At 69.4% G+C, this 56805-nt stretch carries 46 protein-coding genes and 10 pseudogenes (1 of these 56 only partly in view); 36 read left to right on the top strand and 20 right to left on the bottom strand.

Annotation, left to right across the window (positions count from 1 at the left end):
- The 3 genes from AQJ91_RS41150 to AQJ91_RS41140 form a co-directional block, all read right to left on the bottom strand.
- A protein-coding gene (locus AQJ91_RS41150; protein ID WP_067033025.1) for an MHYT domain-containing protein crosses the window boundary here: on the bottom strand, positions 1–347 show its start. 538 nt of this gene lie to the left of the window's left edge; only the first 347 of its 885 coding nucleotides appear in the window; the start codon lies at positions 345–347; its stop codon lies off the left edge, out of view.
- 169 nt (positions 348–516) lie between these two features.
- Positions 517–1272 (bottom strand): dienelactone hydrolase family protein, encoded by a 756-nt coding sequence (locus tag AQJ91_RS41145; protein ID WP_067033023.1) that lies wholly within the window; start codon positions 1270–1272, stop codon positions 517–519.
- 129 nt (positions 1273–1401) lie between these two features.
- A complete protein-coding gene (locus tag AQJ91_RS41140) occupies positions 1402–2022 on the bottom strand; it encodes an L-threonylcarbamoyladenylate synthase (protein ID WP_067033021.1) in 621 nt (206 codons plus the stop codon).
- Positions 2023–2161: 139 nt separating this feature from the next.
- On the opposite strand from AQJ91_RS41140, the gene AQJ91_RS54110 reads away from it, so the two are divergent.
- The 3 genes from AQJ91_RS54110 to AQJ91_RS41135 all read left to right on the top strand — a co-directional run bounded on the left by AQJ91_RS54110 (position 2162) and on the right by AQJ91_RS41135 (position 4122).
- Positions 2162–2332: a hypothetical protein gene (locus tag AQJ91_RS54110; protein ID WP_159054775.1), complete on the top strand. Its 171-nt coding sequence runs from the start codon at positions 2162–2164 to the stop codon at positions 2330–2332.
- Positions 2326–2481 carry a hypothetical protein gene (locus AQJ91_RS51075; protein ID WP_324618050.1) on the top strand — a complete coding sequence of 52 codons (156 nt, stop codon included), beginning with the start codon at positions 2326–2328 and terminating at the stop codon, positions 2479–2481. Before AQJ91_RS54110 ends, AQJ91_RS51075 begins: the two co-directional genes overlap by 7 nt.
- 99 nt (positions 2482–2580) lie before the next feature.
- Positions 2581–4122 (top strand): helix-turn-helix domain-containing protein, encoded by a 1542-nt coding sequence (locus tag AQJ91_RS41135; RefSeq protein WP_067033080.1) that lies wholly within the window; start codon positions 2581–2583, stop codon positions 4120–4122.
- Positions 4123–4239: 117 nt separating this feature from the next.
- Here the strand turns inward: AQJ91_RS41135 and AQJ91_RS41130 are convergent, their stop codons facing one another.
- A complete protein-coding gene (locus tag AQJ91_RS41130) occupies positions 4240–5466 on the bottom strand; it encodes a cytochrome P450 family protein (RefSeq protein WP_067033019.1) in 1227 nt (408 codons plus the stop codon).
- 186 nt (positions 5467–5652) lie between these two features.
- Here AQJ91_RS41130 and AQJ91_RS41125 point away from each other — a divergent pair, with 186 nt between their 5' ends.
- Positions 5653–5889, top strand: coding sequence for a hypothetical protein (locus AQJ91_RS41125; RefSeq protein ID WP_067033017.1), 237 nt, complete (start codon positions 5653–5655; stop codon positions 5887–5889).
- 428 nt (positions 5890–6317) lie between these two features.
- On the opposite strand, the gene AQJ91_RS54105 is transcribed toward AQJ91_RS41125, so the two are convergent.
- Complete coding sequence (locus AQJ91_RS54105; RefSeq protein WP_159054774.1) at positions 6318–6479, bottom strand: hypothetical protein; 162 nt, start codon at positions 6477–6479, stop codon at positions 6318–6320.
- On the opposite strand from AQJ91_RS54105, the gene AQJ91_RS41120 reads away from it, so the two are divergent.
- From AQJ91_RS41120 to AQJ91_RS41105, 4 genes are all read left to right on the top strand, one after another.
- Positions 6478–7086, top strand: coding sequence for a flavin reductase family protein (locus AQJ91_RS41120; protein WP_067033009.1), 609 nt, complete (start codon positions 6478–6480; stop codon positions 7084–7086). The two genes, AQJ91_RS54105 and AQJ91_RS41120, sit on opposite strands and share 2 nt — an antisense overlap.
- Before the next feature lie 189 nt (positions 7087–7275).
- A complete protein-coding gene (locus tag AQJ91_RS41115) occupies positions 7276–9171 on the top strand; it encodes a DUF1996 domain-containing protein (RefSeq protein WP_067033006.1) in 1896 nt (631 codons plus the stop codon).
- A 140-nt stretch (positions 9172–9311) separates the two neighbouring features.
- Complete coding sequence (locus AQJ91_RS41110; protein WP_067033003.1) at positions 9312–9764, top strand: flavodoxin family protein; 453 nt, start codon at positions 9312–9314, stop codon at positions 9762–9764.
- A 130-nt stretch (positions 9765–9894) separates the two neighbouring features.
- Complete coding sequence (locus AQJ91_RS41105; protein WP_067033000.1) at positions 9895–11583, top strand: tetratricopeptide repeat protein; 1689 nt, start codon at positions 9895–9897, stop codon at positions 11581–11583.
- Positions 11584–11781: 198 nt separating this feature from the next.
- Here the strand turns inward: AQJ91_RS41105 and AQJ91_RS41100 are convergent, their stop codons facing one another.
- Positions 11782–12498 carry a tetratricopeptide repeat protein gene (locus AQJ91_RS41100; RefSeq protein WP_067032998.1) on the bottom strand — a complete coding sequence of 239 codons (717 nt, stop codon included), beginning with the start codon at positions 12496–12498 and terminating at the stop codon, positions 11782–11784.
- Positions 12499–12585: 87 nt separating this feature from the next.
- Here AQJ91_RS41100 and AQJ91_RS41095 point away from each other — a divergent pair.
- Positions 12586–13426, top strand: a pseudogene (locus AQJ91_RS41095) (transposase family protein).
- Here AQJ91_RS41095 and AQJ91_RS41090 read toward each other — a convergent pair.
- Positions 13416–15410 carry a spermine/spermidine synthase domain-containing protein gene (locus AQJ91_RS41090; RefSeq protein WP_234383350.1) on the bottom strand — a complete coding sequence of 665 codons (1995 nt, stop codon included), beginning with the start codon at positions 15408–15410 and terminating at the stop codon, positions 13416–13418. The pseudogene AQJ91_RS41095 and the gene AQJ91_RS41090 overlap by 11 nt on opposite strands.
- Before the next feature lie 280 nt (positions 15411–15690).
- Between AQJ91_RS41090 and AQJ91_RS41085 the strand changes: the two are divergent.
- The 5 genes and pseudogenes from AQJ91_RS41085 (at position 15691) to AQJ91_RS41070 (ending at position 19973) form a co-directional block, all read left to right on the top strand.
- Positions 15691–16694: pseudogene (locus AQJ91_RS41085) on the top strand (FecCD family ABC transporter permease).
- The gene (locus AQJ91_RS58600; RefSeq protein ID WP_407697015.1) at positions 16691–17020 is read left to right on the top strand and encodes a hypothetical protein; all 330 of its coding nucleotides are present in this window, start codon (positions 16691–16693) and stop codon (positions 17018–17020) included. The pseudogene AQJ91_RS41085 and the gene AQJ91_RS58600 overlap by 4 nt, the downstream one beginning before the upstream one ends.
- Positions 16972–17301, top strand: a pseudogene (locus tag AQJ91_RS58595) (iron chelate uptake ABC transporter family permease subunit); the annotation flags it as partial. The gene AQJ91_RS58600 and the pseudogene AQJ91_RS58595, both read left to right, overlap by 49 nt.
- 67 nt (positions 17302–17368) lie before the next feature.
- A pseudogene (locus tag AQJ91_RS41075) lies at positions 17369–18131 on the top strand (ABC transporter substrate-binding protein); the annotation flags it as partial.
- A 270-nt stretch (positions 18132–18401) separates the two neighbouring features.
- Positions 18402–19973, top strand: a complete 1572-nt coding sequence (locus AQJ91_RS41070; protein ID WP_107122670.1) for a CBM35 domain-containing protein — start codon at positions 18402–18404, stop codon at positions 19971–19973.
- Positions 19974–20627: 654 nt separating this feature from the next.
- On the opposite strand, the gene AQJ91_RS41065 is transcribed toward AQJ91_RS41070, so the two are convergent.
- The 4 genes from AQJ91_RS41065 to AQJ91_RS41050 all read right to left on the bottom strand — a co-directional run bounded on the left by AQJ91_RS41065 (position 20628) and on the right by AQJ91_RS41050 (position 24750).
- Positions 20628–21659, bottom strand: coding sequence for a LacI family DNA-binding transcriptional regulator (locus AQJ91_RS41065; protein WP_067032993.1), 1032 nt, complete (start codon positions 21657–21659; stop codon positions 20628–20630).
- 77 nt (positions 21660–21736) lie between these two features.
- A complete protein-coding gene (locus AQJ91_RS41060; protein WP_067032991.1) occupies positions 21737–22573 on the bottom strand; it encodes an ATP-binding cassette domain-containing protein in 837 nt (278 codons plus the stop codon).
- Positions 22570–23583, bottom strand: coding sequence for an ABC transporter permease (locus AQJ91_RS41055; protein WP_067032989.1), 1014 nt, complete (start codon positions 23581–23583; stop codon positions 22570–22572). The genes AQJ91_RS41060 and AQJ91_RS41055 overlap by 4 nt, the downstream gene beginning before the upstream one ends.
- Positions 23584–23730: 147 nt before the next feature.
- A complete protein-coding gene (locus AQJ91_RS41050; protein ID WP_067032987.1) occupies positions 23731–24750 on the bottom strand; it encodes a sugar ABC transporter substrate-binding protein in 1020 nt (339 codons plus the stop codon).
- A 250-nt stretch (positions 24751–25000) separates the two neighbouring features.
- Between AQJ91_RS41050 and AQJ91_RS41045 the strand changes: the two genes are divergently transcribed.
- From AQJ91_RS41045 to AQJ91_RS41030, 5 genes and pseudogenes are all read left to right on the top strand, one after another.
- On the top strand, positions 25001–25963 hold the full coding sequence (locus AQJ91_RS41045; RefSeq protein ID WP_067032985.1) for a carbohydrate kinase family protein: 963 nt from the start codon (positions 25001–25003) through the stop codon (positions 25961–25963).
- 219 nt (positions 25964–26182) lie between these two features.
- Positions 26183–28744, top strand: a complete 2562-nt coding sequence (locus AQJ91_RS41040; RefSeq protein WP_067032984.1) for a glycoside hydrolase family 32 protein — start codon at positions 26183–26185, stop codon at positions 28742–28744.
- A 15-nt stretch (positions 28745–28759) separates the two neighbouring features.
- The gene (locus tag AQJ91_RS41035; RefSeq protein ID WP_067032982.1) at positions 28760–29053 is read left to right on the top strand and encodes a putative quinol monooxygenase; all 294 of its coding nucleotides are present in this window, start codon (positions 28760–28762) and stop codon (positions 29051–29053) included.
- A 530-nt stretch (positions 29054–29583) separates the two neighbouring features.
- Entirely contained in the window at positions 29584–29727 is a 144-nt protein-coding gene (locus tag AQJ91_RS54100) for a hypothetical protein (protein WP_159054773.1), read from the top strand.
- A gap of 35 nt (positions 29728–29762) precedes the next feature.
- A pseudogene (locus tag AQJ91_RS41030) lies at positions 29763–30329 on the top strand (VanW family protein); the annotation flags it as partial.
- Between the two features lie 211 nt (positions 30330–30540).
- Here the strand turns inward: AQJ91_RS41030 and AQJ91_RS41025 are convergent.
- A pseudogene (locus AQJ91_RS41025) lies at positions 30541–31220 on the bottom strand (helix-turn-helix transcriptional regulator).
- 24 nt (positions 31221–31244) lie between these two features.
- On the opposite strand from AQJ91_RS41025, the gene AQJ91_RS54095 reads away from it, so the two are divergent.
- The 3 genes and pseudogenes from AQJ91_RS54095 to AQJ91_RS41015 form a co-directional block, all read left to right on the top strand.
- Positions 31245–31385 carry a hypothetical protein gene (locus tag AQJ91_RS54095; RefSeq protein ID WP_159054772.1) on the top strand — a complete coding sequence of 47 codons (141 nt, stop codon included), beginning with the start codon at positions 31245–31247 and terminating at the stop codon, positions 31383–31385.
- A 142-nt stretch (positions 31386–31527) separates the two neighbouring features.
- Positions 31528–33375, top strand: coding sequence for a glycoside hydrolase family 15 protein (locus AQJ91_RS41020; RefSeq protein WP_067032980.1), 1848 nt, complete (start codon positions 31528–31530; stop codon positions 33373–33375).
- 102 nt (positions 33376–33477) lie between these two features.
- Positions 33478–33774 (top strand): annotated as a pseudogene (locus tag AQJ91_RS41015) (dihydrofolate reductase family protein); the annotation flags it as partial.
- 622 nt (positions 33775–34396) lie between these two features.
- On the opposite strand, the gene AQJ91_RS41010 reads toward AQJ91_RS41015, so the two are convergent.
- A complete protein-coding gene (locus AQJ91_RS41010; protein WP_067032978.1) occupies positions 34397–34852 on the bottom strand; it encodes a hypothetical protein in 456 nt (151 codons plus the stop codon).
- Between the two features lie 718 nt (positions 34853–35570).
- Positions 35571–35939, bottom strand: coding sequence for a DEAD/DEAH box helicase family protein (locus tag AQJ91_RS56760; RefSeq protein ID WP_067032973.1), 369 nt, complete (start codon positions 35937–35939; stop codon positions 35571–35573).
- Positions 35940–36175: 236 nt separating this feature from the next.
- Between AQJ91_RS56760 and AQJ91_RS41000 the strand changes: the two genes are divergently transcribed.
- The gene (locus AQJ91_RS41000; protein ID WP_067032970.1) at positions 36176–36823 is read left to right on the top strand and encodes a hypothetical protein; all 648 of its coding nucleotides are present in this window, start codon (positions 36176–36178) and stop codon (positions 36821–36823) included.
- 288 nt (positions 36824–37111) lie between these two features.
- On the opposite strand, the gene AQJ91_RS40995 is transcribed toward AQJ91_RS41000, so the two are convergent.
- The gene (locus AQJ91_RS40995; protein WP_067032968.1) at positions 37112–37447 is read right to left on the bottom strand and encodes an SCO4225 family membrane protein; all 336 of its coding nucleotides are present in this window, start codon (positions 37445–37447) and stop codon (positions 37112–37114) included.
- A 382-nt stretch (positions 37448–37829) separates the two neighbouring features.
- Here AQJ91_RS40995 and AQJ91_RS57600 point away from each other — a divergent pair, with 382 nt between their 5' ends.
- The 5 genes and pseudogenes from AQJ91_RS57600 to AQJ91_RS40975 all read left to right on the top strand — a co-directional run bounded on the left by AQJ91_RS57600 (position 37830) and on the right by AQJ91_RS40975 (position 42516).
- Entirely contained in the window at positions 37830–38105 is a 276-nt protein-coding gene (locus AQJ91_RS57600) for a PAS domain-containing protein (protein ID WP_079085585.1), read from the top strand.
- Positions 38106–38361: 256 nt separating this feature from the next.
- Positions 38362–38748: pseudogene (locus tag AQJ91_RS40990) on the top strand (ATP-binding protein); the annotation flags it as partial.
- Positions 38749–38885: 137 nt separating this feature from the next.
- Positions 38886–40232 (top strand): flavin-containing monooxygenase, encoded by a 1347-nt coding sequence (locus AQJ91_RS40985; RefSeq protein WP_199848154.1) that lies wholly within the window; start codon positions 38886–38888, stop codon positions 40230–40232.
- Complete coding sequence (locus tag AQJ91_RS40980; RefSeq protein WP_067032961.1) at positions 40229–41107, top strand: SDR family NAD(P)-dependent oxidoreductase; 879 nt, start codon at positions 40229–40231, stop codon at positions 41105–41107. Before AQJ91_RS40985 ends, AQJ91_RS40980 begins: the two co-directional genes overlap by 4 nt.
- A complete protein-coding gene (locus tag AQJ91_RS40975; RefSeq protein ID WP_067032959.1) occupies positions 41104–42516 on the top strand; it encodes an aldehyde dehydrogenase family protein in 1413 nt (470 codons plus the stop codon). The genes AQJ91_RS40980 and AQJ91_RS40975 overlap by 4 nt, the downstream gene beginning before the upstream one ends.
- Positions 42517–42553: 37 nt before the next feature.
- Here the strand turns inward: AQJ91_RS40975 and AQJ91_RS40970 are convergent, their stop codons facing one another.
- Positions 42554–43636, bottom strand: a complete 1083-nt coding sequence (locus tag AQJ91_RS40970) for an AraC family transcriptional regulator (RefSeq protein ID WP_067032958.1) — start codon at positions 43634–43636, stop codon at positions 42554–42556.
- 207 nt (positions 43637–43843) lie between these two features.
- Between AQJ91_RS40970 and AQJ91_RS56750 the strand changes: the two genes are divergently transcribed.
- From AQJ91_RS56750 to AQJ91_RS40950, 5 genes and pseudogenes are all read left to right on the top strand, one after another.
- A complete protein-coding gene (locus tag AQJ91_RS56750) occupies positions 43844–44359 on the top strand; it encodes a hypothetical protein (RefSeq protein WP_234383349.1) in 516 nt (171 codons plus the stop codon).
- Positions 44299–45006 (top strand): MFS transporter, encoded by a 708-nt coding sequence (locus AQJ91_RS56745; RefSeq protein ID WP_234383348.1) that lies wholly within the window; start codon positions 44299–44301, stop codon positions 45004–45006. The genes AQJ91_RS56750 and AQJ91_RS56745 overlap by 61 nt, the downstream gene beginning before the upstream one ends.
- A 404-nt stretch (positions 45007–45410) precedes the next feature.
- A complete protein-coding gene (locus AQJ91_RS40960; protein ID WP_159054771.1) occupies positions 45411–45650 on the top strand; it encodes a hypothetical protein in 240 nt (79 codons plus the stop codon).
- Positions 45651–45890: 240 nt separating this feature from the next.
- Positions 45891–46061, top strand: a pseudogene (locus AQJ91_RS40955) (TSUP family transporter); the annotation flags it as partial.
- A gap of 239 nt (positions 46062–46300) precedes the next feature.
- Positions 46301–47254, top strand: a complete 954-nt coding sequence (locus tag AQJ91_RS40950) for an expansin EXLX1 family cellulose-binding protein (RefSeq protein WP_234383347.1) — start codon at positions 46301–46303, stop codon at positions 47252–47254.
- 194 nt (positions 47255–47448) lie between these two features.
- Here AQJ91_RS40950 and AQJ91_RS40945 read toward each other — a convergent pair whose 3' ends face one another.
- The 3 genes from AQJ91_RS40945 to AQJ91_RS40935 all read right to left on the bottom strand — a co-directional run bounded on the left by AQJ91_RS40945 (position 47449) and on the right by AQJ91_RS40935 (position 53004).
- Positions 47449–48588 carry a glycoside hydrolase family 12 protein gene (locus AQJ91_RS40945; protein ID WP_067032952.1) on the bottom strand — a complete coding sequence of 380 codons (1140 nt, stop codon included), beginning with the start codon at positions 48586–48588 and terminating at the stop codon, positions 47449–47451.
- A 234-nt stretch (positions 48589–48822) separates the two neighbouring features.
- A complete protein-coding gene (locus AQJ91_RS40940; RefSeq protein ID WP_067032950.1) occupies positions 48823–49845 on the bottom strand; it encodes a LacI family DNA-binding transcriptional regulator in 1023 nt (340 codons plus the stop codon).
- Between the two features lie 240 nt (positions 49846–50085).
- Entirely contained in the window at positions 50086–53004 is a 2919-nt protein-coding gene (locus AQJ91_RS40935; protein WP_067032948.1) for a glycoside hydrolase family 48 protein, read from the bottom strand.
- 1025 nt (positions 53005–54029) lie between these two features.
- Here AQJ91_RS40935 and AQJ91_RS51055 point away from each other — a divergent pair.
- Positions 54030–54614, top strand: a pseudogene (locus AQJ91_RS51055) (cellulose binding domain-containing protein); the annotation flags it as partial.
- On the opposite strand, the gene AQJ91_RS40930 reads toward AQJ91_RS51055, so the two are convergent.
- A complete protein-coding gene (locus tag AQJ91_RS40930; RefSeq protein ID WP_199848153.1) occupies positions 54515–55420 on the bottom strand; it encodes a phytanoyl-CoA dioxygenase family protein in 906 nt (301 codons plus the stop codon). The pseudogene AQJ91_RS51055 and the gene AQJ91_RS40930 overlap by 100 nt on opposite strands.
- A 239-nt stretch (positions 55421–55659) precedes the next feature.
- On the opposite strand from AQJ91_RS40930, the gene AQJ91_RS40925 reads away from it, so the two are divergent.
- Both AQJ91_RS40925 and AQJ91_RS40920 read left to right on the top strand, forming a co-directional pair.
- The gene (locus tag AQJ91_RS40925) at positions 55660–56502 is read left to right on the top strand and encodes a helix-turn-helix transcriptional regulator (protein ID WP_067032946.1); all 843 of its coding nucleotides are present in this window, start codon (positions 55660–55662) and stop codon (positions 56500–56502) included.
- 62 nt (positions 56503–56564) lie between these two features.
- Positions 56565–56805, top strand: a 241-nt coding sequence (locus tag AQJ91_RS40920) for a PadR family transcriptional regulator (RefSeq protein ID WP_199848152.1), incomplete at its 3' end; no start/stop codon positions are given.

Below are 56805 nucleotides of genomic sequence, written 5' to 3'. Positions count from 1 at the left end.
CCCGCGGTGGCCAGGGTGGCCGTGCCGGTGCCGTGATAGCCGACGATGAACACGCCGATGCCGACGACGACGATCGCCACGGTGAGACTGAGCACCGTCAGACCCACGTCGTAGCGGATCCGGGTCTCCTCGACCTGGAAGCCGATCATCGCGATGAAGTGCATCGTCCAGATGCCGCACCCGATCGACGCGGCGCCCAGCGCCAGCCAACCGGGCTTCCACGACTGATCGTCGAGCAGCGACCGGACGATGCACCGCAGTCCTAACGCCCCGCCCAGACAGGCCATCAGATAGGCCGCCACCGGGGTCACCGCTCCATAGCGGAACCCGTCAACCGTGCCTTGCATGCGCCAACTCCCCCGAGCCATGGCTGGTTGTGAAAAGCAAGGTCTACGGGCAAGGTTCGAGCAAAGCAAGCCTTTACCGGCGGTAGCATGTCAACTCTCACTCGCCATGAGTTCACTTCGGTCACTCAGCGGCAAATTCCAGCCAGAGGCACGGCTGTTGGGACAGGAATCAGAACGTGCGCTTCAACAGGTCCAGCAGTGCCGCCCAGTGCCGCTCGTCCGCTTCGCGGTGGTACACGGTCGTGTCGGCCTGTGTGAAACCGTGGTGCGCGCCCTCGTAGACCTCGCAGCGGTGGCGGACGCCCGCCTCGGTGAGGGCGTTCTCGAGGCGTTCGATCTGCTCGGCGGGCAGTGACGGGTCGTCGTCGGCGTGGCCGAAGTACAGCTCGGCGGTGATGTGTTCGGCCACCCGGTGCGGGCTGTCCGGGTCCTCGGACGCGAGCCGCCCGCCGTGGAAGCCGGCCGCGGCGGCGACCCGGTCCGGATAGGTGCCGGCGGTGAGCAGGGACAGCCGGGCGCCCATGCAGTAGCCGGTCAGCGCGACCGGACCGTCGGCGGCCCGGGGACAGTCGGCCAGCCAGTCCAGATAGGCGCCGGCGTCCCGCATCGCCGGCTCGGGCGTCAGTGCCCGCATGATCGGCATGATCCGCTGGAAGATCTCCGGACGCTCCGCCGTGTCGATCAGCTCGGGCAACTCGACCACCGGCGCCCGCCCGTTTCGGTAGAACACATTGGGCACCAGGACCGTGTACCCGGCCTCGGCCAGCCGGTCCGCCATGGCCCGGAGTTGGGGGCGGAGCCCGAAGGCGTCCATGTAGAGCAGGACCGCCGGCCGCGGGCTCCCGTCCGCGCGATGGGCCAGATAGGCGTCGGCGGTGCCGTCCGGGGTGGGGATGTCGACGGCGGTTCCCTGTACGGCGGTCATAGCTGCGGGCTGCCTTTCTGCGTGGGGGCGTAGGCGAGGACCCGACCATGGGAAGGGCCAGGTCACGCCCATCGTGACACGCACGGTCCCGGGTGATCCGCCCGGCCCCCCGCCCCCTCGCGGCCTGCCTCACTCGAACCGTGTGGTGTCCCCCGCGCCCTTCCGTACGATCTCGGCCTCGCCGCCGGAGAAGTCGATGACGGTCGTCGGCTCGGTGCCGCAGTCCCCGGAGTCGACGACCGCGTCCAGCACATGGTCGAGCCGGTCCTTGATCTCCCAGCCCTGCGTCATCGGTTCGTCCTCGTCAGGCAGCAGCAGCGTGCTGGACAGCAGCGGCTCCCCGAGCTCGGCGAGCAGCGCGTGCGTGACCACATGGTCGGGGATGCGCACGCCGACGGTCTTCTTCTTCGGATGCTGGAGCATGCGCGGCACCTCCCTGGTCGCCGGGAGGATGAACGTGTAGCTGCCCGGCGTCGATGCCTTGATCGCCCGGAACACGTCGTTGTCGACCCGCACGAACTGTCCCAGCTGCGCGAAGTCCTGGCACACGAGCGTGAAGTGGTGCCGGTCGTCCAGCCGGCGGATGGTACGGATCCGCTCGATGCCGTCACGGCTGCCCAGCCTGCAGCCCAGCGCGTAACAGGAGTCGGTCGGATACGCGATGAGCGCGTCGGCCCGGATGCTGTCGGCGATCTGGGAGATGGTGCGCGGCTGCGGATTGTCGGGGTGCACGTCGAAGTACTTCGCCATCCGCCGAGCCTATGCCCTGCGCACCGGGTGACCGCGCAGGCAGCAGTCTGCCCCGCCCACGGAATCCGCGGTGCGGCGTACCCTCCGCCGGGCGGAGGGGAGCACCGCAGGTGGCGGCCATGTCCCTGAGGTCCCGCCCATGGATGCCGTCGTCATTCAGGACGGCCCGGTGATCCGCGCCCGTTACGGCGCCCACGCGGCCGTCGCCCACGGACCGCTGCCCCGTGGGGCAGCCCGGCCGACTCTGCGCGCGGCGGCTTCCGCGCTGCCCCCGGACTGGCGCAGGCGTTCGCCGCCGACGACATGCTGACCCGCCTCGAACTCCTGCACCAGGCCGACAACGCCGCCTCCTGCCGGGTCGCGCAGAAGACGGGCTACGCCAGCGCCGCCCACCTGCCCGCCGCGCCCCCGGAGCTCCCCCTGGACGGCCACCTGCACACCCGGGCCCGTCAGGCCTGACCCGTCCGGATGTGAACGGCGGCGGACCGTCCGGCGCGCGTGAGGTAACGTCCCCGACCGGTACGTCAAGATGCGGTGCAGGACGAGGTGAAGGCCGACGTGGCTGGCAGGGAGGACGGCGTTCGTCACGCGGGGGTGAAGGACGCCGCCGGTTCGGCGTGGGCGGAGGAGCTGCTCGGCCATCTGCGGCCGGCCGGACGGGACATCCGCCGGGTCGTGGCCTGGCTGTCCGACGCCGTGGACGGCACAGCCGAACTGCGGGACGGCGACGGCACCCTCCTCGCCGGAACGCGGACACCCCAGGACGACTTGGACCAGACCCCGGTCGCGGACATCGTCGCCGGCCGGATCGCCTCCGCCTCCTGGGCGGGCACGGACCGTCACCTGCGCCTGGTCGGGGTCGAGCACCCGAACCCGGCGACGGCCGTCGTGCTCGCCGTGTCGCGGTCGGCGCCGTTCGACCGGCGCACCTCCGACATCGTGACGCACACCGCCCAGGTCATCGAACTCCTGCTGCGGGCCGACGAGACGGCCGAGGCCGGCCGCCGGCTGCGGCGGGCCACCTCCGATCTGAGGCTGGCCATCCTGCAACTGCTGATGGTGGAGGACACCATCGCGGCACGCCGGGTGGCCGCCGGACTGTGGCCGGGCCTGCTCGACACGGACACCGCGTGCGTCTACGTCGTCGAGTGCAGCGCCGAGGAACGCGACCGGCTCGCCGAGGAGTGCCTGGTCGCGACGGGGGAGCAGGCACTGGTCGTGCGCTGCCCGGCGATGGCCGGCCATGTGATCGTCGTGACCCCGGGCGACGACACGGCCGGGGAACTGCGGTCACTGATCGACCGGCGCCCGCGCACCTTCCTCGGCGGCAGCGCCCGGCAGAGCCTGGCCCACACCGCCACCGCCTACGGCCAGGCCGTGAGCGCCCTCGCCGTCGCACACTTCCATCCCGACCAGGCCGCGGTCTACGCCGAACGCACGCACCCCGAGCGCCTGATGGACCCGGCCGCCCTCCACGACTGGACGGCCCGTCTGCTGCGCCCGCTGGACACCCTGCCGCACCACATCCGGGCCGAACTCCTCGCCACCACCCGCCTGGGCCTGGAGTTCACCGCGGTGAACACGGCGAAGGTCCTCGGCGTCAGCCGCAACACCGTCCGTGCCCGCATGGAACGCGTCGAAGTCCTGCTGGGCACCGACTTCTCCGACCTCACCGCCCGCGCCGTCGTCCACCTCGCCCTGAACACCCAGGTCGGCCTGGCGGACCTGCCGCCCGGCGACGGAACGGCCGACGCGTCCGCGGCCCGGCTCGACGACCTGCTGGCCGGACCCGCCCTGCGCACCTGGGCGCACGACCTCCTGGCCCGCCTGCACACGGACACCCGGGACCTGCGCCGCACCCTGCGCACCTGGATCGCCGCCGGCGGCAACGCCGAACGGACCGCGCAGACCCTCGGCGTCCACCCGCAGACCGTGCGCGAACACGTCCGCGGCGCGGAACCCGTCCTCGAACGACAGCTCCTCGCCGGCGGCAGCGACCTCTACGAGCTGGTGCTGGCCTACTTGGCCACGGGCGACCTCGAGCCGCCCGCCCTGCATGGAGCGAAAGCGGACGTTCCGGACTCACTTGTGCACGGGTGAGCCTCACGGCTGCCGCAGCGGGCATCGATGCGATACCCAACGCCGTGGTACGACGCGTAGGTTCGAGGCACCGCGGGGGCACGACCGGAACGGGGGACCGGTCGCGTCCCCGCGCGCTCAGCCTCGCAGCCGCACCGGCACCTCCTGCCAGCCGAACGCGATGAACGACGGCACCTGACGCAGCTCGTCCGCCCCGACGGCCAGCCGCAGACCGGGGAACCGCTCGAAGAGGGCGGCCAGCGCCGTCAGCGCCTCCACCCGGGCGAGCGGAGCGCCGACGCAGCGGTGCACGCCGATCCCGAACGCCAGATGGTCGTCGGCCCCACGCGCGGCCTCGAAGTCACCCGCGTCCGGCCCGTAATGGGCGGGGTCCAGGCCCGCGGCGGCATACGTCGTGATGATGGCGTCCCCGGCCGCGACGGTGACGCCCCCTACCTCGATGTCCTCGACGGCGAACCGCAGCGGCAGCGCGGCGATCGACGGGTGCACCCGCAGCGTCTCGTCGACGACCGCCTCCCACCCGATCTCCCCCGACCGCACGGCCGCCAGCTGCCCGGGATGCGTCAGCAGGGCGACGACCGCGTTGCCGATGAGGTTGACGGTCGTCTCGAACCCGGCGCCGATCACCAGCAGCAGCGTGTACAGCAGCTCCTCGTCACTGAGCCGGTCGCCGTCCTCGTCCCGCACCCGGATCAGCTCGGTCGTCAGATCGTCGCCGGGGTGCTCGGTGCGGTGGGCGATCAGCGCGGGCAGCACGGTACCGATCCGCTCCTGCACGAACGCGGCGTGCTCCGGACTCGGGTCGGAGGTGTCCATGATGGCCGCGATCAACCGGGCCGTGTCCGCCCGCAACTCCTCGGGCACGCCGAACAGTTCGCAGATGATCCGCAGGGGCAGCGGACGGGCCGGCCCCGCCCGCAGGTCCACCACTTCACCGTCCGCCGACTCCAGGGCGTCGAGCAGCTCCGAGGTGACCGTCTCGACCCGCGTCCGCATCTCCTCCGTACGCCGTTGGGTGAAGCTCGGCGCCACCAGCTTGCGCAGCCGTGCGTGGTCGGCGCCGTACGTGGAGAGCATGTTGACCACACCGACCCAGCCCAGGATCCAGCCCCAGGAGGGGTGTTCGCCGATCTCCGGCCACAGTCGCCAGTGCCGCCGGGGATCCTTGCTGACCCGCGGATCGAGGATCAGCTCCCGCAGTGTGTCGTATCCGGTGGGCGCCCAGGCGGGGATGCCGCCGGGCAGCTCGACGGGGACGATCGGCCCGAGGGTGCGCAGCCGGGCGCTCTCGCCGGAGATGTCGGTGCCGAACGGGTCGAGGACGACGCGGTCGGTCACGGTCACGACGGATCTCCTGACTGGTCGGGGACGCGGCGGACACCGCCGCGCGGGGCGATCCTGCCCGGCCTCTGCCGGCCGAACCGCCTTGCGTGAACGCCGGGTTCAGGCCCGATCCGTACGTCCGGTGTGCCCGGCCGGTCGGCGGGTACCCGTGCCGGCCTCGTACGACAACCGCTGGAGGAGGCCAGGATGACCAGCGCCACGGAGACCGGCGGCGTGACCGGAACGCCGGACAAGGACTACAACCTCATCTGGTACGTGGAGGCGTGCCTGAACAACGCGCTGCGCCTGGAGACCTACATCCAGGACGCGGAACGCGGCAAGGACACCGAGGCCGCGGACCTGTTCCGCAAGGCCCAGGCGGACAGCCGCAAGGGTGCCGAACTGGGCAAGGCGCTCCTGCGCTCCCGGCTGAGCGGCGGCTGACGGCGGTTCGCCCCCCCAGGGCCCGGACACCCGGCAGGCCGAGGTGTCCGGGTCGACCTTTGTGCCGCGCATGTCGGTGGCAGTCTCGAGTTCCTGGCGAAACTTTCGTAGGCGGGAACGGCAGTTTAGAGACCAGGGACTCACCTTGAGCCAAGCGCGACGGACTACGGCACACCCCGTTGACGGTGTGTCGGCCGAGCCCTATGTTCTGCGACGCAATTCGGAAAGGTAAACGAAACTTTCGAACCCCAATCGGAAGAAGGGGACGAGTATGCCCGCTGCCGTCCCCGGTGTCGGCCCCGACGACGAGGCCGCCGCGAAGCAACTCGCCCACGGCCGGGCCTCCTTGACCGCCGGCGCCACCTACGACGGCCCGGTCCCGCCCCCGGTACACGGACCGGCCTCCGGCGTCACCCGACGGCGGGCACCTACACCACCCGGCTGTTCCAGGGGCGCCAGGCCACCGCGACCGTCCCACCCGTGCCCGAGCCGGTCGTGCCGTACGGGCAGGCGGTCGTCGCCTGACGGACGTCGGAGTGCCGGGCCCCGGACCCGAAGGAATCCGGCGTTCGGGTAGAACTGGTTTCCATGCGCATCGACTATTCCCCCGACTCCCTCGGCGCGGGCGCCTTCTACCGGCTGCTCACCGCCGTGGTGGTACCCCGGCCGATCGCCTGGGTGTCGACCCTCACGGCGGACGGCCGGACCGCCAACCTCGCGCCGCACTCGTTCTTCACCGTGGCCTGCACGGACCCGCCGATCGTCCAGTTCACCTCGGTCGGCCGGAAGGACTCGCTGCGCAATGCCGAGGAGACGGGGGAGTTCGTCGTCAACGTCGCCCCCGAGCCGCTCTTCGAGCAGATCAACGATACCGCGACGGACTTCCCCAGGGAGGAGGGGGAGTTCGACGCGGTCGGCATCGAACGCGAGCCGTCGCTACGGGTGAAGCCGCCCCGCGTGGCCGCCTCGCCGGTGGCACTGGAGTGCCGGCTGCACGCGACGCTCGGGCTCGGCAACTCCACGGTGGTCTTCGGACGGGTCGTACACGCCGCGGTGCACGAGGACGTGCTGGTGGACGGCCACCCCGACGTCCGGCAGCTGCGGCCGCTGTCCCGGCTGGGCAAGAACGAGTGGGGCACGATCGGTGAGATCCGCGACCTGGCGCGCATCCCCTACCACGACCGGCGGAAGGGCTGAGATTCCCGGGCATCCTGAGAAAATTCCATGAATCCGTGAGGCGTTTGAACACACGAGGGGTGAGCTCCGTATGGGGCGGGGGGAATCCATGCCGAGCCGACCACGATGCGTAGGAGTAGTTCCGTGACACGCACCTCGCGCAGACGCCCAACGGGCAGACGGCGCGCGACTTTTGCAGCAGTCGCGCTGATGTTGGGCGGAGGGGGACTGGTAGCGGCGAACGTCTACGCCTCCGCGACCGAAGGCGGCGCAGGCGGCGCATCGGGCGGTCAGGCCCCCGGCGCCGCCACGATCGACTGCCCGGACGTGGGCAGCCGGCTGACGACGGTGCCCGACGGGGCGAAGGCCGACGTAGACCGGGAACTCGCCCTCCTCGACCAGCAGATCACGGAGGCCTACCAGCGGCTGCAGGAGTCGGCACAGGCCGCGCAGCAGGACGCCGGGTTCGTCGACAACTCGATCATGAACCCGCTGAAGGACAAGCGGGCCGCGACGATCGAGCGCATAGCGATAGCCATCGACGGCGCGGGCGACCGCCCGGAGGGACTCGAGGCTCTCGCGGCCTGCACGCTGCGCGCTTCCGGCAACGAGACGAACGCCGGGGACAACGGCGGCGACGCCGCTCAGAACGGCAACGGAAACGGCGGCCAGGCCGGCAACGGTCCCGTGGCCGCGGACTACACGGACATCACCACGGTCCAGCCCAACGCGCAGAACCCGCGACAGGGCAAGAACGCCTCCCGCGGCACCTTCACCACCAGTTGCGGAGTGAACGAGCAGGGCCTGTTCAACTCCGACAACGTGATCGTCGCCCCCGGTGTCACCAACGGCGCCCACCACTTCCACGACTACATCGGCAACCAGAGCAACGACGCCTTCGCGAGCGACGACGACCTCGCCGCGGCCGACACGAGCTGTGTGGACCAAGGCGACAAGTCCACGTACTACTGGCCCGTTCTGCGGCTGCAGAACGGCACCCAGGAGCAGGACGCCAACGCTCCCGGCGGCGGCATCGAGGGCAACGCCGGTGAGATCGTCACGCCCCGGCAGGTCACGCTGACCTTCGTGGGCAGCCCGAACGGCGACGTCACGGCCATGCCCCGCCTGCTGCGCATCATCACCGGCGACGCCAAGGCGTTCGTCAACGGCACCGCCAACGCCAACGCCTCCTGGAGCTGCACCGGCTTCGAGGACCGGCAGCTCAAGGACAAGTACCCGCTGTGCCCCAAGGGCAGCGACGTGGTGCGCACGTTCAAGTTCCAGAGCTGCTGGGACGGCAGCAACATCGACAGCGCCAACCACCGCACCCACGTGGCGTTCGCCGACGCCGCCGGCAACTGCCCGAGCGGCTTCCAGGCCATTCCGCAGCTGGTGCAGCGCATCGTCTACGACGTCGACGCCCCGAGTCTTCAGGACGGCGGCCGGACGACCCCCCTGTTCGCGGTGGACTCCTTCCCCGAGCAGCTGCACAAGCCGGTCACGGACCACGGCGACTTCATCAACGTCTTCGAAGAGGACCTGATGGGGGAGATGGTGGACTGCATCAACGACGGCCGGAAGTGCGGCGCCGGTGCCGACGAGGGCCCCGCCCCGGACCCGACCGAGGAGCCGACGCAGCAGCCGACCGACGACCCCACCGAAAACCCCGGCACCCCGCCGGGCGGTAACGACGGCCAGGACCCCGGCAACAACGACGGTGGCCAGGACCCGGGCAAGGACAACGGCGAGCAGACGCCGCCGGCGGACGACTCGCCGGCCCTCGAGCCGACCGGTGACGACGCCCCCGACGCAGCGGCCGCCGAGGAACCGAAGATCTACGCCACGCCCACGCCCGCCCAGAACTCCGCAGCCCCGGCGGGCCAGGGCGACGACTCGGCGAACGACGAGCCCGACACCGCGGGCACCCCCACGCAGGCGCCTGCCGACGGCGGGGACGACGTCGGCGCCGCCCCGCAGACCGAACCGCAGGCGGTCCAGGGCGGACTCGCCGACACGGGCGCGAAGCTGTGGCCCGCGGCGGCCGGAGCGGTCCTGGTGAGCGCAGGCCTCGTCCTGCTCCTGCGCACGCGGCGCCGCTCCATGTGACGCGCCCGGCAACGCCAGAAGCGGCGCTCGGACCTGCCCCCGCCGGACCGAGCGCCGCTTCGCGTCATGCCACCCGGACACAGGGCGTGCCCGCAGCCCGGACTTGCGGCCGCGGGCACGCCACGGCAGGGTTCGGGGATGTGTCCGTCCTGCTGATCGTTCATCACACGCCCTCGCCCAACTGCCAGGCGATGCTGGAGGCCGTCGTGTCCGGGGCGACCGACCCCGACATCGAAGGCGTCCGGGTGATACGGCGGGCAGCGCTCGCCGCCACCGCGTCCGACGTTCTGGAAGCCGACGGATACCTGCTCGGCACCCCGGCGAACCTCGGCTACATGTCCGGCGCCCTCAAGCACTTCTTCGACCAGGTCTACTATCCCTGCCTCGACTCGACGCGCGGCCGCCCCTTCGGCTTCTACGTGCACGGCGGAAACGACGTCACGGGCGCGGTACGGGGCATCGAGTCGATCACGACGGGCCTCGGCTGGCGCCGCGCGGCCGAAGCGGTGACCGTGACCGGCGAGCCGGGCAAGGCGGACATCGAGGCGTGCTGGGGGCTGGGGGCCACGATCGCCGCAGGTCTGACGAGCTGACCGGCTCGGGCCTGTGCCAGGCCGGTGAATGCCTCCGTACGCCCTGCACGTCGCCCGTGCACGGCACCTACCGTTGGGCCATCATCTCCCCGGGCACCCGCCCCACCGGGCACACAGGCAGGAGAGACTCATGGAGTACTACGACCTCGGCCCGCACAGCCGACCCGTGACGACATCCTCCGCCGAGGCCCAGCTCTGGTTCGACCGCGGGCTGAACTGGACGTACGCCTTCCACCACGAAGAGGCCGTCGCCTGCTTCCAAACCGCGGCCGAGGCCGATCCCGACTGCGCCATGGCCCACTGGGGGATCGCCTACGCGCTCGGCCCGAACTACAACAAACCCTGGGAGTTCTTCGACGACCAGGACCTGGCCCGCACCGTCGACCGCACTCACGCCGCCGTGGAACTGGCCCACGAGAAGGCCGCCGGCGCCACCCCCGTCGAGCAGGCACTGATCGGCGCCCTGCGCGCCCGCTACCCCCAGTCCAAGCCCGTGGACGACTGCGCGGTGTGGAACGCCCCCTACGCCGACAGCATGCGCGCCGTCCACGAACTCGCCCCCGACGACCTGGACATCGCCACCCTGTATGCCGACGCGCTGATGAACCTCACGCCCTGGCAGCTGTGGGACCTGCGGACCGGCGAGCCGGCCGAGGGTGCCCGCACACTGGCGGCCAAGGCCGTACTGGACCGCGCGCTCGCCACCGACGCCGGAAGAACACACCCCGGCCTCGTCCACCTGTACATCCACCTGATGGAGATGTCCCCGACCCCCGAGGCGGCCCTGTCCGTCGCGGACCGGCTCCGCGGCCTCGTCCCCGACGCCGGCCACCTCCACCACATGCCCTCGCACCTGGAGGTGCTCTGCGGCGACTACCGGCGCGTGGTGTCGGACAACAGCACGGCTATCGCAGCCGACGAGAAGTACCGCGCACGCGCCGGAGCGATGAACTTCTACACCCTGTACCGCTCGCACAACTACCACTTCAAGATCTACGGCGCGATGTTCCTCGGCCAGTCGCAGATCGCGCTGGAGACCGCGGAGCAACTCGAGGCGTCCATCCCGGAGGAACTGCTCCGCGTCGAGAGCCCGCCCATGGCCGACTGGCTGGAGGGCTTCCTCGCCATGCGGGTGCACGTCCTGATCCGTTTCGGCCGCTGGCCGGACATCCTGCGGCTGCCGATGCCCGCCGACCCAAGGCTGTACTGCGTGACGACCGCGATGCTCCACTACGCCCGCGGCGTCGCCCTCTCGGCGACCCACCGCATCACCGAGGCGGAGACGGAACGCCGCCTGTTCCACGAGGCGCTGGCCCGGGTCCCCGACTCCCGCATGCTGTTCAACAACACCTGCGCCGACATCCTCACGATCGCCGCAGCGATGCTCGACGGCGAACTGGAGTACCGCAAGGGCAACCACGACGCCGCCTTCGCCGCGCTGGAACGGTCGATCGACCTGGACGACAACCTTCCCTACGACGAGCCATGGGGCTGGATGCAGCCCACCCGGCACGCCTACGGCGCCCTCCTCCTCGAACAGGGGCGCATCGCGGAGGCCGAGGCGGTCTACCGCGCCGACCTCGGCCTCGACGACACACTCCCACGCGCCCTGCAGCACCCCGGCAACGTCTGGGTCCTGCACGGGCTGCACGAGTGCCTGGTCCGCACGGGCAAGACGGGGGAGGCCCGGATCGTGGCCCAACAGCTGCGCATCGCGGCCGCGCTGGCCGACGTCCCGATCGAGGCGTCCTGCTTCTGCCGCCTCGACACGACCGCCGGCACCACGGCCGAGGGCGGTTGCTGGACACCGACGGACTGACCCCCCGCCCTCTGCATGCGTCAGCAGTCCGGAACTCCGGCGATCTTCTCGCCGTCCCGGATGCAGAGGTTGTTCACCCAGGCGATGTCGCTGCCGGTGAACTCCTGGACCGAGGTTCACCACGGGACTACGGGCAGCCGTGAGCCGCCGATCAGCCCTGCCTGTCGATTGGCATGCTGCTGACCCATGGCAGGAGCCTCAGCGGCGACGCCACCAGCGTCGTTTGCGCTCGGCCCGGAGAGTCCGGAGATTTTCGGCCGCGACGGGGTTGCCGGCCTCGGCCGACCGGCGGAACCAGTTCTCGCCCTCGTCGAGGTCGCCGCGTTCTACAAGCAGGCGTCCGAGATTGTTGGCGGCATCATCGTCTCCGGCGTCGGCGGCCCCGCGGAACAAGATCTCAGCCTCGTCAAGGTCCCCGCGGTCACGGAGCAGGAGGCCGAGCAGTACCGCACCGTGGGCGTTTCCGGCTTCGGCGGCGCGCCGGAACCAGGTCTCGGCCCCGAGGTGGTCCCCACGGTCACGGAGCAGGACTCCGTAGTTGCCGGCGCCATCTGGGTCATCGCCCTCGGCCGCCTGGCGAAGCCAGGGTTCGGCCTCGGCAGTCTCGCCGCGCTCGCTGAGCACTGCCCCGAGGTAGAAGGCGGCCCGGGGATTGCCGAGTTCGGCGGCCCGACGCCACCACACCTCCGCTTCGGCATGGTCTCCGTCTGCGCAGAAGAGCATGCCCAGCACATGAGGCTCGCCAGGTGAGTTCGGCTCGACGGCACGCATGTACCGGATGTCGGCCCTCTCCTCCTCACCTGCTTCCCGCAGCAGGAGCCCGAAGCGGTAGACGGCGTTGATCTCGCCCGCGTCGGCGGCCACCTCCAGTCCGGGGTAGGGGAGTTCAGGTCTGTCCGTCGACTCTGCGTCCATCGTCCGCCTGGCCTCCCGCTCCGCCGAAAGAAGGTAGAGATTATCCCTTGACCGTTGGCCGCCGGGCCCGGATGGGATGATCTTGTTGTGGCTGGTGTGATCACGGCGTCGGAGCCGGAGCCGTCCTGGATAACTCCGTTCACCGGGCTGAGCCCGCGCTGCTTCGGCAAGTTGGTGACCGAGCTGCGGCGTGAGGGCGCCGACGAGGTGCGGCGGGGAGGGCCGTGGAGCCTGCTGTTGGAGGACCAGGTGTTGTTGGTCGCGGCATACTGGCGCACGAACTTGACGATGCGCCAACTCGTGCCATTGTTCGGGGTGTCGAGGTCCGCCGCGAACCGCATCATCGACGGGCTCGGGCCGATGCTTGCGCTCCATCCGCGTCAGCGGTTCCGCAAGGACACCGTGCTCATCGTGGACGGCACCCTGGTCCCCACCCGCGACCACTCGGTGGCCGAGCAGTCGAAGAACTACCGGTACTCCACCAACCATCAGGTCGTCATCGATGCCGACACGCGCCTGCGCGTGGAGGGCCGGCCGCTGCCCGGCAACCGCAACGACTGCAAGGCGTGCGCGGAATCCGGGGCGAAGGACGCCGTCGGGAAGACCACCACGATCGCGGACGGCGGCTGTCCGGGCACCGGCCTGGTGATGCCGCACCGCCGCCGCAAGGGCGAGGAACTGCCCGCCTGGGAGGAAGCGCACAACACGTCCCACAAGCAAGTCCGAGCACGCGTCGAGCACGTCTTCGCCCGCATGAAGTGCTGGAGAAATCCTGTGAGATTGCCGGCTCAAAGGCGGCGGGGTCCACCACGCCATGCGTGGTATCGCCCGCCTGCACAACCTCAACCTCGGCGGGTGGACGACCGGCCCTCACGGCAGTCGGCCACACCCTGACCACGCCAGAGATCAGACAACCCTCAGGTGTTGACGGCCACTGTCTTGTCCGGCACCCGCGTGGCCTGCGCGCCCGGCCCGCGCCCGGCCAGGCGCATGGCGACGTATGCCCCCAGGTACAGCATGGCGACGACCAGCAGCAGTGCGTGATAGCCCGTCACCAGGGCCAGGTACTCGAGCGCACCCCCGGTCAGCGCGCCCAGCAGATTCGCGCCGAACGCGGAGGTCGGGTCCGGGGCGAGCGCCAGGCGGTCCGAGAAGATGAGGTTGGCACAGAAGATCGGGGCGAAGGCCAGGGCGATGGCGGCGGCGAGCCTTCCGGCGAAAGGCAGCGAGAGCACGGCCTGCGCCGGGACGAGCCAGGCCACCGCGAGGGAGCCGAAGAGCATGAGCTGCAGCAACAGTTGGTTGACCCGCCGCAGCCTGCGCCGGACCTCGACCGCCGCGAGGACGGAGAGCAGGACGCCGAAGAAGACGAGGGCGTTGACCAGCCAGGTCGTACCGAAGTAGAGCGCGAAGCCGATCACGTTCTTCGTTTCGAGCAGCATGAAGGCCGCGCCCAGCAGGAACATGTCGGTGTAGCGGAACGTGCGTCGGATGCGAACCCCGGTCAGGCGCACCGACAGGAGCGTCACCAGCAGGATCGCGCCCAGCGCGCCCAGGTAGAGCGTGGGAATGTTCCGGTGGAGCAGATATGGGAAGGGGTGGTCATCGGTCGCGGCCGCCGGGACCGCGCCGCTGGGCCGCCAGATCTGCTCGCAGGACTGGTCGGCGGGCGTCATCCCGGCCACCAGCACGGCGGCGTTCCTGTTGAACGTCGTCATGCAGGGGGCGTGGCCGTAGATGTCGTCGAGGGAGCCGGCGAAGCGGTCGACCAGCCAGCTCTGCCGGTAGTAGTTGTACATGGCGAACGCGCCGTTCGGCGCCAGGTGATCGCGCGCGGCCTCGAACGCCTGCTGGGTGAACAGATAGCTCTCCAGGCGCAGATTGCTCGCGCCGGCCACCAGCGTCAGCGAGTCCGGCAGCGCCAGGACGATGAGGTCGTACTTGGCGTTCGTCCGCTCCAGGAAGGCCCGTCCGTCGTTGATGTACGCGTGCACCCTGGGGTCGTCGTACGGGTTCGCGGGGTGAAACTGTGCACCGATCTGCTGCAGCCGGGGGTCGATCTCGACCGCGTCCACACGCTCCGCTCCCTGCGCCAGCGCGACCGCGACGTCATTGCCGTTGCCGGCCCCGATGACCAGCACGCGCTTGTGCGGGTTGCGGGGTGTCTGGTCGTATGCCTGCCGGTAGGGCGAGTTCTCCCGCAGAAGCACCGGGAGCGGAGCGGTGCTCTGGTGCGGGACGCCATTGGCGGAGATGTGGTACGTCCGGGTGCTGGTCGTCGAGGGTTTGAGCTCGATCTTGTAGTAGGGCGACCAGGAGATGCCGGGCGCCGTCGACTCCATGAACAGCGCGGCGACCATCGCCGTGAGGGGGATGCCGTACAGCAGGGTGTTGCGCCGTCCGCCGACGATCAGCAGTGCCGCGGCGGCGAGTACGCCCCAGACGACCGACGGGGCGCGCAGCCAGGACAGCAGGGCGAAGGACGCCGAGCCGGTGAGGCTGCCCAGCAGGTCGTAGCGGTAGGCGTCGAGTGAGGGAAGCTGGCGGAAGAGATCGGCGGTGATCTTGCCGATCCCGGCCATGATCACTGCGGTCAGCAGGAAGATGGCCGGCAGCGTCACCCACTCGGGCAGGCCGGTGGTCTTCACGGCGGTGAAGTAGATGACCTCGCCGCTGCTCTGACGCACCTGCACCGGATACTCGCGTACCAGGATGACGAGAAGCGCGAGCGGGATCGGTGTCCAGCGTTTGAGCCACTGGCCGCGCGCGGCGGGGATCAGGAACCCGATGCCGATGCCGAGGAACGACCCCAGCAGGATGAAGTTCGAGAAGTAGCTGAGGTGGACGACGTTGGCGCCGGCCCATCTGATCAGCGCCAGCTCGACGAAGAGCATGGTGGTGCTGGCCAGCACGAGCCTCCAGCGCACCGATCTCACGCTTTGCCCGGATTCTGTCCGCTTCATGCGGGTTTACGATGCCAGCTTCAGCGCGGTGGGTCGAGGTGCCGTGCCGGTGTTGTGGCGCGGATGTCGGTCAGGGGAGGTTTCGGGCTCCGGGCAAGGCCTGAGCAAAGCGTCGCCCCGCCCTTGAATGATTCCAGCCATGCCGGTGCTTCGCCGTACCCGCGGAAGCCGTCCTTCCCGCACACCGCACTCTTAGGTATGCCTTGGCTAATTGATGGGGAGAAGGTGCATGTCGGGAGTCGTAGGACGCCGTGCCGGAGGGCTGGCCGTCGCCTTTCTCCTCTTGTTGCTGGCCGTACTGTTGAGCCTCGCGGTCGGCAGCCGTACCGTCCCTCCCTCGGTGGTCTGGGACGCCCTGCTGCACGGCGGTGCCAGCGACGACGCCCAGGTCGTACGGTCGTTGCGGGTGCCGCGGACGGTCATCGGCGTGCTGGCCGGCATCGCGCTCGCCGTCGCCGGAACGGTTCTGCAGGGCATCACTGGGAACCCGATCGCCGAGCCCGGCATCCTGGGTATCAGTCAGGGCGCCTCCCTGGGCGTCGTCTTCGCCATCGCCTTTCTCGGGGTGCACACCCTGACCGGGTACGTCAGGTACGCGTTCGTGGGCGCGGGGATCGCGGTGGTCAGCATCTACGCCGTCGTCGGCAGCGAGCGCGGTGGTGCGTCGCCGGTGAAGCTGGCGCTGGCGGGGGCGGCGATGAACGCGTCCTCGCCTCCGTCATCTCGGCCGTTCTCACCACCAACGCCCGGGCCCTGGACGAGTTCCGGTTCTGGGACGTCGGTTCACTGAGCGGGCGGGACGCCACGATCGCCGGGCAGGTCTGGCCGTTCCTGCTCGCCGGTCTGCTCCTGGTGCTGGCCATGGCCCGCGGCCTGGACGCGCTCGCGCTCGGCGATGACATCGCCCGGGGCCTCGGTCGCAACGTCGCGCTGCTGCGGGCGATGGGCGCCCTGGGCGCGATCGTGCTGACGGGTGCCGCGGTCGCCGCGGCCGGCCCCATCGCCTTCACGGGTCTCGCCGTACCGCACATCGCCCGCGCGCTCGTCGGGCCGGGCCACCGCCAACTGCTGCCCATGGCCGCACTACTCGGCCCGGTGATGCTGCTGCTGGCGGACGTCCTCGGCCGCGTCGTAGTACGCCCCTCGGAGGTGCCGGTGGCCGTCATGACCGCGCTGGCCGGTGTGCCGTTCCTGATCGTGCTGGTGCGGCGGAAGGCGGTGGCGGCCGTATGACGCGGACAGCCGAAACCCTCGAGCGCGAAGCCCCGGGGGTCCGCGCCTCTTGGCGTCCCGCCGGGCACGTCCTGCTGCGAGCGGGGCGCGGCAGTTTCCTGCTGCACCGCAGGGCGCTGGTGGTGGGCGACGTCCTGGTCGTCCTGCTGTGCGCCGACGTGGTGGCGTCCCTGTGCATCGGCCAGTCGTTCGTCGCGCCGGACGAGGTCGTCCGTGTCCTGCTGGGTCTGCCCAGTTCGCACGAACTGGTGGTGGCACGCTCCGGCTGCCGCGTCTGGTGCCCGGCCTGCTGGTGGGCATCGCCTTCGGCCTCTCCGGCGCGCTGATCCGGACCATGGCCCGCAACCCGCTGGCCAGCCCCGACGTCATCGGGCGTGACGCACGGCGCGGGCGCGGCGACGGTCGCCGCGATAGCTTTCGGGCTCACCTCGTACGTCGTCCTGCCGTACATCTCCGTCGTGGGCGGCCTCCTCGCCGCCCTGCTCGTCTATGCGCTCGCCTGGCGGGTGGCCTGGCTGCCTCCCGTTTCGTCCTCGTGGGTGTCGGCATCTCGGTGGCGCTCGGCTCGCTGACCCGGCTGTTCGTGACCAAGGGCGACTACCTCGTCGCCCAGCAGGCGAGGACCTGGCTGACCGGATCCCTCAACGGCCGCGGCTACGACCAGGCGACACCGCGGCGGGGACTTCGCGGACGCCGCGAAGAAGACCGCCGCCATGGGCACCGATGCCAAGCCCGGCCAGTGGCCCCGCACCATCACCCACGCCATGGGCGAGACCGAGATCAAGGCCCAGCCCAAGCGCGTCGTGATCCTCGACGTCGGCGAATTCGACAACGTCGTCTCCCTCGGCATCAAGCCGGTCGGCCTCGCCCCCACCGAGGGCTCCCCGGAACTGCCCTCGTACCTGAAGAACGACGCGGGCAGCCCGAAGAACGTCGGCACGATCAACAACCTCAACCTGGAGGCCATCGCCGAGCTTCAGCCCGACCTGATCCTGGGCAGCCGGCTGCGCGCCGCCGACAAGTACGACGAGCTGTCACAGATCGCCCCCACCGTCTTCTCCCTGCGCCCCGGCTTCACCTGGAAGGAGAACTACCTCCTCAACGCCGCCGCCCTCGACAGGACGGCGCCGGCCAAGGAGAAGCTCACGGCCTACGAGGAGAAGGCTGAGGCCCTGGGCGAGAAGCTCGGCGCGAAGAAGCCACCGTCTCGATGGTCCGCTTCATGCCCGACGGGTCATCCGCCTGTACGCCAACGCCTCGTTCATCGGCGCGATCCTCAAGGACTCCGGCATCCCCCGGCCGAAGAACCAGGATATCGAGGACCTCGCCGCGGAGATCGGCGCCGAGAACATCGACCAGGCCGACGCCGACTACATCTTCACCGGCGTCTACGGCGATCCGAAGGCCACCGACAAGTCCGCGGCAGCGCTGCTCCCGCGGTCGAGCCGGGAGCGATTGCTCGGGAGGGCCTCCGACCACCTCACGTTGTTCATGTTTATGAATAAGGATCAAGTACCCGTCTATTGACGTGCCCACGGCAGGCTCAATACCGTCCTAAGAAAGCGCTTTCCCCTTCCGGGTGCGGTCACCCGGCGATCCGGTCTGTTCACGTTTCCGAACCGACCGCATCGTCGCACCCGGACCTGCCGCGCAAGAAGGGACTTCGGCATCCCTGGTCGGACGAGCCAACCAACCTGGAGACGAACGATGCACCTGAGACACCTGACACCAGTCATCGCCTGCGCCGGCCTGCTGTCCGGCACGCTCGTCGCACTGTCCGGCACCGCGGCCCAGGCCGCGACCACCCGCTACGAGGCCGAGAGCTCCCCGGCGGTCTGCACCGGCACAATCGACTCCGACTGGACCGGCTTCTCCGGCAGCGGATTCTGCAACGGCACCAACGCGGCCGACGCGCACGCCCAGTTCACCGTGAACGCACCCGCATCGGGCACGGCGACACTGAGGGTCCGCTTCGCCAACGGAAGCACCACCGCACGGCCGGCCGGCCTGATCGTCAACGGATCCACGGTGCAGACGCCGTCGTTCGAGGGCACCGGCGCCTGGTCCACATGGGTCACCAAGACGTTGACCGTTTCCTTGCAGGCGGGCAGCAACACCATCCGGCTCAACCCCACCACCTCCGCCGGCCTGCCCAACATCGACTACCTCGAGGCCGAGACCGGCGATACCACCCCGCAGCCGACGGGCCCCGTGCTGCACGTCGCACCGAACGGCACCGACGGCGCGGCCGGAACCGAGGCGGCCCCCACCACCCTCACCTCGGCGATCTCCCGCATCACCCCCGGCGGGACGATCTACCTACGCGGCGGCACCTACCGCCACACGCAGACGGTCACCATCCCGCCGACCAACAACGGCACCGCGGGCGACCGCACGGAACTGGCCGCCTACCCGGGGGAGACCCCGGTGCTGAACTTCTCGGCGCAGAGCGAGAGTTCCTCCAACCGCGGACTCGCCGTGAACGGCTCGTACTGGCACGTCAAGGGCATCGTCGTCGAACGCGCCGGGGACAACGGCATCTTCGTCGGCGGCAGCAACAACATCTTCGAGCGCACCGTGACGCGCTTCAACCGGGACACCGGACTGCAACTGTCACGGATGGCCTCCACCACCCCCTCCAGCCAGTGGCCGTCCAACAACCTCATCCTGAGCGCCGAGTCGCACGACAACGCCGACTCCGACGGCGAGGACGCCGACGGCTTCGCCGCGAAGCTCACCTCCGGCCCCGGCAACGTCTTCCGCTACGCCGTGGCGCACAACAACATCGACGACGGCTGGGACCTCTACACCAAGACCGACACCGGACCCATCGGCGCGGTGACCATCGAGGACTCCCTCGCCTACAAGAACGGCACCCTCTCCGACGGTTCCCAGGCCGGCAACGGCGACCGCAACGGCTACAAGCTCGGCGGCGAGGACATCGGCGTCGACCACATCATCCGGCGCAACATCGCCTACGCCAACGGCAAGCACGGATTCACCTACAACCGCAACCTCGGCACGATGTCGGTGTCGGGCAACGTCAGCATCGACAACATCGAGCGCAACTACAGCTTCGACGGCGGCACCTCGGTGTTCCGGGACAACACCTCGTGCCGCAGCGGCAGCGGAACCAACGACCGGATCATCGGCAACGCCGACAGCTCGAACCAGTTCTGGTCCGGCACGAACGGCTCCCGCTGCTCCTCCTACACCGGCGCCCTCAACTGGTCCTTCGCCGCGGACGGCCGCCTGGTGGTGACCTTCGGCGGCAACTGACACCCAGCCGCCGCACCCGGCCCGTCCGGATCACCCGTACGGGCCGGGCTCGGGCCGAGGAACCCGCCGAGGCCGGCTGACACCTGCCGTCCCGCGCCGGGCGGCGTAATCCCCTCTACTCGCCGGCGCGGCACACGAGCAGCGGAGGGAAGAAGCCACTCTCCTGCGGCATCCGCCACCCGAGGTCGACAAACCCAGCCTCTGCTGCGAGGCCGGCCAGCCGGTCCTACTTGCGGATGTGGCGGCGGGCCATGCAGAGGCGGTAGGCGGGGCGGCGTCGCGGTTCGATGACCTCCTCGGTGGCGGACAGCGGCACCTGCCGGATCGGGTGGACGACTGTTCACCCGCGCCGCCTCGCGGGGTCCGTTAGCCGACTCGGTTTTGTCCCCGGTGCGCGCCGGCTGCGAGCGGTGCCGTCGCGGTCGGCCGGAATCATTAGCTGGTCAGCCTCGCGTCGGTGCTCGCCTGTCCCTTGGGCGGAGTGCCGCCTGGTCGGGGCAAGCGGTGCGGGCGGACACCGCGCCGATCAGGAGGAGGCGGGCATGGATCGACGCAGTCATGCCGTCTGTGACGCCCCAGCAGTCGGCGCCGACGCGGTGCTGTGAACACGAGCTCGGCGGTCAGTTGGTCCATGCCCGGGCATCAATTCCATGGTCATGCCTCTTGCAGCACTGGAGCCGGGTGCTCGCCCGAACCTCGGACGATCAGTCGCGTGGGGACGATGATGGTGCGGGCGCGGGAGCGGTCGCCGTCCAGGCGGGCCAGGGCGGTGGTCGCTGCCGTCCTGCCGATTTCTTCGGGATCCTGGGCGACGACGGTCAGGGCCGGTTCGAGTGCCTCGGCAAGCTCCACGTCGTCGAAGGCGACGACGGCGACGTCCCTCCGATTGCTGCGGGCGAGTTCGGTGACGATGCCGAGCGCGACGATGTTGTTGCCGGCGAACAGGGCGGTGGGGGGATCCGCCAGGCCCAGGAACTGGGCGGTTGCGGCGGAGGCCCCGTGCTGGTCGTGGGCGCTGGTGACCAGGGAGCGGTCGGCGGGGAGGTCGGCTTCCTGCAGGGCGGCGCGGTAGCCGGCGAGTCGCTCGCGGCGTGTGTAGAGCGTGGTGGGAAGGTCGCCGATGAAGCCGATGCGCCGGTGGCCGTGGGCGATCAGGTGGGTGACGCCCTCGTGGGCGCCCGTACGGTTGGAGCTGACGACGCTGTCCGTGGCCAGGCCCACTCCCGGGCGGTCGAGGAAGACGACGGGCAGGCCCGTGGCGCGGTGGGTCTTGAGGTGGGAGTGGTCGGCGCCGACGGACGGCACGACCATCAGGATGCTGATGCGGCGGGCGAGGAACTTGTCCGTCAGTGCGCGTTCGCGGTCGGGGTCGTCTGCGGAGGAGCCCATGAGCAGGGTTAGTCCACGGTCGCGGACGGTGTCCTCGATGCTGCGTGCCACGGCTCCGAAGAAGGGGTTGCCGAGGTCCGGGATGACCAGTCCGATGGTGGTGTCGGGTCCGCCGACACGGATGTTGCGCGCCATGAGGTTGGGCTGGAAGCCGAGCTTGGCCACGGCGGCGAGGACCTGTTCCCTGGTCCGGGGCGAGGCGGGTCCGTCCTCGTTGAGGACACGGGAGACGGTCTTGGCGCTGACGCCCACTTCTCGGGCGACGTCTGCCAGGGTGGGGCGGCGGTTCGCTGCCATGGAGGAAACGGTCTCCTGTGCTCGTCGGTTCCGGCCGCGGCCTTCGGCCGGAACCTGTGAGTGCTTCTGTCGTGGCGTCAGTTGGCCTGGACGCCCGCGGCCTTCGCGGCCGCGGAATCCGCTACGACAGTATCTCCGGCCGCATCGACGGAGAGTGCGCCGGTCATGATGGCGACGACCTCCGCCATGGAGTAGTCGGAGGGCTTGATCACGGCAGCGCGCCTGCCCAGCCGGTGGACGTGGATCCGGTCGGCGATCTCGAAGACGTGCGGCATGTTGTGGCTGATCAGGACGACCGGCATGCCCTTGTCCCGGACCCGGCGGATGAGGTCCAGGACCTGACCGGATTCCTTGACGCCGAGGGCGGCGGTGGGTTCGTCCATGACGACGACGCTGCGGGCCCAGGCGACGGAACGGGCGACCGCGACGGCCTGCCGCTGTCCGCCCGAGAGGGTCTCCACCGACTGGGTCAGCGAGCGCAGGCCGATCTTCAGGTCGGCCATGTGCTCGGCGGCCTCCTCGCGCATCCGCTTCTTGTCCAGCATGCGGAAGACACTGCCGAGGACGCCGGGGCGGCGGAGTTCGCGCCCGAGGAACATGTTCGAGGCGATGTCCATGGAGGCGGCCACGGCGAGGTCCTGATAGACCGTCTCGATGCCGTGGGCGCGTGCGCTCTGCGGCCCGGAGAAGGTGATGGGCTTGCCGTTGAGGCGTATCTCGCCCGCGTCGGGGACCACCGCGCCGGTGAGGGCCTTGATCAGGCTGGTCTTGCCGGCTCCGTTGTCGCCGATGACCGCGAGAACCTCGCCCGGCAGCAGGTCGAAGTCGGCGCCGTCGATGGCGGTGACGTGGCCGTAGCGCTTGACCAGACCGCGGGCCTGCAGCACGGGGGTGGGGGAGGAGGTGGCGGTCATCGGGCCTTCTTCCGGGAGAGCTGGTCGACGGTCACCGCGAGGATCACCAGGACTCCGGTGATCAGGGTCTGGTAGATGGAGGCGACGCCCATCAGCTGCAGGCCGTTGCGGAAGACGCCGACGATGAGCACACCGATGAAGGTGCCCAGCACCGAACCGCGCCCGCCGAAGAGACTCGTGCCGCCGAGGACCACGGCCGTGATGCTGTCGAGGTTGTCGGTCTGGCCGGCCTGGGGGTCGCCGACTCCGGTGCGGGAGATGAGCAGCAGGGCGGCGATGCCGTAGAGGACGCCGGCCGCGGTGTAGACGCCGATGGTCAGCCGGGAGGTGCGGATGCCGTTCAGCCGCGCCGCTTCCTGGCTGTTGCCCAGGGCGTAGACGTGCCGGCCCCAGCCGGTGCTGCTCAGCGCGTAGGCGAGGAGGAGGAACAGAGCGATGGTGACCAGGGAGCCGTAGGTGATGTCGGTGTGGCCGAGCGGGAAGGTCTGCCCGAGGGCCGTCAGCGGGCCGGGCAGGTTGGAGACCGTCTGCTCCTCGGAGTAGATGTGGGTCAGCGCGAACGCAACGTTGAGCATGCCGAGGGTGACGATGAACGGCGGCAGCGGGATCTTCTGCACCAACAGCCCGTTGAGCAGCCCGAACCCGCCGCAGACGACCAGGCCCAGGGCGATGGCGGCGAGCGGGGGCAGCGAGCCCTCGGCAGCCATCTTGGCGATCACGATGCTGCCGAACGCCATCACGGCACCGCACGACAGGTCGATGCCCGCGGTGAGGATGATCAGGGTCTGCCCGATGGCCAGGGTGCCGACGACCATGACCTGCTGCACGATCAGCGAGAAGTTGCCGCCCGTGAGGAACTGGTCGGTCGAGAAGGAGAAGAAGGCACAGGCCAGGAGGAGGGCGACCAGCGGGCCGGTGGTCGGTGCCGTGAGCAGTCGGCGGGCCGTGGTCGGGGCTTTGAGCTCGGCGTACGGCGAGGACGTGCCCGGGGGCGTGGTCGTGGCTGTCATGCGAAGTCCTTGTCGGAAGACAGAGGTCCTTGTCCGTCCCCGTCGGAGGACAAGGGAACGAGGGGGCGGCCGTCCCCGGTCGGGGAGGAGGGGGCGACCGCCCCGCTGAGGGGGAGAAGCGATGTCGTACGGTCCTCGGGGGGCGGCTCAGCCCCAGCAGTTCTCCAGGCCGTAGACGGTGTCCTTGGACGTGACCCCGTCCTGCGGCTTGTCGGAGATCAGGGTGACGCCCGTGTCGGTGTAACCGGACGCCTTCTTGCCGTCCTTGGCGAACGTCACGACGGCCTTGACGCCCTCGGCGGCCATCTTCAGCGGGTACTGCTGCGACGTGGCGGCGATCTTGCCGTCCTTGACCGCCTGGGTTCCGGTGCAGCCGCCGTCCACGGAGACGATCAAGACGTCCTTCTCCCGGCCCTTGGCCTTGAGCGCGGTGTACGCGCCGAGAGCGGCCGGTTCGTTGATGGTGTAGACGACATTGATGCCGGGCTCCTTCTGGAGGCAGTTCTCCATCGCCGTCTGGCCCTTGGCCTGGTCGCCTCCGGTGTCCTGGGAGCAGACGACCGCCGGGTCCTTCTCCTCGATGCCGAACCCCTTGAGGAAGCCGTTGTGCCGCTGGACGCCGACGGACACACCCGGCGCGAGGTCGAGGGTGGCTATCTTGGCGGTCTTGCCCTTCATGGCGGCCTTGGCGTACTCGCCGATCAGCTCGCCGGCCTTGAGGTTGTCGGTGGCGAAGAGGGCGTCAACCGCGCTTTCCGGCTCGGTCGGGGTGTCCAGGGCGATGACCAGGACGCCCTTGGCCTTGGCCTTCTCGATCGCGGGCACGATGGCCTTGGAGTCGCTCGGGGTGATCAGGATGCCCTTGACGCCGGCGGCGACCATGTTCTCGATGGCCGTGACCTGACCGGCGTTGTCGCCGTCGAACTTGCCGGCCGCGGTCATGAGCTTGACGCCCTCGGCCTTCGCGGACTTCTCCGCGCCCTCCTTCATCTTCACGAAGAACGGGTTGGTGTCGGTCTTGGTGATCAGACCGACCTTGACCTCGCCCGAACCGGCGGCGGAACCCGATCCGGAGCCGGATCCGCAGGCCGTCAGGGCGAGAGCCGCGATGCCCGTGCAGGCGGCGGCTCTGAGGAGGGAAAGGGGCAGTCGAGCGGTGCGAGACATGAACGACTCCTGCGGGATTGCGAGTGGCGCGGCCGGCATCGGGGAATGCCGTCCCGGGATGTCATCGCTGACTTATGTCATCGTTGACACTGCATGGCGAGGATGATGGACTCCGTCTCCTGGAAACGTCAATGCCCCGTACTCGTCACAAATCGGCAACGCCCCGCGGCCGTCGCCCGCCCGCAGCCGTCCGGCAGCTGCGCCACGACGCGTCCGGTCTGCCCGTATGTCCGTCAGAGAAGAGCAGCCCATGAGCCTGCGTCAGATCACCGTCCTGGGAGAGTGCGTCGCGGACGCGTTCGCCGAGCCCGCAAGCACCTCGAACGAACTCGCCCTGCGCGTCCTGCCCGGCGGCGGACCTGCGAACACGGCAGTTGCTCTGGCGCGCCTCGGCACCCCGGCCCGCTTCCTCGCGCGGATGTCCGGCGACGTGTTCGGCCGTCTGTTCCGGGCCCACCTGGAGGCGTCCGGGGTGGACCTGTCGAGTGCCGTCCGGGCCGCCGAGCCCAGCACGCTGGCCGTGGCGGAACTGGACGCCGAGGGGCAGGCCGCCTTCTCCTTCCATGCGCAGAACACGGCCGACTGGCAGTGGACGGCCGAGGAGCTGGCGCGGGTGGACCTGTCCGAAGCTGCCTGCGTGCACACCGGTTCCCTGGCCCTGGTGCGGGAGCCCGGCGCGGCGGTCGTGGAGGACTTCCTGGCGGCGGCCGCCCCCCGAGCGACCATCAGCATCGACCCCAACGTCCGGCCGCTGCTCGTACACCCCGACGTCTACCGTGCCCGGCTGGCGCACTGGTGCGCTCTCGCCGACGTGCTCCGGCTGAGCGAGGACGACCTGGAACTCCTACTGCCGGGCACACCGCCCGAGCAGGCGTGCGACATCTGGCACGCGGCCGGGGCACGGCTCGTCGTGATCACGCGTGGTGCCGACGGTGTCCTGGCGTCGCTCGACGGCGAACGGATTCAGGTGCCCGCGGCGGCGACGACCGTCGTCGACACGGTCGGGGCGGGGGACTCCTTCACCGCCGGGCTGCTGTACCACCTCGGCGCCCGTGGGCTCCTCGGCGGCCGGCTGACGGAACTCCGTCTCGACGACGTCGTGCAAGCGTGCCGGTTCGCCGTCCGGGTCGCGGCTCTGACCTGCTCGGTTGCCGGTCCCAATCCGCCGTGGCAGAGCCAGGTGGAGCAACACGCCGCGGCCGACCGCGTCTGACGGGCAGGCCCGCCGCCGAGGCCACATCACGGTCGAACTGTTGACGCGTCGGTCGGATTGCCCCCATGATCTGGCCATTCGATGTCATCGATGACACAAGTCAACGATGACACCCTTGTCGGTGTTGCGGACGTCGGCGCCGACAGGGCGTCACCTTTCGGCCGGTCCGCGCCGGGCAGCAGGCTCCGCTGCGCGGACGGCCGCGGCACAGGAGACACCATGAGCTCTGGACGTGTAATCCGGCATGCCCGCATACGGATGATGGCGGCGGTGGCCACCGTCTGCGCCCTGTCCGCAGCCCCGCTGGCCCCGCAGGCCGTCGCGGCCGACACCCCGCCGTACAGCGAGACCTACCGGCCCCAGTTCCACTTCACTCCGGAGAAGAACTGGATGAACGACCCCAACGGCCTCGTGTACTACAAGGGCGAATACCACCTCTTCTACCAGTACAACCCGAACGGCAACTCGTGGGGCGACATGTCCTGGGGGCACGCGGTGAGCAAGGACCTCGTGCACTGGGAGGAGTTGCCGCTCGCCCTGTCGCACGACGACGAGGAGATGGTGTTCTCCGGCAGTGCGGTCGTCGACTGGACCAACACCACCGGCTTCGGCACCAAGAAGAACCCGCCCATGGTGGCGATCTACACCAGCGCCTACAAGAACGGCGGCAAGCAGGCCCAGTCGCTCGCCTACAGCACCGACCGCGGCCGCACCTGGACCAAGTACCAGGGCAACCCCGTCATCGACATCGGCTCCAGAGAGTTCCGCGACCCCAAGGTCCAGTGGCACGAGCCGACCAAGAGCTGGCTGATGACGGTGTCGCTGTCCACCGAGCACAGGGTGCGGTTCTACTCGTCGAAGAACCTCAAGGACTGGGAGCTGCAAAGTGAGTTCGGGCCGCAGAGCGCGACGGGCGGCGTGTGGGAGTGCCCCGACCTGTTCCCCCTCGCGGTCGACGGGGACGAGAACAACATCAAGTGGGTCCTGGTCGTCAACATCAACCCCGGTGGTATCGCGGGCGGTTCGGCCGCCCAGTACTTCATCGGCGACTTCGACGGCAAGAAGTTCACCGCCGAGGACGAGGGCACCTACACTCCGCCCACCGGCACGGTGGTTCAGGACTTCGAGGACACCGAATTCGGTACGTGGACGACCACCGGCACCGCGTTCGGCGACGGACCGGCGGCCGGGGCACTGGCCGGGCAGGGGACCGTCGACGGCTTCGACGGCAAGGGCCTCGCCAACAGCTTCCACGCGGGTGACGGCACCACCGGCACCCTCACCTCACCCGAATTCACGGTCGACAGCAGCTACTTGAACTTCAAGGTCGGTGGCGGACGGCACCCGCACGAGCCCGGAACCGTCATGGAGCAGGGACCGCCGCCCGCAGGGACGGTCCTCGCCGACTTCGAAGGCGGCAGCTACGGCGACTGGACGAAGACCGGAGACGCCTTGGGCTCGGCACCGGCCACCGGCACCCTCCCCAACCAGCAAGAAGTGTCCGGATTCCTGGGCGACGGCCTGGTCAACACCTACCTGAACGGCGACTCCACCACCGGCACCCTCACCTCGCCCGAATTCACCATCGACAAGAACCACATCAACTTCCTCATCGGCGGCGGCCACCACCCCGCCGGCTCCGACAACCCCACCGCCCTCGAACTCCTCGCCGACGGCCAAGTGGTGCGCAGCGCCACCGGAAAGGACGCCGAGGCGCTCAACTGGGCTTCCTGGGACGTCGGCGACCTCGCGGGCAAGAAGGCGCGGATCAGGATCGTCGACGACAACACCGGCGGCTGGGGCCACCTCAACGTCGACCACATCATGCTGTCCGACACCAAGGCCCAGCCCGTCTCCCAGGAGACGTCCGTCAACCTGATCGTCGACGGCCAGATCGTCCGCAGCGCCACCGGCGCCAACAGCGAGAGCCTGGACTGGGCCTCCTTCGACCTGCGTCCCTACGCCGGCAAGAAGGCACGCATCCAGATCGTCGACATGAACACCGCCGGCTGGGGCCACATCCTGGCCGACCAGTTCACCGCCGCCGACACCCCCGCCAAGTCCGTCGTGCAGCGCGCCGACTGGGCCGACTACGGCAAGGACTACTACGCGGCGGTGTCCTGGGAGAACGCACCGGGCGGCAAGCGGTACATGATCGGCTGGATGAACAACTGGGACTACAGCGGCGCCATCCCCACCTCCCCCTGGCGCGGCGCGCAGAGCACCCCCCGGCAGATGGCCCTGCGCACGATCAACGGCCAGATCCGCCTCACCAGCAAACCGGTCAGCGGCCTGGAGTCCCTCCGGCAGAACGGCCCGGCGACGGCGGCCGGCGTCACCGTCATGAGCACCACAAAGCCCCTGATCGGCCCTGCGGCCAGGGGCAAAGCACTCGACATCGAGGCCACCTTCTCCCTCAAGGACGCCGAACGCTTCGGCCTCAAGGTGCGCACCGGCGCAGGTGGCGAGGAGACCGTCATCGGCTACGACGCCACGACAAAGGAGCTGTACGTCGACCGCACCCGCTCCGGCGCCGGGGACTTCCACAGCACCTTCCCCGGTGTCCAGACCGCACCGCTGAGGGCCAAGAACGGCAAGGTGAAGATGCGGATCCTCGTCGACTGGTCCTCCGTCGAGGTCTTCGGCGGCAACGGCGAGGCCGTGATCACCGACCAGATCTTCCCCGACCCCGCCAGCCAGGGAGTGCAGGTCTTCGCCGAGAACGGCTCGGTGAAGCTGGACCAGGCCCGCGTCTGGCACCTCGACTCCGCCCACGACTGACAAGGACACGAGACCGTGAAGAAGACCCTGCTCGCCGAGTTCACCGCCCGCGAGGGAGCGGAGGACGAGGTCGTCCGCCTGATCGGGGACTACGCCCGGAAGGTGCGCGAGGAAGACGGCAACCTCGCCTTCGACGTCTACACCAAGGCGTCGAGCCCGCGCGCCTACTGGATTTTCGAGGTGTACCGGGACGAGGACGCCTTCCAGGCGCACCTGAACGCCCCCTACGGCGGCCCGTTCAACGCTGCCCTCACCCCGCTGATCGAGGAGGACGCCTCCGTGCTGACCTTCCTCGATCCGGTGGCCTGACCGTGGTCGGCCCGCCTCGCGGGCCGACCACCACACGGTGAGCCGTACGGGCAGATGCGTGCCGTGGCCGAGTGATACGGAAGAACCTGCCTTGTCCGGGCCCGTGTCCCCTGGCCCGGCACGCTTCGCCCTTGGACAGTCCGGCGTCAAACCAGAGACGATGTGTGATCGTGGGGGAGTCGGGGAGCCACGGGCTTGGCCAACGACACGACGTTGCTGCTGGATCTCGACGGGGTGTCCGTCATACATGTTGAGCGGCTTGAGGACGGTACGCGCCGGGTCCATCCGGCCACGTCGGACGCCTCGGCGTGGCCACAAGGACGCGGCGTCGGGCCTCGTCGAGTGCGTTGCCTGAGAGCTTGACGACGTACCTCCACGAGTGCGACGCGGCATGGCGTACACCGAGAGGGCCCCAAGGCCCCCAGCCTCGCCGAGCGCGAGCACCTGACGTGCCAGGCCACCCGGTTCAACGCCCGCCGGTGTCGCTGGCGCACGCGACGAATGGTGCGGCTGCCGGGACGCCGGTCGGGATGTGCGAGTTTCTCCTCGACACCGGCGAGGCTGATCTTCTGTCCCTCGACTTCGCCGACACCACCCGGGGCGACGCCTGTGTGAACCCCTGCTTCGTCCAGGAGCAGATCCTGCTGGGGGTGGCTGCCCGGTGCCGGCGGTGAAGGCGGGCTCCTGAGCGGGATGCGGGGCGTGATCTGATGAGACCTGGAGCTTCAACCGGACCGTCGGCGAGCGCACCGAGGCCAACGGCTTCGTCGAGGGCATCATGATCCTCGACAGCCAGTTCACGAAGGCACCCGGCGGCGGAGTCTCCGCCGTGGCCACGACCGTGTTCAACGCGATGTTCTTCGCCGGGGTCAAGCCCGTGGAGTACGGCGCCCACTCCTTCTACATCGAGCGCTACCCGGAGGGCCGCGAGGCGACGGTCGCCTGGGGCAGTCTGGACCTGAGGTTCACCAACGACTCCGGCAACGCCATCTACATCCAGGCCGAGTCCACCGACACCTCGGTGACCATCAGCTTCCTCGGCACCAGGAAGTACGACGAGATCGAGTCGGTCACGGGGCCGCGCACGAACGTGAAGCAGCCGGAGGAGAAGGTGAGCACCGACAAGGAGTGCGTGCCGCAGACCCCGCTCGAGGGCTTCGACGTCACCGTGGAGCGGGTCTTCCACGACGACGGCCGGGAAGTGAAGCGGGAACCGTTCCGCACCCACTACACGCCGCGCGACGAGATCATCTGCGAAGCAGAGTCGAACGACTGAACCAGTTCACCTGGTAACCGGAGGATGCCCCGTCCTGAGGCGAGGGAGCAGGCCGCAGAGACCCAAGGCAAGCTCGACGCCCTCGCCACGGTGACGGCGGTGGGTTAAGTCGTTGAGGCCGATCAGTTCGGCTCCGTCTCACGGGCCAGAAGGTCGGCGCACGCCTCCTCGAAGCCTGTGGCACCGTGACTGCGGGGTTGCCGCTGGCTTCCTATGTGTTCAGGCGGCCGGGCTCCAGGCGTACGCAGCATCGGCCCGGTTCAGGCATCAGGCATGCTTCGAACCCGCCCTCCCCGAGTCCGGCAGGGACACCGCGCAGCAGGTGAAGGTTCATGCCGCACACCGTCTGGGTGTGTTCCTGGGCCAGTGCGTGGAAGGGGCAGTTCGCCAGAGCGACGGCATCGCCCTCGTGGCGTGGCTCGAAGCCGTACCGCTCCAGCAGCTCGAAGACGCTCGCCTTGTTCTGCTCGCCCAGTTGCGTGCCGAGTTCTTCGGCCTTGCGGTGCAAAACCTTCCGCACCGGCGCACCAGTGGCGTCGGATTCCTCCACGGCTTGGGCGAGCAGCCGTCCGGCCAGCTCGTAGCGGCGGTCCGGCAGGTTAACGGCGACCTGCTTCGCCGAGCGGCGGTAGAGCTTGGCCGGCCTTCCCGCGCCCGGTCCGGAGCGTCCGCTCCGGCGCTCGAAGGCGACGTCCAGCAGCGATTCGTCGGCCAGCCGGTCCAGATGGAACGCGGCGGTCTGCCGGGCCAGCCCGAGGGCGGCGGCGGCCTCGTCGCGGCTGACGGGGCTCGGCTGGCGCACCACGTGGTCGTACAGCCTCCTGCGGGTCGGCTCGTCGAGAGAGCCGTGGCGGAGACGTCCGGGTCGCGTACTTCCTTCGGGGCATCCACGAACGCTTCGGGGCTGGCTGGCTGGTGGCCGGCTGGCTGGCCGGCATCATGGTCAACCTGCTCACCATCCCGGACCACTACGACATCGCCCTGCGCGACTTCGGACTGCTCCTCGGCGCCGTCGCGCTCGCCCGGCGGTACCACGCCAAGCGGCAGCGGCTATGAACAGGCGCGGAGCGCACCAAACCCTTCCGGCGGGTGGAGCCTCACGGCACCACCCGCCCGTGCCGCGCCTCCTCGGATCGCCTGGAACCGTGATCAGCCGCGTGCCAGAGCGATGGAGCAGGCCCGATGAGATGGTGAAGCCATGGGAACGTCTCCCAGAACCGATCGCCATCGCCATCGCCCGGCGGTCTCGCGGGCCGGTGGCTATGCTCCGCTGCGCGACTACGCGGTGATCGGCGACGGCCGGGCCGCGGCACTGGTCGCCCGTGACGGGTCGGTGGACTGGCTCGGACTGCCGGATATGGACTCGCCCGCGGTGTTCGGCGCCGCGCTCGACGCCGACCGCGGCGGCCGGTTCCTCCTGGAACCGGCGGTGCCCTACCGCAGCGAACGCCGCTATCTGCCCGGCACGAACGTCCTGGAGACCACCTTCGTCACCCAGCAGGGCACTGCGCGGGTCACCGACGCGCTGACGCTGCACGACGAGGTCGCGCTCGCCCCGATGCGCGAGCTGCAACGGCGTGTCGATGGCGTATCCGGGGCCGTGCCGATGCGGTGGAGCGTGCAGCCCCGATTCGGCTACGGCACCCGCACCACGCGGTTGGTCCGGCGTGACGGAGTCCCGGTGGCGACAGCCGGTGCCGACGCGCTCGCCATATGCGCCTGGGAGGCCGGCGAACCCCGGTGCGAAGGGGATGCGATCAGCGGCAACTTCCTCGCGGCACCGGGCGGAAGTGCCCTGATCGCCATGCCGTTCGCTCATCAGGAACCGCTGGTCCTGCCAGCCCGCGCCGAATGCGACGCGCGCCTGGAGCGTACGTGCGCGGCCTGGCGTCGCTGGGCGGACGACCGGATCTACACCGGCAGGTGGCACCAGGCGGTGATGCGCAGCTTGCTGACCTTGAAACTGCTGGTCTTCGCCCCGTCGGGCGCGGTCGCGGCCGCGATGACGACCTCGCTGCCGGAACACCTCGGCGGGGAGCGCAACTGGGACAACCGCTACTCGTGGGTCCGCGACTCCGCCTTCACCCTGGCAGCCTTCCTCCGGCTCGGCTGCCCCGCGGAGGCACATGCCTACTTCTGGTGGCTGATGCACGCCTCCCAGCTCACCCACCCCCGCCTGCAGGTCCTCTACCGGCTGGACGGCGGCGCCCACACGACGGAACGGACTCTCCCGTGGGAGGGCTACCGCGGCTCGTCGCCGGTCCGCATCGGCAACGCGGCGGCCCATCAGACCCAGCTCGACACCTACGGCGAGCTGATGCAGACCGCCTGGCTGCACGCCCAGACCGCCGGACGGCTGGACGCGGACGTCGCCCGCCGCCTGGCGGAACTCGCCGACCTGGTCTGCGCCACCTGGCAGGACCCGGACTCAGGCATCTGGGAGGTACGCAGCACACCCCGCCACTTCACCCAGTCGAAGATGATGTGCTGGGTGGCGCTCGACCGCGCAGCACATCTCGCCGAGCGCCGCTGGATTCCGGACCGGCACCTGGACCGCTGGTACTCCGCCCGCGAAGAGATCGCCACGTTCATCGAGACCGGCTGCGTCTCGCCACGCCGCAACTGCTACGTGCGCTCCGCCGGCAGCGAGGACCTGGACGCCGCTGTCCTCCTCGGCCACCTCTACGGCTACGACGGGGACGTTCAGCGCATGCGGGCCACGATCAAGGCCGTGGGGCAAGAGCTGCGGCACGGGCCGTTCGTCGACCGCTACTCCGGCGAGGACGGCCTGATCGGGCCCGAGGGCGCCTTCCTCGCCTGCTCCTTCTGGCTCGCCGAATCCTTGGCCCGCACCGGACAGCTCACCCAGGCCACCGAATTGATGGACGACCTGGTCCATCTGGCCAACGACGTCGGCCTCTACAGCGAGGAGATCGACGCGGCCACCGGTGACTTCCTGGGAAACCTGCCCCAGGGGCTGAGCCACCTGGCGCTCATCAGCGCCGCCTGCGCCATCGATGCCGCCGGCAAGGAGGCGGGTAGGTGAGCGCGTGGGGAACGGCGGCGGGGGCGTTCGTCGGCACACTGGTGCTGACCACCGCATTGCGCGCCGCAGGCGAGATGCGCCTGACGCGCATGGTGTTCTCCCGCGACGATCGACAAGGTCGACTGGAACACCCGCCTGGTCACCGGCGACGCCATCGCCGAGATCACCCGGCTCAAGGCCGAGGACGGCGGCCCAATGAACATCGGCGGCGCAACGCTCGCCGGGGCGGCCATGCGCGCCGGGCTGATCGACGAGTACGCGATCGCCGCCCATCCGGTCCTGGTGGGCAGCGGCACGCCGTTCTTCACCGCGCTGGACAGCTGGGTGAACCTGAACCTGGTGGAGACGCGGACGTTTCCCGGCGGCGTGGTCCTGACCAGGTACGAGACGAGGCGCTGAGCAGCAGCACCAACGCGCCAGTCTCACGGTGATGTCGTATGCGACATCGGTACGACACGGCCCGTGAGATTACGACATCAGCCGCGAGACACGAGGAGTTACGTGGCAATTGCTGAGTGGGCCGCCGACGCCCCGCAGGACGTTCTGGCCCGGCTCGGTGCCCGTACCGCAACCGCCCTGGCCGTGCGCATCCCGCCCAGCGGCGCGACGATCCGGCGGGTCATCAAGGACACCTGCCCCGGGGGCCTGGCCGACCTCCTCGGACACGACCCATCCGGTGCCGACACCCTCGCGGTCGAGCCGCCCGCATCCGCAGAGCCTCTTGCGCCGGTGACGACAACTGCCGTGCGTCCCCCGCAAGTTCACTCGCGCAAGGATCAACGAGTAGGAACCCCTACCGATTCGGATCAATAACTCCACACCGCCGCGTCCACCAACATTCTCGGCACCGACCGGCTCGGGATCGCCCACGCGTTTCTGGAGCACGCGGCCACCGCCTTCGCCGACCCGACCATCGGGGTGAGCCAGTGCCAGCTGGCGGCGGCTGCCCACCGTGACGTGGCGAACAGACACACCGCGCGGAATGACGGGCAGTTCCTTGTCAATATCTGGCACCTTGAGGTCAGGGCTGGGTGGTGTCCACGACGAAGTGGCGACTGAGACTGATCTCGCGCGAGAGCAGGCCCAGGTCGGTGGTCACCGTCAGCTCGTACTCCCCGTCCCGCAACGCCCCTACATCGAGCACCCTGTGGCTTCCGACCCACAGGGTAGGGACGATCTCGCCGTTCAGCCTGGCCTCGACATTGCGCAGCGCCTCATTGTGCAGTGCCTCGTCGTCGCTGGAGCCGACCGTGTCCACCGTGTCCACCGTGAGCGTGGCCTCGGAGAGCGCGGCGGCGTTCAGCACGCCGCTGCTGGGGATGCCGCGTATCCGGAGCTCCGGCTGGTTCACCGCGTTGGACACCGCAATGCAGCCGATCGCCAGGGCGGCGGCGACAGTGGCGACCAGAAGGGTGATGAGCACCCTGCGCAGGGACCGGGTTCGCACAGGGTCCGACGTCTTCAGGGCCAGCCGCATGGACACATCCTTCGAGGAGTTGCTGCTGTGGGTCGTCGGCTCCGCCTCTTCGCCCCGCCTGTGGCCTTTGCATCGGTCTCCTGCACCGGCTTGAGGACAGACGGGCCCGAAGATATGGACTCGCGGGTGTCCGGCGACATTGATGGTGCCACCTCAACCGTCACGGAATCCAGTTCGCCCTCACCCTCCCCCAGATGAATGAGGCGGACGCGCGGGACGCACCGCCCGAGCATGGCGGCGTGGGCGTGGCGCTGGAGGTAGACGGCCTTCTCCAGGAGGCGGTCGACTTCCATCTCCAGGTTCTTTCTCGCGCGCCTTCTCGGGGCTGACCATCGCGGTCTTCGGGCCGTAGGGCTGCACCCGGATCTTCAGCGTCGACAGGCTGGCGAGGTCGTCGGCGACGCTAAGGGGCTCGCGGAGAATTAACTTGTGGGTTCTGAGACTTGACTTCGCAGGCCGACGCATCGATCGCCCGCATGTTGTGCTTCTGCGATCCCTAAACAGGCCTACCAGGTTGACGCCGTCCGAAGGGCCGCCCGCGCCCGGGCCGCGTCCACGTCGTCCAGGAGGCTCCGCCCACCAGACACAGACGCTGCTCCTGACCGACGCCGAAGTCGCCGAATGGCTCACCGCCACGGTGACCGGAGAGATCTGCTCGGACACCACGGGCCCCGGGAGAGAAGGCATTCCCGGGGCCCGGCATATGGAGTCGCGCTGTTCAACGACGGTGCGACGCACCGGATGGTCGGAGAGGCCATCGATCACCCGCGCCCACGTCTCCGCGGGGGAGTGACGCCTCGTCCACGATCAGATGGGAGAACGACGACAGCAGCGCCGTCCGCACATTTCCCACGCTCCTGCTGAGGATCTGCGGGGTGGCGAGAACGACATTGCAGGCCGCAACGAACCGAGCCGCTTCCTCAGCGTCCTTGAACGCGTGCTCGAGCCGGCCCACCCGCGGCCGCAAGGCGGCGGGCGTCACGATCTCCTCCTGCGTTCTGACGATCCGTTCTCCGACCTCCAGGTGCCGGCTCACCCAAGCCAGTGTCAACGGTCGGACAACCGCCGCCGCATCGTGGTTGGTCACCGTGCCACTTCATCATCCGGACGGCGGCACGCGCGAAAGTTTCATTGAAGGCTTCACCGACCGCACGCTGGCCCGGAGTCTTTTGGCTATCCCCGCGTTCTTCTCATCCCGCGCAAAGCCGTCGGCGGCTGAGCATGCGCACCCGCTCTCGCGCGGCCCGACCTCGCGGCGTAAGACCACCACCCGCCGACGCCAAGCGCGAGCATCCGTGGCTGAAGGCCGCACCCTCACATGCTTTGCAGCAGACGCTCAAGGACCCGGACAGGGCGTGCCGGGATCACGGCACGTCCCTGCACACCGTCACCGACCACGCCCGCTACCTGCACCGCCGCGGCGCCTTCGGCCTCTTCCCCGTCAAGGAGAACCGCTCTGCCCTGTTCGCGCAGCTGGACGCGCTTGATTGGGACGAGATCACCAACCCGCACATCACCGTCCACCGCACCGAGGAGACCAACTCAGGCCGCCACGAGATCCGCATTGTGCGCGTGCAGCCCCTCTCGCCGGGGCAGGTGAAATTGCCACACGCCACCCGGGCCTTGCTCGTCGAGAGGTACACCACCGGACGCGGCGACGGAAAGATCCACGCGGACGCCGAACTCGGCATCACCACCGCTCCGTCCGACATCGCCGACACCACCGTCCTCGCTCACTGCGTACGCGGCCAGTGGGCCATCGAGGCACAGCACTTCGTGAGAGACGTGATCTTCGGCGAAGACGTCTGCCGCGCCCGCACCGGCAGCCTGCCCCGGGCCCTCGCGACCTTCCGCAGCCTCGCGATCAGCCTCGCCCACCTCGCCGGGTGGACGAACAACGCAGCCGCCGCCCACGACCACTACCGCAACCACCCCGCGGACGCCCTACGCGAACTCGGTCTCACCGGCTGAGCACTTATCACGCCTGGCATCGAGCGTGTGTCGTCGAGCAACCCGGGTCTTCGAACTCAGTGGGGGGTGAGCCTCCCGTCGCCGAGCTGTCCATCGAGTTCGAAAGGGTGAGTGAGTCGACAGCCACTGAGCCCGGATCCGTGTTCTCGGAGCCGAGGGCGGTCAGTCCCGCCGGGCTCGGGCGGGGAAGGGCCCGGCGGCACAGCCGTGCACGGTGAGGGCACCGATCACGGCCGTCGGGGAAGGACGTCTCGGCAACACACGGCACCGGCTCCTCGGGCCTCGGCGTCACGAGGTGGGGGCGGAGGGGCGTCGCCTGCGGTTCCGGTTCTGCCTCCACTGCGCGAGCCAGTTCCAGACCGCCCCGAGGAGGACCGCCTGGAACAGGCCGGAAGCCGCCATACCCACGGCGGCCCATTCCCCTGCGGAAACAAACAGAAGCCCGGTCGGCAGGGTCGGCAGAAAGAGCAGCGCCGCCAGGACCAGGTCGTCAGCACTGTCATTGAACAGTACATTGGCTGCTACAAACAGTCCGGTCGCCGCCAGCAGACCGAGGTAACCGAGGGCGGCGGGGTTGAGGAGAATCCGCCGCACCAAGGAGCGCGACCGGTACGCAGGAGCCATGACATCACGCCATCTCGTGAGAGCCTGCTGAACACTCTCAGCATGACCGTGCCCAGCAGTCCGTGCCTGAGTACGGATACTCATCCGTCGCGGGGAGCAGCTGATCCGCTATGACGCCACGCCTCACGTTCACAGATACCAGGCGTCGTCGGGCACGGAGTACATCGCGGTGATCGCGTAATCGCGGCTCGGGTGCGTGATCACCGTCCTCAGGCCCTCCCGTCGATCGGCGACGTGGTGCAGACCTCGGCGTCCGGCGCCAGCCGAAGGTCGGCCGTGGCGAGGAAGTCGGTGAGTGCGACCCAGCCACCGTTGGTTCCGTCCGATGCCCGTCGGATGACGGGCCCGCGGTGGCCGGTTGAGCGCCTTGTCGCGCGGCGGGATGTGGGAGGCAGGGCCCGTGGTGGGTGATGCGGCGCCGTGCCGGGTCGCGGCAGTTACGAGGTCTGGACACCGCTATGGACAACGAGCCCGACGCGACCCCAGGAGTCGGGGGCGCAGCGCCAGGCGCCTCGTGGTCGTCATCGACGCCCGCGGAGTCGTCATGGTGTGGAGCTCCGGAGCAAGGCGACTTCTCGGGTACGCGCCCGAGGAGGTGGTGGGCCGGCCGCCGGCCTGCTTGCCACGAGGTTTCCCTCCGCGATGCGGCGTCACCTGACCGCCGGTGAGCCGTGAACGAGCGATCTGGCGTTGTGGAAGTGGCACGGTAACCGTGTCACCATGCGGCTCCGGGGCTTGCCGCTGGCCGACGCGCGCAGCAGGACCCACCGGGTTCGTCACCTCGGCGGCGGTGACGTACCCCTCCGGGCCGATCGATGCGGCTCCGGCGGAGCTGTGGACCTCACGCTCGGCCAACTCCCGCTGCCCGTGGCCGGCTACGACAGTGAGGCGCGGTCCGTCACCTGCAACCGCGTGAGTTGGAGTTCGTCACCGAGTTGAGGGGCAGCGAGTTGGTCACCAAAACCATCCGTTACGGCAACGCCCCCGTCCAGCTGCGGCTCATCCGTGCCGACGCGCTCATCTGCGAAGTCTCCGCCGGCAGCAGCACCGCCCCCCACCTGCGGCGGACCCGCGTCTTCGACGGGGGTGGACGGGGACTGCTGCTCGTCGTCCAGGTTGCCGAGCGGTGGGGCAGTCGTCAGACCTCTGTCGGCAAGACGATCCGGGCGGAACAGCCCCTGCCAGATGAGCGTGCGCGACAGCCGGCACAGCGCGCGGCTGACACACACCCGGCGACACACACCCGGCGACGCGCGCACCGGTCACCGTGGACGGCTGTCAGCGGTAGCCCGAGCGAGTGAGGCCGCGCGCGACGGATGCAGTGGTCGCGTGGCCGCTGAGGTCCGGTCCGTGGCCGCGCGGGTCAGTTCCTGCCGGACGGCGGGTGAATACGTTTCCTCCAACGCCCGTGAAGCGGGATGAACGAGGAGGCAGGCCCGTGAAGGAAAGCCAGTTGGATACGTGTGTGATCGGGGCGGGACCGGCCGGGCTGGCGGTCGCCAGGGCCCTGGCGGAGCGGAATCTGCCGTACACGCACCTGGAGCGGCACACCGGGCCCGGCGGTATCTGGGACATAGACAATCCCGGCAGCCCGATGTACGAGTCGGCCCACTTCATTTCCAGCAGGACCCTGTCGGGATTCGGCGGTTTCCCGATGCCCGACCACTTCGCGGACTACCCGCCCCACCGGCAGATCCTGTCGTACCTGCGGTCCTTCGCCGACGCCTACGGGCTGACCGACCGCATCGAGTTCGGCGTCGAGGTCGAAAACGTCGAGAAGAACGCGGACGGCACCTGGACGGTCACCCGGGCCGACGGGCGGGAAAGCACTCACGGGCAGGTCGTCGTGTGCACGGGCTCGCAGTGGCACCCCAACATCCCCGAACTGCCCGGTGAGTTCAGCGGGGAGGTCCGGCACACCGTCGGCTACCGCAGCGCGGAGGAGCTGCGGGGCAAGCGGGTCCTGGTCGTGGGCGCGGGCAACTCCGGCTGCGACATAGCCTGCGACGCGGCCCGGACCGCGGACCACGCGGTGATCAGCATGCGGCGCGGGTACTGGTTCATCCCCAAGCACCTCTTCGGCCGGCCGGTGGACACCATCGCCAACAGTGGGCCGCATCTGCCGATGTGGCTGGCGCAGCGGGTCTTCGGTGCTCTCCTGCGGATCATCAACGGCGATCCGACGCGGCTGGGGCTGCCGAAGCCGGACCACAAGCTGTTCGAGACCCACCCGGCCATCAACTCGATGCTGATCCACCACCTCCAGCACGGCGACATCACCGCCAGGCCCGGGATCGCCCGTACCGAGGGTCGGACCGTGTACTTCACCGACGGCACGAGCGACGACTTCGATCTCGTGCTGCTGGCCACGGGCTATGTCCACAAAGTGCCGGTCGCGCAGAAGTACTTCGGCGACGAGCAGCACCCCGATCTGTACCTGTCGTCGTTCTCGCGCGAGCACGAGGGCCTGTTCGGCATCGGCTTCGTGGAGACCAACTCCGGTGCGTACCAGCTCTTCGACACTCAGGCGCAGCTGATCGCCGGGTACCTCCACGACGCGCGGCACCGGCTGCCGAACGCGGAGCAGTTCGCCCGCATGATCCGCGACGACCGGCCGGACCTGACCGGCGGGCTGAAGTTCGTCGACTCGCCCCGCCACACCGGCTACGTCGACAGCGGTGCCTTCGTGAAGTACCTGGGCAAGGTCGCGGGCCAGATGGGCTGGCGCACCGAGGGCCGGCCGCCGCGGGTACGGTCCCTTCGACCCGCGGAGGCGACGGCATGAGCGGGTTCGACCTCACCGACAAGGTCGTGCTGGTGACCGGCGGCGCGGGCGGCATCGGCAGTGCACTGTGCCGTCGCTTCGCCTCCGGCGGCGCCCGCTGCATCGTCGTCGACATCGACGGCGCCCGTGCCATGAAGGTGGCCGCGGACCTGCCCGGCGACGGGCACAGGGGTATCGGCTGTGACCTGATCGACCGTGCCCAGGTGGAGCAGTTGTTCGAGGTGGTCGCCGAGTCCTACGGCCGCCTCGACGTACTCGTCAACAACGTGGGCATGACCAGCGCGGAACGCTTCGACGTCCGCAGCGTCGAGAGCATCGAGCGGGAGATCACCCTCAACCTGACCTCACCACTGGTCGCGACCCGGATCGCCATCCCTCTTCTCATGGCTTCCCGGGACGCCCGGGTTGTCACCACGGTATCCCTCGGCGGGATCTTCCCGCTGGGCGAGACCCCGATCTACACCGCTTCCAAGTTCGGGCTGCGTGGCGCGATGCTGGCCATCGGGCTCGACCTGAGGAGCAAGGGAATCCTGGCCGGGTCGGTGCTGCCGTCGGCGACCGACACCCGGATGCTGCGCCAAGAGGCCGTGGAAGGCGGGAACTCCATGCAGTTCCAGGATCCCCCGCAGCAGCCCGCCGACGTCGTCGCGGCCGTGGTGAGCCTGCTGGACAGGCCCCGACTGGAGGCCTACCCCCGGCCCGGTGAGTCCCGTCTGGTGCGGTTCGCGATGCTCATGCCGAACCTGCTGCCCCAAGTCTTCCCGCTGTTCCGCAAGCGCGGTGACCGCGGCATGGCTCGCTATCTGGAGGAACTCCGCCGACGCGGACTGGCCCGCCGGACCGACGGGCGCTGGGAGCTGGTGGAGGAAGCATGACCACGACCGAGATGTTGCAGGTGGTCAATCCCGCCACGGGGGAGCCGATCACCTCCCTGCCCGCCGCGAGCGCCGACGATGTCGCCAAGGCGGCCGAGCAGGCCCGGCAGGTCCACGACGCCGGGGTGTGGTCGCACCTGCCGGCCCGGGAGCGCGGCGCGGTGCTGCTGCGACTGGCCGACCTCATGGAACGCGACGCAGAGATCCTCGCCCGGCTGGACAGCGAGGACGCGGCAAAGCCGATCACGGAGTGCCGTACGAGCGACGTACCGGGCGCGATCGAGTCGGTCCGCTGGTTCGCCGAGGCGGCCGACAAGGTCTTCGGCCGCATCGCGCCGAGCGGGCCCGACGGTCTCGGTCTCATGAGCCGCGAGCCGGTCGGGCTCGTCGCGGCGATCGTGCCGTGGAACTACCCACTCGCCATGACCGCATGGAAGGTCGGACCGGCCCTGGCCGCCGGCAACTGTCTGCTGGTCAAGCCCGCCGAGGCGACCCCGCGCTCGGCCCTCCACCTGGCCGCACTCGCAGCCGAGGCCGGCCTGCCCCACGGGGTACTCACGGTACTGCCCGGACATGGCCGGGAGGCAGGGACGGCACTCGCCCGTAACCCCCTCGTGGGGGCACTCTCCTTCACCGGGTCCACCGCGACCGGCCGCCGCATCCTCAAGGACGCCGCCGAGAGCAACTTCAAGCGCGTCTCGCTGGAGATGGGCGGCAAAAGCCCACAGGTGCTGATGGCCGACGCGCTCTCCTACGGCGACGAGCTCATCGACAACATGATCGAGGCCGCGTTCCTGACCATGGGGCAGAACTGCACGGCCGGCTCCCGGGTTCTCGTTCACAGCAGAATCGCCGAGGAGGTCCTGGAGCGGTTCACGGCCGCGGCGAGAGAGCTCGTCATTGGCGATCCGGCAGACCCGCGCACGCAGATGGGGCCGCTCATCAACCACGCCGCCTTCGACCGGGTCGCGGGAGCCGTGGAGGCCGCCCGGGCCGGCGGAGCCCAGATCCTCACCGGGGGACTGCCCCACGGGCTGCCTCCGCGCGGTGCCTACTACCCGCCCACCGTGATCACTCGAGCCCCCGACGGCAGCGACGTTCTCACCAAGGAGTTGTTCGGTCCCGTCGTCACCGTCCAGACCTTCACTTCCGAGGACGAGGCGATACGCAGGGCCAACGCCACCGAGTACGGTCTCGCCGCCTCGGTCTGGACCCGCGACCTCGATACCGCGCTGCGGCTGGCACGCGGCATCGAGGCCGGCGTGGTCTCCGTCAACGCCTACAGCGAGGGTGACATCACCACACCCTTCGGCGGCTGGAAGCAGTCGGGATTCGGTGGAGTGGAGAAGTCCACCAACGCCTTCGACCAGTGGACCCGGGAGAAGACGATCTGGATCCGCACCCGCTGACCCGGCCGACAAGGCGGCAGGCGCGGTAGCCGACACGTCATTCCGTGTGCCTTACTCCTCGGAGCATCCGCTCCCGCAGCTGGACCGGGGAGGTGCCGTGCCAGCGGCGTACCGCGCGGCGTAGCGCCCGTTCGTCGGAGAATCCCGCCCGGCGGGTGATGTCGCGCAGTGTCAGTTCAGGGCGGAGCAAAAGCTGTTCGACGCGTTCCCGGCGCACTCCCTCGACGAGTGCCTCGTACGTCGTGCCGCAGCCGGCCAGCCGACGGCGCAGCGTCCGCTCGCTCGTCGCGTGCCGCCGCGCCTGCTCGCCGAACGAAGGCACCACAGGGAGGCTCTGTGCGACGGAGATCTCCAGCACCTCCAGCAGGTCCTGCTGGTCACGGCGGGAAGCCATCTGCCCGTCGAGCATCTCCAGCGTCGAGGTGTAGCTCACCGGATCCCGGCCGGGCATTGGGGTACGGGCCCACGAGGCGTCGATGACCATGCGGTTCGCAGGGGCGCCGAATCGGACCGGACAGCGGAACAGGGCGCCGTACAGGTCGGGTTGGCGCGGTGGCGGAAAAGAGAACTCCACTGCCCGCGGCGCGAAGGCCGGGTCGACGGCCAGCCGGGACAAGGTGATCACGGAGGCGAACGCCTCCTCGCTCAGGAAGGAGGCCACGGCCGGGTCCATGGCGGGATCGGGAAGATCGGCGCGCAGCACGAAGGCGTCGTCCTCATCACCCACACCGGCCGACCACACCACCATCGCCCCGGACAGGTTCTGGTACTTCACCCCGGTCTCGATGGCGTGTTGGAGCGTGTCGTCGGCCATCAGGGCGAAGCCGAGCAGGCCCCACGCGGTCAGGTGCTGCGCCGCGCCGACCTTCAGCCCCAGGCGCTCGTCCCTGGTGAGCTCCAGTGCACGACGGATCACCGCACTGCCCTGCCGGTACGACACCCGCAGCGCGGCGGAGCGCATGACCGTCTCGTCCAGTCCCATCTGCGTCAACAGGGGGCGCAGATCGACACCGCGCTCGTCGGCGATCACGACGAGATAGCGCAGGATGTTCGGCTGGATCGTCGCCGACGTGTTGCGGCTGGTCCCGGCAGGGTCTGCCGGGCCGGGGGCAAGGGACATCGCACTCACCTTCTCCTCGAACGATCACCCTAGACAACGGGCGTCACCGGTCACCCGCACTGGCCCCCGAAGTCCCCTGTACGGCCCCTGGCGTCCTGAGCCTGCCTGCCGCGCCTGCATACGGTTTCGGTAACCCGCACGGCATTCGACTTGCTGGTCCTCGACTGGTCACTCCAGCGCACACAGGAAATGAGGGCAGACAGCATCATGTCCTTCCAAGCCCCAGCCCGGGCGGGGGCCGGCCACCCGGTCTCCAGGTTTGGCGCCCGAAAGGGCGCGACCCTCGCGTTCGCCGCGCAAGGTGTCTCTGTCGCTGCCGTCTACACGACCGTCCCCGCTGTCACCGAACGCCTGAGACTGGCTCCGCTCCTGATGACCACCCTGATGGTCGCAGTGGCGCTGATGGCAGGGGGCGGCAGCTTCCTGGGTCTGGCCACGATCCGCCGCGCCGGTCCCATCGTCACGACGCGCGGAGCCGTGCTGACGGCCGCCGCCGCGCTGGTGCTGATCGGGTGGGCCCGCGACGAGGCGACCGTCATCTGCGCGTACATCCTCTTAGGACTCGCCGTCGGAGTCCTCGACGTCGGGGTCAACACCCGGGCAGCGGCGATCGAACGCGCCTACGCCGCAGCATCTTCGGCTCCTTCTACACAGCGTGGAGCGTGGGCGGTGTGGTCGCGGCCCTGCTCACTGCCGGGGCCGCTCGGCTGGAGTGGCCCGTAGCCGTCGGCCTGAGCCTTCAGGCAGGCATCGCGCAGCCGCCGCTGGGGCGCCGCCTGTGGATCCGGCTCATCCCCTTCGGACTGGTCCTCCTCGTCGTGTACGTCATCGACTCCACCGTCTCGGCCTGGTCGGCGGTCTACCTGCGTCAGAGGCTCGCCGCGTCCCTCACGGTCGCGCCGCTGGCCTACGCGGCCTACCAGGCCGGCACGGTCGTCGGCCGCGCCGCCGTCGACCGGCTCGTGCAACGGTTCGGAGTGGTTACGGTCGTCCGCATCGCGGCCCTGCTGGTCGCGGGCGCGCTGGCAGGCATGGCCGGCGCTCCGAGCTGGCCGTTCGCAGTTGTCGCGGCCGGGGCGGTGGGCCTGGGGGCGTCCGTCCTGGCTCCGCTGTGTCTGGCCTCCGCCGCGCGGCTGCGTCCCGCTGCCTCGGAAGCGGTCCTGGCGCGGCTGAACTTCTTCATCTACGTCGGCGTCATCACCGGTGGCGCAGTGAGCGGACTCCTCGGCTCCACCGGCCAGTTCCGTCTCGCCTACGCGGTACCGGCCGCCCTGGCGGTTCTTCTCCTGACCGCCGCCCGCCATTTCACCCAGCCGCGTCCGGGCCTGGCCATCGACGACGGAAGGACACGACGGTGTCGAACCGCATGACCCCCGTTCCTGCCGCGCCCGTAGCATCTTGCGCTGCTCTCGACGTCAACATGATTTCCCTGAGCGGTAGTTGATACCGCCTCGCCTTGCACGGATGTGTGGGATCGTCCTCGGCATGAGCCGCGCAGCCGACCTGTGAGCCGAGTGGGCAAGGTGCCGGGAGCAGTACGCCTGGTGGCGATGGTGGACAGTTCCTGACCACCGCGGACCTCACGGCAGGGGCCGTCGTGCTGCTCGGCGTAAGGGCTGCCAAGGCATGCGGCGTCATGCTCATGGCTCCCGGCAGCGATCACCCAGGTCCCCGCAGTCCTCGCCCTCGCCGGTCTGCGAACGTCGGCCTGGGCGCTCTGCGCAGCCGCCGCTGGGGCGCCATCTCTTCCAGTCAATGTCTCCAGACCACGGACTTGAGGCCTCGAGGTACCGTCGCCCTCCAGTTGCTGCACGGCATCGCGATGAAGCTGCGGTTCATCGGCGAGACGCCTGTGGTGATGCGCCCGGTGTCGTTGCCGAACGGGATGGTCGTGGAGTCGCCTGAGCTCGCCCCGGGGGACATGCGGAATTCGTGCGTGAAGTGGCTGACGCTGCGGGCCTTCCGGCCGTGGCGTGATGTTGGGCTGGCCGGGTGGACACCCGGTACGCGTTGACGATGCGGCGCCTGGGATCGGGACACAAGCCGTCGCGGAAGCAGGGATACACCAAGTCCGAGATCCGGCACGTGCGGGACGCGGCCGCGCGGACGGTGCGCGCGGCGCGGCTGCGGAGAGAGGGGAACGTCCGGGCTCTGGAACGGTGGCAGTCAGGTGACCTCGCCGCGGAGAACCCCGACGGGCGCTGGGGCGAGGTGTTGGACCACGTCATCACGTTCCGCCCCGGTGTCCGGCACGGCCGTCGCCCCCGACTGGTGGCTCGGACTCGCCTGCGGAACCGGCGGACTGATCGGCGGCTACCTCGGCGCCCGCCTCCAACCCCGCCTGCCCGAACGAGCCCTACGCAGCCTGCTCGGCACCCTCGCCGCAGCCCTCGGCGCCTTGTACGCCGCACTGGCCCTGAGCTGAGGCCCCGGCAATCCCAAGAGCCCAAGCGAGAAGCTCGAGATACGGCGGCATCCCGTACGGCTCTGCGATCAGCCGCGTTCCGCCGCTCAGGCACTGCCGTCACAGAGACCGTGCCCGCCCACTTCCGTCCGGCTCCTCATGCCCGGGGACCTGCTCGATCGAAAAATCGGCGGCAACCTTTTCGCCACCCGCGGCCACTGAGTAGTGCAACACCGACACGCTCTTCCGAACGGATGAACATGCAAGAGACACGCCAGGCCGCGCGGCAGCGCAGGCACAGACGCCGGCTGATGGTGGGCACCACCGCGGGGCTGGTCGTCACAGGTCTTCTCGTCTGCCTGGTCATGACGATGCAATCCGACCGCAAGGAGGATGCCGGGCGGGCCCCGGCCACGGCCGTCGCCAACTCCGGGGAAACTCTCCTGCCGACATCGCCAGGGCAGAAGTCCTCCACCCCCTCTCCGTCCCTCTCCTCCGCGACCCCGTCGGCCAGCGCTACGACGCCGAAGGCTTCACCGACCCCGTCGGCGTCACCGTCATCGGCCTCCCCGCGGACGGCTCCTGCCACGTCATCCCTGGCCGGACGGATCCGCCCCAAGGCCACCTACCAGGGAGTCGCCACGGTCTACAAGGCTGGTGTAGGGGACGGCGCCTGTTCGTACGGCCCGAGCAGCGACATGATGATCGCGGCGATGAACACCACCGACTACGAGACGTCGAAGGCCTGTGGGGCGTACGTGCTCGTCCGCGCGGCGAACGGCAACTCCGTCACGGTCCGGATCACCAACGAATGCCCTCTGCCCTGTGCGCCGGGGCAACTCGACCTCAGCGAACAGGCCTTCGCCAAACTGGCCCCCATCTCGACCGGCCGGATCGCGATCACCTGGAGCCTGTTGAGCCCCAGCTCGCCGGGCACGATCTCGATCCGCTACAAGATCGGATCAAGCCCCTACTGGTGCGGCATTCAGGCGATCGGCCACCGCAACCCGCTCGCTCGGCTGGAGGTGAGCACCAGCGGCGGCTGGCGCCAACTGGCCCGCACCGACTACAACTACTTCCTCTCACCCGACGGTAGCGGGTGCGGCAAAGCGATCAGGATCACCGACATCTACGGAGAACGACTGACCATCGAAGGGATCCCTCTGCGGCCGGATGTTGTGCAGCCGACGCGGGTCCAGTTCGCACAGCACTGACCCCGCCGCCAACAGTGGGCCCCCTCCGAACCAGCCGCCGACCGGGGTCGGCGCGGGCGCGAAGGCCGAGCCGAGCACGGCGTCGGCTCTACCGGAGGGGGCGAAACACTCTGGAACCGGGGGTGCTGTGCGGACTCCCGGGACCCGCCGGTCGGTGTGGAGGGACCAGGCGGGCCCCGGAGGATGAACGTGTGTCACCCGCTGGTGCAGGCGCTGCCGTTCAGGCTGAAGCCCGAGGGCCTGGTGAAGGCGCCGCTGGAGGTGCCCTGGAATCCGAAGGTCGCTTGGCCGCCGGCCGCCAGCTCCGCGTTGTGGGCCACGTTGCTCGCTGTGACGGCTCCTGACGACCCGGACATGTTCGCGTTCCAGGCATTGGTGATCCGCTGCCCGGAGGGGAGGGTGAACGCGAGCTTCCAGCCGCTGACGCGGGAGGAACCGGTGTTGGTGATGGTGACGTCGGCGGTGAAACCGCCCTGCCAGGAGTTCGCCCCGTACGCCACCCTGCAGGCCGTGGAGCCGCCGGGGTCACCCGGACCGCCCGGGTCACCGGAGGAGCCCGTGTTGACGGTGGAGGAGAACGAGTTCACGCCGAGGCCGGCACCGTTCTGCCAGGGCTCGAACCCCGCCTGAACACTCGTCAGGTACCAGTTGTTCTGCGCGAGTCCCCGGGACACGGCCTGCCGGACGAAGTCCATGACGTCGAAGGTCCAGCTGCTGATCGCCGACGGAGCGACGAACGACAGCACGTCGTTCATGCCGTTGCTGCCGGACCACACCTGCCAATCGCGCCCGCCCACGCTGGCGTTGCCAACCGGGGAGCCGATGGGCTGGATGGGGCCGACCTTGTTGAACCAGATCATGATCTCGGTCCGGTTCACGCCGTCGGTGCGGGGCGTGGGGTCGAGCCAGATGTCGTACGAGGCGTTGTACGCCGCGTCGTTCACATAGTTGTAGGAGATGCTCGTGGGCGCGCTGGAGATGGTGCTGAGCTGGGCGGGAAGGTTGGTGCCGGGCGAGCAGTTGGTGTAGTGGCAGCCGTTGTAGACGGACGGGTAGGACTTCGGAGCGCCGTTCGTGGGGACGGACCCGTCAGCCTGGGTGATCCTGAACCCCGAGTCGTTGACGGCGATGCACTGCGTGGCGCTGGTGCCCCAGCGGTTGTTCTGAACCACGTAGCGGCCCTGGATGGTCGTGGACCCGAAGGGTTCGCAGATCGTGGTGTCGGCCTGCGCCACTGACGCTGTGGTCAAAAGCGCGGCGAGCGAGACGAGCGAGGTGAGCAGCGCGCCGAGCAGGCCACGTGCGCTGCGGGCATGGTGCGGTGAAGGACGCATGCGGATCCTCTTCAGAGGGATGGGGGTGGGGTAAGGGAAGTGCTCCCGTGGCCTTGCGAATGGGAGCGCTCCCAATCCTGAGCTCGGCAGGGACTGTAGGGAGGGTTCAGGTCCATGACAAGACTGCGGACGCGAACCTGTCGAACCGATTTCGGAGACGCAGGTCAGGCGAAGGTGCCGAGACGCGACGCGTCGGCTCCGGGAGCGCTCCCTGGGCGAGTTCGCCGACGAAAGTCAGGTCGACTCGCGCACCACCAGCTCCGTACGGAGGATGACATGACGCCAGGCCACGGCGCCCTCCTCCATCTCCTCCAGGAGCAGTCGGATCATGGCCCGCCCGATCTCCTCGATCGGCTGTCGCACCGTTGTCAGCCGTGGTTCGGTCCGCTGAGCCAGCGAGAAGTCGTCGAAGCCGATCACGGCGACATCCTCGGGCACACGGCGTCCGGCCGCCCGCAGGGCCTCCAGGGCACCCGCGGCCGTGGTGTCCGATGCGGCGAGGACGCCGTCGATATCCGGATGTCGTGCGATGAGCTCGGCCATGGCTCGGCGTCCGCTCTCCGCCGTGAAGTCGCTTTCGGCGACACGGGTCGGCGCGCCCTCCAGGCCCGCCGACGCCAGGGCCTCCTCGTAGCCGCGCAGCCGGCACTGGGCGGCGTACAGGTCGAGCGGGCCGGTGATGGTCGCGATCACTCTGCGGCCCTGTCGCAGAAGGTGGGACACTGCGCTGCGGGCTCCGCCGATGTTGTCCGCGTCGACGTAGCTGACGTACTCCTCGCCCGAGCGGCGCCCCAGCAGCACGGTCGGCAACCGGGCTTCGGCGAGCATGTCCGGCAGCGGATCACCGGCGTGCACGGACATCAGCAGAACTCCGTCGACCCGGCCACCGCGCGCGTATTCGAGGAAGCGCTGCCGCTCGGCGTCCGAGCGGACCAGGGTGAGCAGCAACTGGAGCCCGGTGTCTGTCAGCGCGTCTCCGAGCGAGCGGACGATCTCGGAGAAGAAGGGCTCGGCGAACTGCCGCCAGTCCGGCTCCGTCATGACCAGGGCGACGGCGTCGGCGCGCCGCCCGGCCAGGGAACGGGCTGCGAGATTGGGCACGTAACCCAGTTCCTCGATGGCCTGCTGTACGGCCCGACGCGTCGACTCCTTCACGCCCGCCGCGTTGTTGATGACGCGGGAGACCGTGCCCCGTCCCACCCGCGCGTGGGCAGCCACCTCCTCCAGCGTCGGTGTCCCCGGGCGTCGTCTGCCCATGCCACCTCCCCCAAGAGATCACCGATCTTACCGGCCGGAGGGGATGCGAGCACATGACTTCGCCAGTGGCATGGTTACAGGCGGTCGCTCTGCACCCAAAGGTTGGGAGCGCTCCCGTTTGCTTGGTCCTGCTGGAATCGCGCGCGAGGGCCGGGCAGCCCCTGGTGCGGGTTGGGGCCGCCCGGCCGGGTGACCCCGTCGCCTGGTGACGGGGTCGCGTACGCGGAGCGCCGGCGGAGGCTACTCGAGGAGTTCCGCGTACGAGCCCATGGCCAGGGCTATGTCCGCCTGGGCCCAGAACCGGTGGTAGGTGAAGACGGGCGCGGCGCCGCCCTTGAGGTAGGCCTCGATCTTCGACCAGGCCGGGTCGTTCTTGTAGAAGGACCGGATCGAGGAGAACGTCGAGGACGAGTCGATGGTCTCGCCGTTCGGCATCTTGCCCGTCCAGCCGCTCGGTACGTAGACGCTGTCGTTGAACCGGCTGTAGTCGCTGCGGGTTTCGGGAACAGCGATACCGAGGCTGTCCTGGTGGTGGTCCCACATGCCGTCCAGCAGCGCCTTCGCCGTCGACTTCGCCTTCGCGTCACCGGACTTGGCGCCGTAGTACGTGAGGGTCTTGGCGTACGCGGCCGCCACGCCGACGTCATTGGTGTAGTCGGCGACGGTGACGTGAAGTTCGCTGTTGGCACCCGGACTTGACGGGTTCCAGGTGTCGGGCTGGCCCGACCACTGGAGGGTGGAGGGAATCTGGTAGCTGCCGTCCGGGTTGATCGTGGTCTTGGACAGCGCCCACTTGACCCACTTGTCGAGGACCGCCTTCGCGGCGGCGTTCCCCGTCTGCTGGTAGTACTCGGCCACCCGCTCCATCGACCACGCCTGGAAGCCGAACCACTGGTTGGACGGCGGGTCGTGGTAGACGGGTTGCTGGTCGTAGTACATGCCGTAGAACGTCGACTTCCCGGCTGGCGGGGACGCGTAGCGGCCCGCCCAGCTGTTGGTCGAGCCGCCGGCGATCGCGCCCTCGTCCGACTGCAGCCAACGGTAGAACTCCATCTGCCGCTGGAGCGACTTGCTCCAGTCGGCCGCGCCGGTCGACGACTTGGGCTTCAGGTCGGCGTGGGAGCTGAGCGCGTATGCGGCCAGCGGGTTCTGGTAGCCGCTGTGGGCGTAGCTGGAGCCGATGCGCCAGGCCCAGCCCCCACTGGTGTCGGTGGAGCCACCCCACGCGTAGTACCAGGACATCAGGTAGTGCGAGGCGTCCTTGCCGGTACCTGCCGGGCAGGACGAGGGCCCCACGCAGTTACCGATCTTCTTGAAGTACTTGTCGTACATGGCGTAGCGGAGGTAGTCGCCCATCTTGGCCGCCTTGGCGACCGTGCCCGACACGGCCGAGCCCTTGCCCTGCTGCTTCGCCCACAGGTCCGCCCAGTAGGCGGACTGCACCGCACGTGCGTCGGCGTCCGGGGCGGTGGTGTACTTCCACTGCTTCGCGTACGACTTGTCCCCGGTGAACAGGTCCAGGTAGCCGTTCTTGCCGCCGTACTTGAAGGCGTCGCAGGTCGGCTGCGGCACCGTCTCCCACACCGATTCCTGCGGGCCGCGCTGGAAGGTGTTCATGTACGACGGTCCGGTCTCGGTCGGGCCGGCCTCGCACTTGCCGCCCGGGGTGTTGCCGAAACCGTAGGTGTTGTCGACGTCCTGGATCCAGTGCATGCCATAGACGTCGTCCGTGTTGTAGGCCGACTTCAGCTCACTGGCGAGCGGGTCCGCACCCACGGGGACGGACGGGTCGAGCGCCGTCGGATACTGTTGCGGCGTGTCCTCCTCCGGCCCGTAGGTCGCCGGCTTGGAGGCGGTGTAGAACGAGTTGGTCGGCTGGTCGGCGTGGGTGGGGATCATGTACTTCTCCATGATCTCCCAGGCGCCGTTGAACTTGGTCCAGTCGCCGGTGATCTTCCCGTACCTGGCCTGCAGCCAGAGGAGATAGCTGTACGCCTCCGACGTGGTCTCGTGCCCGTGGTCCGGCGCCTCGACGATCAGTGTCTCCACCGAGTGGTACGGGATGCCCTCGGGTGAGAAGTAGCCGTTGGCCGGGTTGGTGATCTTGCCGTACAGCTCCAGGAACCGGGCGTCGTATCCCTTGGACGCCGCGATCTGGGTGACCGTCACCGCCGCCTTGCCGTGCCCGGCGGCCGTCGACTCGAAGGTCGCCGCCCCCGTGCCGGAGGAGTCCGCCGTGACGGTCACCTTCTGCGCGGTGTTCCAGTTCGACGGGGTGAAGGTGAGCGACGCGCCGCCGGTCACGGACAGCCCCGTGTTGCCGCCGGTCCGGGAGGTCGTCACGGTCACGTTGGCGGACGGCTGGGTGGAAAGCTTCACGTCGTACGTCGCCGTCTTGCCCTGCTGGACGGCGAGTTGGGTGGTCGAAGCCACCACGGCGGGACCCGTGGCGACCGTGATGCCGACCGGGGTGGACTCCGCCGACGCGCCCTGGCTGTCGTACGCCTTCGCCAGCAGGGAATGACTGCCCACGGTCAAACCGGAGGCGGAGTGCGTGTAGGGCGCGCTCGTGTCCGTGCCCAGCAGCGTGGTGTCGTCGTAGAACTCCACCTTGCTGATCGTCGCGCCGTCCGCGGCCGCCGCGGTCGCCGCGAGCGGCACGGCGTCACCGCGCGAGTAGGTCGCGCCGGCGGTCGGGCTGGGCAGCACCGTGATCGGCGGCTGGTGGGCGCCGGTGCAACTGGTGCCGTTGACCGCGAAGTCGGTCGGCGCGGTGTTGGTGCCGCTGTAGCTGAACTGCGCTCCCGCGGAGACGGCGTCGCCCGCGGCGACGGTGCCGTTGTGCGAGGCGTTCTTGACGGTGATGGTCTGACCGGCCTGGGACCAGGTGCCGTTCCACCCGTTCGCGAGCTTCTGGTTGCCCGAGTAGCCGTAGGTCAGGGTCCAGCCGTCGATCGCGGTGGTGCCGCGGTTGGTGAGGGTGAGGTCGGCGGTGAAGCCGGAACCCCAGTCGTTGGTCTTGTAGTCGACGCTGCACTGCACGGACGCCGCGTTGGCGGTGGTCGTGCCGGTGGCGAGCATCGACAGGGGTAGGGCGAACGCTGCGGCGACGGCGGTCCAAAGGCGCCGTACGGCTCTGCGTTTGCGTCCGGGATCCATGTGCTGTTCCTCCTTGCGTCACGCGACTCACGGAGCGAGGCCAAGGTCTGAATCCAGTGGGAGCGCTCCCATCGTGGAGATGAAGACGGGTTCGGTCAAGACGTCGAGGAGTTCAAAGTTCGAACTGAGCTGATGGGGGCGAAAGTTTCGCAAGGCCCCTATGAAACCTCGTCAGTTGGCGCTAACTTCCTCCTCACCAGTGGGAGCGGTTCCATCACTCGACGCGTCCGAAGCGGCGCGCCAAGCTGTAAGGACTCGCTCATGCGACACCCCCCGCATTCAGTACTTTTAGTCAGCGACGGTCCGGTCGCGCTCGTCTTGAGCGCTGTTCTACCGGTGTTCTCGGCCCGGGGAGCCACGGCCGCGTGCACGGTGGGACACACCGTCACCAGCCAGTGGCACAGCGGCTTCCAGGGCTTTGAGCCGATCAGCTGCCGTGACGCCGACGAGCAATCCCGCACCGACGACGTTCAAGCTCAACGGGACGACGTGCACCGTGGATGCGAACCTCGCGGTAGCGCGCATCCACACCGTCGAGGTCTTGGTGGCCCACATCGAGACGACCGGCAGGAAGTCCCCGCTCGAACCGTACGGGTCCCGCGGTCAGTACTCGAGCCGAGCGGCCGGCTACTCGGATGTGCACGCCGGCTGCCAGAAGCCGATGCCGGGCATGGACCACGCTCCGTCCAACTGGGCATCGGCGGCCGGCGTCTTCGAACACCACCGGGTGGCCGTGTGCACCCGTTCAAGGAGCGCCCCCCGGACCGGGCGACCTCCAGCACGACGGAGGCCTTGAGGTGCCGACCTGACAGCGGCGCCTTTCACAGGACCTCGCACGAGGTAGCCGGTGAGCGGGATTGCGGCGACGCCCTACGCGGCGTCGCCGCGACGACGGGCTCTGCTCCTCCGATCCGTCCCTGAGCTCAGCCTGCGACGGCACAGCCACCGCGTAGAGCGTCGGGCAGCGCGACCATTCGCGCGCCCTCCATCCGTAAGGCCCCATCGACAGAAGGAAGCCCGCACTCATGAGTTACACCAGGACATCGCTGCTCACCGCCATGGCGCTGGTCGCCGGGACGACGGGGACGGCGTTCCTCGTCGGCCAGGCCGGCGCTGCCACCTCGTCCATGCCCTGCACCGTGGACTACAAGGTGCAGAGCCAGTGGGACACCGGCTTCACCGCCGCCGTGACCATCACCAACAACGCGGCGGCCAAGTCGGGTTGGTCGGTGAAGTGGTCGTATGCCGGCAACCAGAAGGTCACCAATGGCTGGAACGGGAAGATCAGCCAGAACGGTGCCGACGTCACCGTCGCCAACGAGGGCTACAACGGCAACCTCGCTGGCGGCGGCTCGGTCAGCTTCGGCTTCAACGGCACCTACAGCGGCACCAACAGCGTGCCTGCCACATTCACACTCGACGGCGTCACCTGCAACGTCGACAACGGCGGTGGCGGTGGAGGTGGCGACACCGGCAGCCGTGCGAACAACCCCTACACCGGCGCCAAGGTTTACGTGAACCCCGAGTGGTCTGCCAAGGCCGCCGCCGAGCCGGGCGGCAGCCGCATCGCCAACCAGCCCACCGCCGTCTGGCTCGACAGGATCGCCGCGGCCTCCTGCGGGCGGTTGGAGACCCTGGTCACCCAGTGGTCGATGTCGAAGGAGTCGTCGCCGGTCAGTGCCCGCCACAACAGGATGCGGTTGTACCGCTCCAGACGTCCCGTGGCCGGCTCGTACCAGGGGAACGTCACGTCCAGTTCCCGGGTCACCTGCGGGTCGTCCAGGTCCGAGGTGTCCCACAAGCGTTGTTGCCGGACCGTGGGGTTGAAGCGGATCTTGAACATGTAGCGGACCGTGTCGCTGTCGTTGCGTCTGCCGGCGTGCCAGAGTCCATGGTGCAGAAACACCACCGTGCCGGCCGGGCAGACCAGCCGGCTCTGGCCGCGCAGGTTCTGGTAGCGGCCGGTGTCGGACTCGTTGATGCGGCGCAGATGGCTTCCCGGCACGCTGAGGGTGCCGCCCATCTCCAGCGTCACCGCCTGCGGGTAGTACATCAACTGCACGTCGAAGGCGTCCGGCCGGACGTCGATGACGGCGTCGCCGTGCAGCGGCTGCGCGTCCCCGCCACGGGGCTCGCGGACGTGGACGAAGTGGTGGTCCACCGTCGGCTCTTGGCCGACCAGGCTGTGCAGGGCCCCCGTCACCCGCGGAACGTCCAGCAGTCTGCGGACGAACGAATGGGCCGGGTACGCCTCGGACAGCGGCGTCCCGTACGGCACCGGCGGCACCCCCTCCGCCAGCACCGCCAGGCCCTCGGCGTTCATCTCCGCCGGGACCACCGCGTCCAGGCGCAGCGACCCGTGCGCAACGAAGCGCGCCATCTCGACCGAGCTGAGCAGTTCCTGCCTCTTCTCCATGACCGCCACGCTAGGCACCGCCCGCCGCTCGCCGCGTGGGTCACGTTCACCCTCCACTGGTCGATTCTCACCACGAGGACCGAAAGGGGCCGGGGCCGGCGATCCCGGTGCGCGCCTACCGGCGTCGTGGTGGAACACGTGCCCATGCACACGGCCCTCGTCCATCTCGACGAGCCTCCCGCTCTCGCTGCCGTCGGCATCGGCGTGCACGGCCCCGCCGGCCAGGTGGACGAGTTCTCTTGCCGGACCTGTGGCAGCTCCATCTCTACGGCTATGAGGCCGACCTGACGGTGAACGGCACCCCGCACCTGATCCGCCCCGGCAGGATCAGCCCCGCTCCGCCCGGTACGGAGGTTCGGTATCGCTACCGGGGCCGCTCCGAGCACCTCTATGTCCACCTGCGCCTGAGCACGTCCGGCACGCCCCGAAGCGTCCCGGTGATCCAGGACGCGGGTCCGGAACTGCCGCTGCTCACAGCGCAGTTGCGGCCGGCGCTTGACGTCTGGCCGAACACGGCGGCGCGGGCGGCGGCCGAGGTGTGGGCGGCGCTCTGGCGGGTCGCCCAGCTCACCCCGCCGACGACGCGGGACACACAGGCCGCTCATCCCGCTGTCGTGGCGGCGGTGGCACTGATCGAGACCCGGCTGGCCGAGCCGCTGACGGTGTCCGAGATCGCGAAGACGGCGGGCGTCTCGCACAACCACCTGACCCGGCTGTTCCGCGCCGCCACCGGGGAGACGGTCGTCGGCTCCATCCGAGCCCGGCGGATGGAGCGGGCGCGCCACTTCCTGCGTGCCACCACGCTGACCCTTCCCGCCGTTGCGGCCTCCCTCGGAATTCCCGACCTGCAGGCGTTCAACAAGGTCTGTCGCCGTGAACTCGGGGCCGCCCCGCGCTGCATCCGCGCCGCCCAGACCACGACGGACAACGCCCCGCTCGGCCACGGAGACGGCGGTGGTGAGGGCGAAGACGCGGGCGCCGTCGGTGTGGTGGTGGGCGACGGACCTACCGGTGAGGCGGTCGCGGGGGAGGCTGATCCACTCGGGTGCGGTGGGCGAGCCGTTCACCGCCGCCCAGCGTGAGCCCTGTCTCACCTGGGCAGCGCCACTTGGCTATGCAACGAGTTGCACAAGAGGATCGAGGTATGGCGCTCGAGCACGCGATCCTCGTCTCCCTGCTGGAGAAGCCGGGCTCCGGCAGGGAGCTGGCCCGGCGGTTCGAACGGTCCATCGGATACTTCTGGACCGCCACGCACCAGCAGATCTACCGCGTTCTCAAGCGCATGGAGAGCGATGGCCTGCTCGCCGTCCGCGAGATGCCACAACAGAGCCGACCGGACAAGAAGGAGTACTCCGTCGTAGGCCCCGGCCGCGCCGCCCTCTCTC

It is taken from the genome of Streptomyces dysideae, assembly GCF_001514305.1.
GTDB classification, from domain to species: domain Bacteria; phylum Actinomycetota; class Actinomycetes; order Streptomycetales; family Streptomycetaceae; genus Streptomyces; species Streptomyces dysideae.
The sequence above is the reverse complement of the archived record's forward strand: the minus strand, read 5'-3'. Positions and strand labels throughout refer to the sequence as shown.

What these genes read in the sequence shown, in the direction of transcription:
- AQJ91_RS41020 (WP_067032980.1), top strand. Translation starts at nt 31,528, where the DNA reads ATGGGAACGTCTCCCAGAACCGATCGCCATCGCCATCGCCCGGCGGTC.
- AQJ91_RS41040 (WP_067032984.1), top strand. Translation starts at nt 26,183, where the DNA reads ATGAGCTCTGGACGTGTAATCCGGCATGCCCGCATACGGATGATGGCG.
- AQJ91_RS41060 (WP_067032991.1), bottom strand. Translation starts at nt 22,573, where the DNA reads ATGACCGCCACCTCCTCCCCCACCCCCGTGCTGCAGGCCCGCGGTCTG.
- AQJ91_RS51075 (WP_324618050.1), top strand. Translation starts at nt 2,326, where the DNA reads ATGCTGACCCGCCTCGAACTCCTGCACCAGGCCGACAACGCCGCCTCC.
- AQJ91_RS41115 (WP_067033006.1), top strand. Translation starts at nt 7,276, where the DNA reads ATGTTGGGCGGAGGGGGACTGGTAGCGGCGAACGTCTACGCCTCCGCG.
- AQJ91_RS40945 (WP_067032952.1), bottom strand. Translation starts at nt 48,588, where the DNA reads ATGCGTCCTTCACCGCACCATGCCCGCAGCGCACGTGGCCTGCTCGGC.
- AQJ91_RS41010 (WP_067032978.1), bottom strand. Translation starts at nt 34,852, where the DNA reads ATGCGGCTGGCCCTGAAGACGTCGGACCCTGTGCGAACCCGGTCCCTG.
- AQJ91_RS56750 (WP_234383349.1), top strand. Translation starts at nt 43,844, where the DNA reads ATGTCCTTCCAAGCCCCAGCCCGGGCGGGGGCCGGCCACCCGGTCTCC.
- AQJ91_RS41125 (WP_067033017.1), top strand. Translation starts at nt 5,653, where the DNA reads ATGACCAGCGCCACGGAGACCGGCGGCGTGACCGGAACGCCGGACAAG.
- AQJ91_RS41105 (WP_067033000.1), top strand. Translation starts at nt 9,895, where the DNA reads ATGGAGTACTACGACCTCGGCCCGCACAGCCGACCCGTGACGACATCC.
- AQJ91_RS40930 (WP_199848153.1), bottom strand. Translation starts at nt 55,420, where the DNA reads ATGGAGAAGAGGCAGGAACTGCTCAGCTCGGTCGAGATGGCGCGCTTC.
- AQJ91_RS41100 (WP_067032998.1), bottom strand. Translation starts at nt 12,498, where the DNA reads ATGGACGCAGAGTCGACGGACAGACCTGAACTCCCCTACCCCGGACTG.
- AQJ91_RS54110 (WP_159054775.1), top strand. Translation starts at nt 2,162, where the DNA reads ATGGATGCCGTCGTCATTCAGGACGGCCCGGTGATCCGCGCCCGTTAC.
- AQJ91_RS41045 (WP_067032985.1), top strand. Translation starts at nt 25,001, where the DNA reads ATGAGCCTGCGTCAGATCACCGTCCTGGGAGAGTGCGTCGCGGACGCG.
- AQJ91_RS40975 (WP_067032959.1), top strand. Translation starts at nt 41,104, where the DNA reads ATGACCACGACCGAGATGTTGCAGGTGGTCAATCCCGCCACGGGGGAG.
- AQJ91_RS41055 (WP_067032989.1), bottom strand. Translation starts at nt 23,583, where the DNA reads ATGACAGCCACGACCACGCCCCCGGGCACGTCCTCGCCGTACGCCGAG.
- AQJ91_RS54105 (WP_159054774.1), bottom strand. Translation starts at nt 6,479, where the DNA reads ATGGAAACCAGTTCTACCCGAACGCCGGATTCCTTCGGGTCCGGGGCC.
- AQJ91_RS40970 (WP_067032958.1), bottom strand. Translation starts at nt 43,636, where the DNA reads ATGTCCCTTGCCCCCGGCCCGGCAGACCCTGCCGGGACCAGCCGCAAC.
- AQJ91_RS57600 (WP_079085585.1), top strand. Translation starts at nt 37,830, where the DNA reads ATGTGGGAGGCAGGGCCCGTGGTGGGTGATGCGGCGCCGTGCCGGGTC.
- AQJ91_RS41140 (WP_067033021.1), bottom strand. Translation starts at nt 2,022, where the DNA reads ATGGCGAAGTACTTCGACGTGCACCCCGACAATCCGCAGCCGCGCACC.
- AQJ91_RS40935 (WP_067032948.1), bottom strand. Translation starts at nt 53,004, where the DNA reads ATGGATCCCGGACGCAAACGCAGAGCCGTACGGCGCCTTTGGACCGCC.
- AQJ91_RS40940 (WP_067032950.1), bottom strand. Translation starts at nt 49,845, where the DNA reads ATGGGCAGACGACGCCCGGGGACACCGACGCTGGAGGAGGTGGCTGCC.
- AQJ91_RS41120 (WP_067033009.1), top strand. Translation starts at nt 6,478, where the DNA reads ATGCGCATCGACTATTCCCCCGACTCCCTCGGCGCGGGCGCCTTCTAC.
- AQJ91_RS40995 (WP_067032968.1), bottom strand. Translation starts at nt 37,447, where the DNA reads ATGGCTCCTGCGTACCGGTCGCGCTCCTTGGTGCGGCGGATTCTCCTC.
- AQJ91_RS58600 (WP_407697015.1), top strand. Translation starts at nt 16,691, where the DNA reads ATGACGCGGACAGCCGAAACCCTCGAGCGCGAAGCCCCGGGGGTCCGC.
- AQJ91_RS40950 (WP_234383347.1), top strand. Translation starts at nt 46,301, where the DNA reads ATGCAAGAGACACGCCAGGCCGCGCGGCAGCGCAGGCACAGACGCCGG.
- AQJ91_RS41065 (WP_067032993.1), bottom strand. Translation starts at nt 21,659, where the DNA reads ATGGCAGCGAACCGCCGCCCCACCCTGGCAGACGTCGCCCGAGAAGTG.
- AQJ91_RS41145 (WP_067033023.1), bottom strand. Translation starts at nt 1,272, where the DNA reads ATGACCGCCGTACAGGGAACCGCCGTCGACATCCCCACCCCGGACGGC.
- AQJ91_RS41050 (WP_067032987.1), bottom strand. Translation starts at nt 24,750, where the DNA reads ATGTCTCGCACCGCTCGACTGCCCCTTTCCCTCCTCAGAGCCGCCGCC.
- AQJ91_RS54100 (WP_159054773.1), top strand. Translation starts at nt 29,584, where the DNA reads ATGTGCGAGTTTCTCCTCGACACCGGCGAGGCTGATCTTCTGTCCCTC.
- AQJ91_RS41070 (WP_107122670.1), top strand. Translation starts at nt 18,402, where the DNA reads ATGCACCTGAGACACCTGACACCAGTCATCGCCTGCGCCGGCCTGCTG.
- AQJ91_RS40980 (WP_067032961.1), top strand. Translation starts at nt 40,229, where the DNA reads ATGAGCGGGTTCGACCTCACCGACAAGGTCGTGCTGGTGACCGGCGGC.